This is a genomic window from Chloroflexus islandicus (assembly GCF_001650695.1).
Taxonomy (GTDB): Bacteria; Chloroflexota; Chloroflexia; order Chloroflexales; family Chloroflexaceae; genus Chloroflexus; species Chloroflexus islandicus.
Genome location: NZ_LWQS01000054.1, coordinates 1 through 56,015, shown reverse-complemented (window position 1 = coordinate 56,015; position 56,015 = coordinate 1). Strand labels below are relative to the sequence as shown.

At 62.1% G+C, this 56,015-nt stretch carries 38 protein-coding genes and 1 pseudogene; 11 read left to right on the top strand and 28 right to left on the bottom strand.

All coding sequences use genetic code 11. The features are described from left to right. Positions 1-458: 458 nt before the first annotated feature. The 9 genes from A6A03_RS10465 to A6A03_RS10425 form a co-directional block, all read right to left on the bottom strand. Positions 459-3,173, bottom strand: coding sequence for a glycoside hydrolase family 38 N-terminal domain-containing protein (locus A6A03_RS10465; protein ID WP_066787583.1), 2,715 nt, complete (start codon positions 3,171-3,173; stop codon positions 459-461). A 567-nt stretch (positions 3,174-3,740) separates the two neighbouring features. Next, on the bottom strand, positions 3,741-4,607 hold the full coding sequence (locus A6A03_RS10460) for a carbohydrate ABC transporter permease (RefSeq protein ID WP_066787581.1): 867 nt from the start codon (positions 4,605-4,607) through the stop codon (positions 3,741-3,743). Positions 4,608-4,640: 33 nt separating this feature from the next. Then, positions 4,641-5,519 (bottom strand): carbohydrate ABC transporter permease, encoded by an 879-nt coding sequence (locus tag A6A03_RS10455; protein ID WP_066787579.1) that lies wholly within the window; start codon positions 5,517-5,519, stop codon positions 4,641-4,643. 82 nt (positions 5,520-5,601) lie between these two features. Then, entirely contained in the window at positions 5,602-7,002 is a 1,401-nt protein-coding gene (locus tag A6A03_RS10450) for an ABC transporter substrate-binding protein (RefSeq protein WP_066787577.1), read from the bottom strand. 96 nt (positions 7,003-7,098) lie between these two features. Then, complete coding sequence (locus A6A03_RS10445) at positions 7,099-8,601, bottom strand: DUF4127 family protein (protein ID WP_066787575.1); 1,503 nt, start codon at positions 8,599-8,601, stop codon at positions 7,099-7,101. Beyond that, positions 8,598-9,767 carry an AGE family epimerase/isomerase gene (locus A6A03_RS10440; RefSeq protein ID WP_066787573.1) on the bottom strand — a complete coding sequence of 390 codons (1,170 nt, stop codon included), beginning with the start codon at positions 9,765-9,767 and terminating at the stop codon, positions 8,598-8,600. The genes A6A03_RS10445 and A6A03_RS10440 overlap by 4 nt, the downstream gene beginning before the upstream one ends. Then, on the bottom strand, positions 9,767-10,987 hold the full coding sequence (locus tag A6A03_RS10435; protein WP_066787570.1) for an ROK family transcriptional regulator: 1,221 nt from the start codon (positions 10,985-10,987) through the stop codon (positions 9,767-9,769). Before A6A03_RS10435 ends, A6A03_RS10440 begins: the two co-directional genes overlap by 1 nt. Positions 10,988-12,345: 1,358 nt before the next feature. Next, complete coding sequence (locus tag A6A03_RS10430) at positions 12,346-13,527, bottom strand: SpoIID/LytB domain-containing protein (RefSeq protein WP_281181283.1); 1,182 nt, start codon at positions 13,525-13,527, stop codon at positions 12,346-12,348. A gap of 140 nt (positions 13,528-13,667) precedes the next feature. Further along, positions 13,668-14,978 (bottom strand): TolB-like translocation protein, encoded by a 1,311-nt coding sequence (locus A6A03_RS10425; protein ID WP_066787566.1) that lies wholly within the window; start codon positions 14,976-14,978, stop codon positions 13,668-13,670. Positions 14,979-15,341: 363 nt separating this feature from the next. Here A6A03_RS10425 and A6A03_RS10420 point away from each other — a divergent pair, with 363 nt between their 5' ends. Beyond that, the gene (locus tag A6A03_RS10420; protein ID WP_066787563.1) at positions 15,342-17,291 is read left to right on the top strand and encodes an ATP-dependent helicase; all 1,950 of its coding nucleotides are present in this window, start codon (positions 15,342-15,344) and stop codon (positions 17,289-17,291) included. A 113-nt stretch (positions 17,292-17,404) separates the two neighbouring features. Here the strand turns inward: A6A03_RS10420 and A6A03_RS10415 are convergent, their stop codons facing one another. From A6A03_RS10415 to A6A03_RS10380, 8 genes are all read right to left on the bottom strand, one after another. Next, the gene (locus tag A6A03_RS10415; protein ID WP_066787560.1) at positions 17,405-19,366 is read right to left on the bottom strand and encodes a protein kinase domain-containing protein; all 1,962 of its coding nucleotides are present in this window, start codon (positions 19,364-19,366) and stop codon (positions 17,405-17,407) included. 595 nt (positions 19,367-19,961) lie between these two features. Next, the gene (locus A6A03_RS10410) at positions 19,962-21,296 is read right to left on the bottom strand and encodes a S41 family peptidase (protein ID WP_245668944.1); all 1,335 of its coding nucleotides are present in this window, start codon (positions 21,294-21,296) and stop codon (positions 19,962-19,964) included. A gap of 13 nt (positions 21,297-21,309) precedes the next feature. After that, on the bottom strand, positions 21,310-22,065 hold the full coding sequence (locus A6A03_RS10405) for a 16S rRNA (uracil(1498)-N(3))-methyltransferase (RefSeq protein ID WP_066787554.1): 756 nt from the start codon (positions 22,063-22,065) through the stop codon (positions 21,310-21,312). Positions 22,066-22,073: 8 nt separating this feature from the next. Then, positions 22,074-23,108: a type I phosphomannose isomerase catalytic subunit gene (locus tag A6A03_RS10400; RefSeq protein ID WP_066787551.1), complete on the bottom strand. Its 1,035-nt coding sequence runs from the start codon at positions 23,106-23,108 to the stop codon at positions 22,074-22,076. Positions 23,109-23,240: 132 nt separating this feature from the next. Then, a complete protein-coding gene (locus A6A03_RS10395; RefSeq protein WP_066787548.1) occupies positions 23,241-24,224 on the bottom strand; it encodes a 50S ribosomal protein L11 methyltransferase in 984 nt (327 codons plus the stop codon). A gap of 5 nt (positions 24,225-24,229) precedes the next feature. Continuing rightward, positions 24,230-25,648, bottom strand: a complete 1,419-nt coding sequence (gene cysS, locus A6A03_RS10390) for a cysteine--tRNA ligase (RefSeq protein ID WP_066787545.1) — start codon at positions 25,646-25,648, stop codon at positions 24,230-24,232. A gap of 39 nt (positions 25,649-25,687) precedes the next feature. Continuing rightward, the gene (gene epsC / locus A6A03_RS10385; protein WP_066787543.1) at positions 25,688-26,458 is read right to left on the bottom strand and encodes a serine O-acetyltransferase EpsC; all 771 of its coding nucleotides are present in this window, start codon (positions 26,456-26,458) and stop codon (positions 25,688-25,690) included. Between the two features lie 181 nt (positions 26,459-26,639). After that, the gene (locus tag A6A03_RS10380) at positions 26,640-26,891 is read right to left on the bottom strand and encodes an FmdB family zinc ribbon protein (RefSeq protein WP_066787541.1); all 252 of its coding nucleotides are present in this window, start codon (positions 26,889-26,891) and stop codon (positions 26,640-26,642) included. A gap of 760 nt (positions 26,892-27,651) precedes the next feature. Between A6A03_RS10380 and A6A03_RS10375 the strand changes: the two genes are divergently transcribed. Both A6A03_RS10375 and A6A03_RS10370 read left to right on the top strand, forming a co-directional pair. Next, positions 27,652-29,400 carry a CocE/NonD family hydrolase gene (locus tag A6A03_RS10375; protein ID WP_066787539.1) on the top strand — a complete coding sequence of 583 codons (1,749 nt, stop codon included), beginning with the start codon at positions 27,652-27,654 and terminating at the stop codon, positions 29,398-29,400. A gap of 110 nt (positions 29,401-29,510) precedes the next feature. Continuing rightward, on the top strand, positions 29,511-30,680 hold the full coding sequence (locus tag A6A03_RS10370; RefSeq protein ID WP_066787537.1) for an acyl-CoA dehydrogenase family protein: 1,170 nt from the start codon (positions 29,511-29,513) through the stop codon (positions 30,678-30,680). A gap of 41 nt (positions 30,681-30,721) precedes the next feature. On the opposite strand, the gene A6A03_RS10365 is transcribed toward A6A03_RS10370, so the two are convergent. From A6A03_RS10365 to A6A03_RS10320, 10 genes are all read right to left on the bottom strand, one after another. Then, on the bottom strand, positions 30,722-31,699 hold the full coding sequence (locus tag A6A03_RS10365) for an ABC transporter permease (RefSeq protein ID WP_066787534.1): 978 nt from the start codon (positions 31,697-31,699) through the stop codon (positions 30,722-30,724). Between the two features lie 749 nt (positions 31,700-32,448). Further along, complete coding sequence (locus A6A03_RS10360) at positions 32,449-33,453, bottom strand: ABC transporter permease (protein WP_066787532.1); 1,005 nt, start codon at positions 33,451-33,453, stop codon at positions 32,449-32,451. A 99-nt stretch (positions 33,454-33,552) separates the two neighbouring features. Further along, positions 33,553-35,349, bottom strand: a complete 1,797-nt coding sequence (locus A6A03_RS10355) for a peptide ABC transporter substrate-binding protein (RefSeq protein ID WP_066787529.1) — start codon at positions 35,347-35,349, stop codon at positions 33,553-33,555. A gap of 259 nt (positions 35,350-35,608) precedes the next feature. Continuing rightward, positions 35,609-36,430, bottom strand: a complete 822-nt coding sequence (locus tag A6A03_RS10350) for a PH domain-containing protein (protein WP_245668946.1) — start codon at positions 36,428-36,430, stop codon at positions 35,609-35,611. 398 nt (positions 36,431-36,828) lie between these two features. Further along, on the bottom strand, positions 36,829-38,355 hold the full coding sequence (locus A6A03_RS10345; RefSeq protein WP_082908956.1) for a peptidylprolyl isomerase: 1,527 nt from the start codon (positions 38,353-38,355) through the stop codon (positions 36,829-36,831). A gap of 3 nt (positions 38,356-38,358) precedes the next feature. Further along, the gene (locus tag A6A03_RS10340; protein WP_066787522.1) at positions 38,359-38,778 is read right to left on the bottom strand and encodes a single-stranded DNA-binding protein; all 420 of its coding nucleotides are present in this window, start codon (positions 38,776-38,778) and stop codon (positions 38,359-38,361) included. Positions 38,779-38,831: 53 nt separating this feature from the next. Further along, positions 38,832-39,245: a 30S ribosomal protein S6 gene (gene rpsF / locus A6A03_RS10335; protein ID WP_066787519.1), complete on the bottom strand. Its 414-nt coding sequence runs from the start codon at positions 39,243-39,245 to the stop codon at positions 38,832-38,834. Positions 39,246-39,415: 170 nt separating this feature from the next. Further along, positions 39,416-40,000: a nucleotidyltransferase family protein gene (locus A6A03_RS10330; RefSeq protein ID WP_066787511.1), complete on the bottom strand. Its 585-nt coding sequence runs from the start codon at positions 39,998-40,000 to the stop codon at positions 39,416-39,418. Positions 40,001-40,214: 214 nt separating this feature from the next. Beyond that, complete coding sequence (selA, locus tag A6A03_RS10325; protein WP_066787508.1) at positions 40,215-41,573, bottom strand: L-seryl-tRNA(Sec) selenium transferase; 1,359 nt, start codon at positions 41,571-41,573, stop codon at positions 40,215-40,217. Positions 41,574-41,576: 3 nt separating this feature from the next. Beyond that, the gene (locus A6A03_RS10320; protein WP_066787506.1) at positions 41,577-42,818 is read right to left on the bottom strand and encodes a putative sugar nucleotidyl transferase; all 1,242 of its coding nucleotides are present in this window, start codon (positions 42,816-42,818) and stop codon (positions 41,577-41,579) included. A 789-nt stretch (positions 42,819-43,607) separates the two neighbouring features. Here A6A03_RS10320 and A6A03_RS10315 point away from each other — a divergent pair. The 3 genes from A6A03_RS10315 to A6A03_RS10305 all read left to right on the top strand — a co-directional run bounded on the left by A6A03_RS10315 (position 43,608) and on the right by A6A03_RS10305 (position 46,968). Then, entirely contained in the window at positions 43,608-45,677 is a 2,070-nt protein-coding gene (locus A6A03_RS10315) for a molybdopterin-containing oxidoreductase family protein (RefSeq protein WP_066787503.1), read from the top strand. A gap of 100 nt (positions 45,678-45,777) precedes the next feature. Further along, positions 45,778-46,455, top strand: a complete 678-nt coding sequence (locus tag A6A03_RS10310) for a 3-keto-alpha-glucoside-1,2-lyase-like domain-containing protein (protein ID WP_066787500.1) — start codon at positions 45,778-45,780, stop codon at positions 46,453-46,455. A 60-nt stretch (positions 46,456-46,515) separates the two neighbouring features. Next, entirely contained in the window at positions 46,516-46,968 is a 453-nt protein-coding gene (locus A6A03_RS10305) for a peptidase associated/transthyretin-like domain-containing protein (RefSeq protein WP_066787497.1), read from the top strand. Positions 46,969-47,009: 41 nt separating this feature from the next. Here A6A03_RS10305 and A6A03_RS10300 read toward each other — a convergent pair whose 3' ends face one another. Further along, positions 47,010-48,713 carry an esterase/lipase family protein gene (locus A6A03_RS10300; RefSeq protein WP_066787495.1) on the bottom strand — a complete coding sequence of 568 codons (1,704 nt, stop codon included), beginning with the start codon at positions 48,711-48,713 and terminating at the stop codon, positions 47,010-47,012. 633 nt (positions 48,714-49,346) lie between these two features. Here A6A03_RS10300 and A6A03_RS10295 point away from each other — a divergent pair. The 5 genes and pseudogenes from A6A03_RS10295 to A6A03_RS10275 form a co-directional block, all read left to right on the top strand. Continuing rightward, positions 49,347-51,488 carry a glucosidase family protein gene (locus A6A03_RS10295; RefSeq protein ID WP_172812302.1) on the top strand — a complete coding sequence of 714 codons (2,142 nt, stop codon included), beginning with the start codon at positions 49,347-49,349 and terminating at the stop codon, positions 51,486-51,488. 368 nt (positions 51,489-51,856) lie between these two features. Next, positions 51,857-52,639 (top strand): hypothetical protein, encoded by a 783-nt coding sequence (locus A6A03_RS10290; protein ID WP_066787492.1) that lies wholly within the window; start codon positions 51,857-51,859, stop codon positions 52,637-52,639. Positions 52,640-52,763: 124 nt separating this feature from the next. After that, positions 52,764-54,488, top strand: coding sequence for an arginine--tRNA ligase (argS, locus tag A6A03_RS10285; RefSeq protein WP_066787489.1), 1,725 nt, complete (start codon positions 52,764-52,766; stop codon positions 54,486-54,488). Positions 54,489-54,502: 14 nt separating this feature from the next. After that, entirely contained in the window at positions 54,503-55,312 is an 810-nt protein-coding gene (locus tag A6A03_RS10280) for an HAD-IIA family hydrolase (RefSeq protein ID WP_066787486.1), read from the top strand. A gap of 450 nt (positions 55,313-55,762) precedes the next feature. Continuing rightward, positions 55,763-56,015, top strand: a pseudogene (locus A6A03_RS10275) (hypothetical protein); the annotation flags it as partial.

Here is a 56,015-nt window from a genome sequence, read left to right as displayed (position 1 = left end):
CCCCTGCCCCTCCCCCGCTGGGGGAGGGGAGTCGGACTCCTCCCCCCGGAGGGGAGAGGCTGGGAGGGGGCACATCCCCCGCTGATACGGTAAACGAGCCGCCAAACACCACCACATAGCCATCTTTTTGTGCCTCTTGGGTGGTTTAGTGGCTATTCCTCCCCTCTCCCGCGCCAGTGGGAGAGGGGCTGGGGGTGAGGGTGAAATAGCCAATCTCAAAGCCATCCAACGCCTCTGCGCTCATACGTTCTGTCCGCCCTTGAACCCGCTGAGGGAGGGGGGCACATCTCCCCGCTGATACGGTAAACGAGCCGCCAAACACCACCATATAGCCATCTTTTTGTGCCTCTTGGGTGGTTTAGTGGCTATTCCTCCCCTCTCCCGCGCCAGTGGGTTGAAGGGCATGGGGCGCGGGCCGCCGGCCCGCTTGAACGCCAACCGCGCTCATTGGATTGGCCTCACGCTCCTATCCTGATCAACCAGCTCTGAATCTGCTTCGGCCCGCAACGCAATGCGAGCACGCCATCAACCACCGGCTGCGCCGGCCCGATCGTATCACCGGCGAGATTGATCGGCTGCGCGGCACTGGTTGGCAAACCCAACCGCAAGCTACCCACCGCCTCGGTATCGTTTGGATTGTAGACCCGCACCTCCAGCGTGTGAGCCGCCGCCAACCGCACACAACTCAGCGTCAGCGGCCCTTCCAGTGCCAGCAGACTACCGGTTGGCGGCATAGCACCCTGTCCCGGCTGGCGGCGCTGGGTCGCCTGTACCCCTCCGGCCAGTTGCTGCGCCAACAGATTGAGCCGGCTGCGGTCAGGAGGCTCGCGCAGCGGCAGCAGCCACATCCGGTAGCGCAATTCAGCGTTGAGTAATAACCCATCCGGCTCGCCATCGGTAAAGACAGTGCGGCGAGTGCTGCGCAGCAACGTCAGCGCAATCGCCCGATCGGGCCGGTTGCGCACCGCTGTCTCCAGCAGCCCGGGAGCAACTAGCGCCAACCCGCGCCCGCCAGCATAGACCGCCGTCCAGTTGCGTTGCGGACGGGTTTCTACCTCGAGCTCGCGGTAGCGGTAGTTGTCGGCGCGCACGGCAACCGGTCGCTCCACTACATCAAACGCGCCATCAGCGAGATAGGTATCTGCTGGCGCGTGGGTCGGGAAGATCGCGCGCAACCGGTGATCGGCAGCGGTATTGTGAAGCTGAAGCTCAATCTCAACCCGGTCGCAGGCTGGTCGCAGACTGAGGTCAATCGTCACCGGCAACTCAACCCATTCGCAAGAGCGTTGCATCGCGCTGAAATCAAACTGCGCCGGCACCCGCAACTGCCGCTGCACGCGCAACGTAGTCAGATAGGGGCCATTGTGCAGCACGCTCACCGTGGCCGTACCGCCGCTTACCGGCGCGCCGGCCAGTGCCGGGCCGTGGTACCAGCCATCGCCGATATCGGCATCGTCGCTGAAATCGAGTAAGCCAGAGTAGTGCTGATGACTGACCAGATCGTGCAAGGTGATCGTACCATCGGCAGCCACCTCTACCGCCAACCGGCCATTGCTCATGCTCCGCTCACCGGTAAGCATGCCTGCACTGGGGTGGCGGGTCGGTTGCGCGATTGGCCGCCGGGCCGGGTGCGGCGGCAGCGGATCAAGCGCGCCGGGGCGGATGGTCAAGGTGGTGTAGCCGAGCGACGGCAACGCCAGCGGCAAGCTCACCCGCACCTCATCAACGTGGTAGACAGCGGGGAAGGTATGCGGGAAGGCAGCAAACCGGGTGCGCTGGCGGCGTTGGGCCAAGCGTTGGTACGGAATCTCGCGCCCATCCGGCCCATAGACACGAAACGCCGGCAACGGCTCAAAACCGAAAAACTCGCTGAAGGCCGGCCAGTCGGGCGGCAATTCCAAAGTCAGCTCAACGGTCTCGGCGACCGGCGCCGGCACCGGATGAAACACTGTCACCTGTAGCGCATCGCCATCATCAGACTGAACGCCAATTCGCGCCGCCAACGCCTGCATCGCCTGCGCCGCCGCCAATTCGGCAATCTGCCGGCATTGGCTGTAGCGATAGCGCATATCGCGATGCACCAGATCGATGCTGCATCCACCGAGCGAGTCGTGGGGATGGTTCAGCAATAACCAGCGCCATGCCTCAGCCAGAAACGCGGTCTCATCCGGCGCACCTGCAACCAGATGCGCCCATGCCGCCAGCGGCTCGGCCCACTGCACCAGCACCTGCTCGCAAGCGGCATTCTCGAGCTTGAGATCAATCCGGCTGCTGAGCACGCCGGGGATGAGGTACTGCTCATTCTCGGCTCGCGGCGGCAAGGCCGGTTCGCGCAATTCGCCATACGCTTCGGCAGTAATCGATTCGGCGTACTCAAGCACTTCGGCGAGATAGGTGTCGAGATCGCTAAAGACAATCTCGACCGGCGCGGATGGATCGGCGGCATACACTTGTACTGCCTCTGTCACCCGCGGATCCCACGCCAGATGATCGCCGCCGTCAAAGAGCAAGATTGGCGGTAACGCCGTCGCGGCGGCTTCAGCGGCGATAAACGCGACCAGATTGGCCGCCAGTGTTGCTTCATCGATCGTTTGGCCGGCTAGATCAGCGCGCCGCACATCGAAGGCGAAACTGCAATACCCAACCCGGCCAAACCGGTAGACCGGCAGCATCGTACCATCACTACCGTACCAGCGAAAGTGGCGGGCCGGTTCGTTGGTGCCGCGCCAGAGCAGCGCGCCGCGGATGCCAAACCCGGCCAACAGTTGCGGCAGTTGGCCGATGTGGCCAAACTGGTCACACACCAACCCGGCCCGCGATGGCTCGCCGCCCAGTGCGCGCGCGACCTGCATCCCCCGGCGCAAGTTACGGATCAGCGCCTCGCCGCCGCTCAGAAACTCATCGGGAGCAACGTACCACGGCCCCATCACCAGCTTGCCGGCGGCAGTCAAGGCCATGACCTGCGCCCGCCGCTCTGGACGTATCTCCAGATAATCCTCCAGCAAGATCGCCTGCCCGTCGGTGGTAAATGGGCCGGGCAAACGGCCATCGCTCAACCCATCAAGCACGGCATCGAGCAACGTGACCAGCGCATAGCGAAAATGTTGAAACGGACGGTACCATTCACGATCCCAATGCGTGCTCAACACATAATGAGCGCGGCGGCGCGGCATACCGAACTCCATCTCTCAATCACGTTACTATGAAGTGCGGCAGTCCAACTGCCGCATCCCAGCCAGCCTTCCTTGATCCTTGGCTTGCTATGGAGTGCGGCAGTTCAACTGCCGCATCCCAGCCAGCGTTCTTCGATCCTTAGCTTGCTATGGAGTGCGGCAGTCCAACTGCCGCATCCCAGCCAGCCTTCCTTGATCCTTGGCTTGCTATGGAGTGCGGCAGTCTAACTGCCGCATCCCAGCCAGCGTTCCTTGATCCTTGGCTTGCTATGGAGTGCGGCAGTCCAACTGCCGCATCCCAGCCAGCGTTCTTCGATCCTTAGCTTGCTATGGAGTGCGGCAGTCTAACTGCCGCATTCCAGCCAGCGTTCCTTGATCCTTGGCTTGCGATGGAGTGCGGCAGTCCAACTGCCGCATCCCAGCCAGCGTTCTTCGATCCTTAGCTTGCTATGGAGTGCGGCAGTCCAACTGCCGCATCCCAGCCAGCGTTCTTCGATCCTTAGCTTGCTATGGAGTGCGGCAGTCTAACTGCCGCATTCCATTGCTCGCAGCAATCCCCTTGAACGCTCATCCCTTCACCGCCCCGCTCAGACCGCTGACAAAATAGCGCTGCGCAAACACAAAAGCGATCAAGATCGGAATAATCGCGATGATCGTCCCAGCGGCTATCAGGCGAAAATCGGCGGAAAACATCCCGCGCAGCGTATTCAACCCGACCGGCAGCGTATAAATCTCGCGCGTGCGCAGCATCAGCGACGGCCACAACAGCGCATTCCACGAGGTCACCGCAGTAAAAACCGCCGCCGTCACCAACGATGGTCGCACCGTTGGCACGACAATTTGGGCCCAAATCCGCAACTCGCCAGCGCCGTCGATCCGGGCCGCGTCGATCAGGTCGTTCGGCACCGCTTGGTAGGCTTGGCGCAGCAAAAAGATGTTGAAGGCGCTGAAGACATTCGGAAAGATCAGGCTCCACAAGGTGTCATCATAGCGGAAGACTTGCACCGCTAAGATATAGCCCGGCACATAGGTCAGCTCCAGCGGCACAATCAGCGTCGCCAGCAGGCTGTAGAAAATCAGCTCGCGACCGGGGAAGTGCATCTTGGCCAGCGGGTAGGCGGCCAGCGCCGAGACGGTAATGTTCAAGACGACGGTGCAGAGCGCCACGAACAGGCTGTTGAGGAAGAAGCGCCACACCGCGATCTGCTGCCAGACCCGGGCGAAGTTGTTGAGCGTCGGCTCGTTGGGCAGCCATTGCGGTGGCAAACTAAAGACCGCATCACCCGGCCCTTTGAGCGCCGTCGTCACCAGCCAGAAGAACGGGAAGACGGTGATAATGCTGGCAATGCCCAATACCATGTACCACCCAATTGCGCTGCCCAGCGCCTTGGGCGCTCGTTTGGCATCTGCGCGCGGCTTGACTGCGGTCACCATCGTTCCCTCCTCTGCCGTCTCTGTTGATAGCATCTAATCCTCGCGCCGCTCGAGCAGGCGCACATTGAGAATTGAAAAACTGAGCGTAATCACCAGCAAAACCATCGCAATCGCCGAGGCGTAGCCGACGTTTTGCAGCCGGAAGGCTTGCTTCCACAGGTAAAACACCATCGTTGAGCCGCTGTTAAGTACACCGCCGGTAGCGTTGGTCAAGACGTAAATCTCGTCGAAGACTTTGAGTGCGCTGAGACTCGAAATCACTGCGACAAAGACGATTGCTGGGCGAATGCCGGGAATGCTCACATGCCAATGCTTTTGCCAGTGGTTGCAACCATCAATCCGGGCCGCGTCGTAGAGGTCTTCGGGAATGTTCTGCAACGCTGCCAGAAAGACGACCATATAGTAGCCGACTCCCATCCAGATCGTCATCAACATCGCGATCGGTAAGATGTAGCTCGGCTCGGTGAGAAACACGATCGGCTTGTCAATCACCCCCAACCAGAGCAGTAACCCGTTGATCGGGCCGCCGCTGCCGTTAAACAGAAACTGCCACGCGATTCCAATTGCCACGCTGCCGGTAATCACCGGAATGTAGTAGAGCGCGCGGAAGACGCTGATGCCGGGCAATGTGCGGTTGAGCGCAATCGCCAGCCCAATCGCCAGTGCGATAATGACCGGCGTTACGATCAGGTAGACGAACGAATTACGCAGCGACAACCAAAAGACCCCATCGTTCAGCAGGCGCTGGTAATTTGCCAACCCGACCGGGGCCGGCGGACGGAGAATGTCGTATTCGGTAAAGCTGTAGTAGCCTACCGCCAGCAACGGGTAGAGCGTGAACACGCTCATGAAGATCAGCGCTGGCGCTAGAAACAGATAGGGCGTGAGCCGCGATCGGATCCGCGCGTTCATAAGACCTCCGTTGGGGATGGGGATGACGTTGCTTGTATGACGACGCCATCCCCGCCATTCGCGCTGGCAACCGGAAACCGGCTTATTTGCCGATCAACGCATTGGCCTGCGCCACCGCATCTTTCAGCGCCTGTTCAGCCGGTACGCCACCAAACACCGCCGCCTCAATCGCCTGCCGCACGATCTCGTTCACCTCGTTGAGACGCGGAATTTCGGGCAAGATGTTGCTCTGGCGCGAGATGATGTCGCGCGCAATCGGGCGCACTTGATCTTCGATCGCCACCGGCGGTTGGGTAAAGAAGGGGTCGTCATACGAGGCTGGCGTCGAGGGGAAGATCTGCACCAGCTTTGAGAATTCGAGCATGCTGCGCGGGTTGGTCATAAACGCCGCCAGCGCCGCGGCTGCGCGCGGGTATTTGGTGTTCTTCGAGACGACGATCGACATCGAGACCGGCGGCAGCTTGCCCGACCGGCCCACTGCCCGCGGCACCATCGCTAAATAGCCGTACAGGCCGGGGTTGCTCTCGCGCACCAGCCGGATCAGTTGCGGCCCGGTGACGTAGAACGGCATCTGGCCCGACGTGAACCGCTCAAGACCGATCCGGTCGTCGCTGCTGTTGAGCAGCAGGATGTCGCGCGCCGTTGTCCCGTCTTTGATCATGTCAACGTAGTATTGCAGCCAGCTCACCGCTTCCGGCGAATCGAACACAAACCGGCCATTGGCATCCATGATGGTGACATTGCCTTCGTAGGCCATGCTCTGCAACAGGTTGCCGGTGTTCAGGCGCAACCCGCAGGGGATGCCGGTCGCTGCTTTGACCTTCGCACAGAACTCTTTCTGCTCGTCAAAGGTCTTGGGCAAGTCATCCATCGTCAAGCCGGCCTGCTCCAGAATCTGCTTGTTGACCAGATAGCCGTCAACCGCCTGATACCACGGCACTTGATAGCTCGCACCGCCGACATTGACCTGATTGAACAGGCCCTCGAAGTATTGGGCTTGCACCGCTGGCGGCAGCGCTTGGCTCATATTGAGCAATTGGTCTTTCTGGGCAAACTCCAGCACCCAGTCGGTCGGGATGTTGACCACATCGGGCGCGTTGCCGGCAGCGAGACTATTGCGGTACTCTTCTTGCAACGTTGCCTGCCGGTCTTCCCATTTCACCTTCACGCCGGGGTAGGCTTCGTTGAAGCGCGCAATCGTGTCTTGGATGTACTTGTCGAAGGTCGGCGAGAGATAGAAGGTCCAGAAGGTAATTTCAGCCCCAGCTTCGACATCGCTGATCACGGCTTCGGGGTTGGGGCCGGGGGTGGGTGTCACCACGACTTCGACGGTCTTTTCGACCTGAACGATCTGGGTTTCCCGGACGATTTGGGTGACGACTTGCGGCTGGGCCGGCTGGTTGGCGGTTGACGAGCCGCAGGCGCTCAGGATGAGGCTGAGCAATGTGATGATTGCAAGCGGCAAAGCAAAGGCGCGGCGCATGAATGTTCTCCTTTGATCATGTGAGGACACGGTGACGACACTGTCTAGCGAAGGCACAGTTCTACAAGCTGGCGATCACCTCCCTTCCCCAGCCCACTACTGTAAGGTGAAATCTATTTCAAACGTGCGTCGCCACGGGAAGGTCACACTGCCGGGCAGAATCTGCCAGCGCGCCGCCAAACCGGGCAACGTAGCAATGACAGCATTCAGACGTTGTTCGGCTTGCGCTGCCGCTAACGGGATCAGCTCAGCCGTGAGATCGGGTTGGCCGTAGGCTTCGCGCAACCATTGGCGTAGTTCGCGCCGGACAAGGTGCTGGTAGCCGTAATCTTCGACCAGCCGGTGGACGAGCAGCCGCTCTTGGGCCGCGCGCTGCCGCGCGCCGCCGAGTAGACTAGCGCAAGCTTGCGCAATCACGCCGCCGATCGTGTTGCCGGCGGTGTTCCATCCTCCATACGCCGCCAGCGTGGGCAGTTCGAGGTGCGCCACCATCAGCTCAATCAACAACGGATCGGCCCCATTGGGATAGGCCACGTCAGCAATGGCCACCACTTGGCCGGCCCGCTGCGCGGCAGCCGCTTGCACCACCAGTTCGCTCACCGCTGCGCGGCGCATCTGCTGCTCGCGCGGGCCATCAACCGGGTTCCATTCTGCGCGCCGCGCGACCGGCGCGTTCACGCCGAGCCAGAGATCGGCCGCTTCACCCGCTGCTGCCAACCGGCAACCCGCCGCCGCCAGTTGGCGTTCGACCGTCAACGTTACCGGCCCGTCTTCAAACGCCGCCACGTTGTGGCGATCGGCTGCCGGCGCGTACTGCACCGCCACTGCCGGCTGCCGGCCAGCGTGCGCAAGCGCCATCCGCATCACCAACACGCTCCCCACCTCGTCAGCGCCGGGGTACATCAGCAACCGCTCACGGGCCGGCAGCAGTTCGGCCCAACTGCTCAGCCAGCGCTTTTCGCGGCTGGGCAAGCCAAACGGGCTCGTATCATCCGAACTGAGTACCAACAGGTCAAACACCCCATCATTGAGCAAGTGCAGCGTGGCTAGATTGACCAGATGGTTGCGCAAGCGCCGGCGCACGACATCGTGGCGCAGCTCGGATGGAATCATCCGTTGCGCCTCCGCCAGCAATGCACCGCTTGCCTGCCCTTGTTGCACCTGATCGAGCGTCTGCGACCAGCGGTAGATCGCTTCGCCGTATTCAGCCCAATAGAGCGGCTCTTCGACCGCATCGTTCGCATTCGAGACGCGGGTGATCACGTTGAAGCCATAGATGGTCAGGCGCGGAAACCGTTGGCGCAGCCGCCGCACCACCGCCAACCGCTGCATAATCACTTCCGCCGGTTCATCGCTGACCCGCGCCGCAATCAGACCACCGTAGCCAAGCTGCTCGCACGCGATGATCACCCCGTCAAGCGAGGGCGCAACATCCTCTACCCATGCGGCAAGGCCGGCGCAATTGGCCGGTTGCCGCTGCCGGCTAAGCAGGCTTGGCGGAGGCAATACCAGTGTGATTCCAGCCGCAGCCGCGATCAACGCCGGATCGCGCGTATTTGCCGGACGTTCGTCAAGCGGGATGAGTCCGATCCGCATCATGCCGCGCCTCCGGCCCGTTCAATCGCCTGAATGCTGAAGAGCAACGCGCGCGGCACGTGAAAAAAGCCTTTATAGTTGCCGCCTTTACTGGTCAGCGCCAGTTCGCCCTGCCGGTCACAGTAGCCAAACCACTCGCCGTAGACTGGATCGACAAAGTGGCGGAAGGTGTAGGCGTCGATCCGTTCGAGCCACTCGAGCCATTGGCGGTCGCCGGTGAGGGTTGCCGCCAGCACTAACGCATAGATTGCTTCAGCGTGCGGCCACCACAGCTTCATCGTCGCTTCAAGTTGCAGCGTAGGCCGTCCAGCCAGATCGACAAAGTACAAGATGCCGCCATACTGCGCATCCCAACCCAAAGTCAGCGAACCGCGAATCGCAGCCAGCGCCTGCGCGCGCAATGCCGGATCGGGTTGCCGTTCGAGCATGTGCAGCATGATCCACGCCGTCTCGATCGAATGACCGGGATTAAACAACCTGCTGTCGGGATCGTCGGGCAATGGCGTCCCATCGCGGCTCACCCGCTCGCGGTAGATGTGGCGGTCAGGGTCAAAATGGCGCGCCACGCCGGCAATCGTCTCGGCAATGGCTGCATCGTAGCGCGGATCGCCGGTCAACGCCGCCATATCGAGCGCCATCAATCCCACTACCAGCAGATCGGCCAACTGGCTCACCGCTGGCGCACCGGGCAGGGCCGGCCGCCCCAACAGGGCCGGATCGGCGATCCAGCGCCGGATGGCCTCGAACACCTCCGCCGCTTCGGCAAGGCAGGCGGCGTCGCCGGTGGCGCGGGCATATTCGGCCAGTCCCATCTGGTAAAACACCGCTGCATAGGGCTTGCGCTGCATAAAGACCGGCCGGCCATCGCGGGTCAGGCTAAAATAGACCCGGCCCTGCTCGTCGCGGGCATAGCGGCGCAAAAATTCCACTCCTAGCCGGGCCGCCGCCAGAAATGCCGGGTCTGGCGCAAATTCGTTGTAGAGCCGGCTAAACATCCAGACCGCCCGCCCCTGCAACCAGACATATTTGCGCGTGTCGTAGACGGTTCCGTCACGGTCGAGGGCGCTAAAATAGCCGCCATACTCGTGATCGAGCGAATGGCGCAACCAAAACGGGATTACGCGCTCGGCCAATTCGGCGCGGTAGCGGGCCGCATACGCTTCAAGCATCACTCGGTTTCCTCACGCTGATGAAGACGGATCAACCCCAATTCGCCGGTGAGCACCGGCGCCGCGGCCCCAATCAGCGGCGCGGTCGTTGAAACCGGCGCCAGCCGGATTTCAGCGTCGCGCACCAAAGCCGGCAACGCCCGCTGCGCCACTTCCCGGCGCACTAAGTCAATGAAGGCAGCGCCAAACGCCGCAATGCGCCCGGTAATCAGCACATGGCGCACCGACAGTAGGCTGATAATCGTCGCTACCGCCGCGCCGGTCGCCGCTGCCGCATTGGCAACGATGCGCTGCGCTGCCGGATCGCCAGCGATCGCAGCGTCCGCAATGTGAGCGAGGGAGAGATCAGCGGCATACTGGGCCAACGCGCTCGCTGGATCGTCCGCCAGAGCTGCGTGCGCCTGCGCCAGCAACGCATCAGTGCCTAGGATCGTCTCGAGACAACCACGGTTGCCGCATTTGCACAGCGGGCCATCAGCAGTAAACGCCAAATGGCCGATCTCACCGGCGCCAAACCCTTCACCGGCATACAGTTGGCCATTCAGCACAATGCCCGCGCCAACGCCTTTGCCAATCTTTAGAACTACTACATTTTGCACGCCGCGCCACTCGCCAAACAGATGCTCGGCCAAGGCTAGACACTGGCTATCGTTGACCACCTTCACCGGCAAGGCGTAGCGCTCGTGCAACATCTGGCCCAACGGCAAATCGACCCACTCCAACCCAACTGCCCGCACCACCGCCCCCGAACCGGCATCGATCAAGCCGGGTGTGGTTACACCAATCCCCAACAAGGGTTGGGTAGCCGCCTGCGTCAACGAGTCCAGCACCTCTCGCAACACCGCCAACGCATCCATACCGGTGCGACCGGCCAACGGTTGCCGGATGCGCGCGCCCACCGCGCCGCGCAGACTCACCAACGCGCCTTCGACCGCATCGGCATTGACGCTCACCGCTGCTACCGGACGCGACCACTCGGCCACGCTGAGCAAGATTGGCGTCCGCCCGATCCCGCCGCCAGTGGCCGGCCCGGTCTCAACCACCAACCCGCGCTCGATCAACTCCGCCACTACATCCGACACCGTCGTGCGGGTGAGGTTGGTCAAACGCGCCAGATCGGCCCGGCTCACTGCACCGAGTTCGTAAATCGCCCGCAGCACCAGCCGGAGGTTGACATCGCGGGTGTGCTGGCGAGTGGCCTTTTCGCCGAGGGTGGTCATAGGCGTGCCGCTTGAATTAGATAGTCCAATGAACTAACAAAATGGTAGCACAAGGAACGGGCGGTGTCAAGAGTGGAAATCCAAGCCGCAGAGATCGCCCCCGCTGGAGGAGGCGGCAATCCAGCGTCCTTCAATCTCAGCGGGAAAGGGGAAGGCGATAGCGAGTTCGGTTGTCATTGCGAGAGGGCGGCGCCCCCAAAGCCCTCTCCTGCGTCAGCGGAACGCAATGCCTGAGCGAGCGCCGTTTGCAGGTGTGGGAGAGTGCTTCGCCACCAGCGGCGCGTAAGGACAACAGGCCCATCTGTCATTACGAGAGGGCGTAGGGGCAGCGCGGCGCGCTACCCGCGTCCCCGCAGCAATCTCCTGCTTGCGCGACCACCCGTGCCTGAGCGCACCTTTCCGCGACTTCAAGGGCGAACAGAAGCACAAACGTAGACGAGGTTGATGACTTTGCGATGAGCTTCACCCTCACCCCTCCCCTCGCCCACTGGCGCGGAAGAGGGGCGCTGCTGAATACCGCTCCAGCACCGCCTTCTTTGCCTCTCAGCGGCTCCCCTTCTCCCGCCGTTAGGTAGGAGAAGGGGCGGGGGGATGAGGGCGAGCAGCCCGCGAGCGGGCTTCGTACCCCTAGCCCGGCCCTTGAGGGCCGGGTTCTGGAGATGGTCTGTCCGCTCTTGAACTCCCGCCGTTAGGTGGGAGAAGGGGCGGGGGGTGAGAGTACACCGGCGCATCGCAAAGCTATCAACGACACCTACGATCATACGTTCTGTCCGCCCCTCAACCTGTCATTGCGCGGGAGCGGCGCAACCCAGCTCTGCTGGGTGCGCCCGACCGAAGCAATCTCCTCCTTCAGCGGAACGGGTGTCTGAGCGGGTTGCTCCCGCCCTCGCGGGGGATAACTGCGCTGCGCGGGGCAAGAAGCCCGGCCCTCAAGGGCCGGGTTCTGGACAGATGGTCTGTCCGCCCTTGAACTGGCGCGGGAGAGGGGCGCTGCTGGATACCGCTCCAGCACTGCTTTCTTTGCCTCTCAGCGGCTCCCCTTCTCCCGCCGTTAGGTGGGAGAAGGGACGGGGGGATGAGGGCCAGCAGCCCGCGCAGCGGGCTTCGTACCCCTAGCCCGGCCCTTGAGGGCCGGGTTCCGGACAAATCCTCTGCCCGCCTTTGAACTCCCGCCGTTAGGTGGAAGAGGGGCAGGGGGTGAGGGTAAACCGGTGCATCGCAACCCTATTCATCGTATCTGCGCTCATACGCTCTGTCCGCCCTTCAACCCTCACTGGGGGAAGCGTTCACTGGCCTGCTGCGGTCAATCTCTGTTGCCATCCCGGCGGAGTTTTGCCATTATCGTTCTGTACCATCACTTATGACTCAGTGCGTAATACCAAGGGGAGTTGCGTTTTGCACGGCCCGTCAATACAGACTGAAACCCCGTAGGCGGGCCAGCCTAGCTCGCTCAGCCAATAGTCGCCATACACAGACACGACATGCACATCAAACCATAGTGTATACGCTCCTGCACCCCAGTGCGGGATGTTCTCGATGACCAATCCTACCAGCGGTGAAGGATCCCCCGGAGGTGTACCGCATAGGGTGGCTGAACCGCTACCGGTAAGCAGGCCGTAGCCGGGTTTCTGCCAGCGATAGCGAAGGGTATAACTGACGTTTGGGGTACTGCATATCCACGGCTCTAAACCGGTATTTTGCACTTCGACGCTGATCGGGTAACGTTGGCCGCGCCATAAGATCGGTGGCCGTTGATCGGAAGTACCCCAATCGATCTGCAACGGGTTCCAACGAGCGGCTGGCAATAGCGGCGCATTCCCTGCCGCGGCGTCACGGAGCTGCACACCCGTGTAGTAATGAACGATGAGTTGCTCAACGCGCGTCCACGTCACACTCCATGCACCCAAATCGCGCTCAAGATGAAAGCTGCGATTGCCGCGCGCCCAACGTCCGGAGCCACGCTGGCTCATCCCCCGGCCATGGCCATTCAGCGTAACATCAGGATGCGAGCTAATCGGGTCATCAACTGCTTGAAGGTAGGACGGCGCGCCGGAAAGCGTGCGCACGGGAATATCAGCAAAAAACTCGGCGTGGATTGGCAAATCGGTGGCAGCGGTTGTTACATACCAACGGGGTGCTACTGCTGCGCAGACTTTGCGTTGGTAAGGGTGAAGATTGGCGCTAGCGCACGGTTCGGCAACGTTATCCGGTCTTCCAGCCGGATTCAGACGCTCAAAAGCGTATGGAACAAACACTTGAAATTCGTTGGAATTATTAATGATGCTGCCGCGTTGGATATGCCAATAGGCGTAGGTGCGAGCAGCGATGGCTTGCGCCTGCATAGCCGTTGCATGCATAGCGCTGACCATTGATTCTACTGACACCACATCGAGCAAATAATCGGTTTCAATGGGAATAGTGGCGGGATTGGTAGGGTAGGGATAAAAAATGTCTGCGAACGCAGAGCAACCATACGATGTATCCCTAGGAGCGCAAAGCACATGTAAGTTTGTGCCATGGGGATTACTGAGATGAAACATGCGTACAGTGATAGTATCTGGCGGAATAAAGGAAGTAGCCGGTGCCGCTCTTGCTACCTCAAAGGTATTCATCAACAATAAGCTCAATAAGGTTAGCCAATGTAGATAATGTATCCACCATCCCAACTTATGGTAGCTCCTCATTGTTTGACCTCCACTGGAACGAGGCATAACCGGCCTTCACTCATGACTTGATCTGCAGGGTTGATCAACGGGCAAGCAAATACTACTTCGCTACTACGTGAAGACCACGTAATTCCCCAATGACCGGCGCCAATAAACTTATGATTATCAAGTATCGATAATGCTTCACCCTGCAAAGGATCAATGAGATAAAAACCATGCAATAGAGCGCCACTGTCGCTGTCAACACCCTTTTCTACAACGACAAGCAAAGTATAACTGGATGGATCCCAAACAATTGCGTAGAGTGGAATATGTAAATCGAACTTCTTCTGCTCTCCAGCCATCATATCGATCACAATTAAATAACTAACAGTAACTGGAGCATCACCTACCGTTGCTAATATGGCAAGGTAATGACCATCAAAACTCCACTGGGCTTGAAAGGCCCAACGCTGACCATATCCCGCTTCGCTCTCTTCGCGACCCAGATCAACCGTACAAAGCTGGTTTGTCGCCACTGTGAGCAGATAGAATCCGGTATCATTGAAGATCGCCACTTGATCACCGCGCGGTGACCAGACCGCTTGGTATGGCTCTGGTCCAAATTGCTGACCCAAGGCCGCCAGCGCGCTGGATGGCGTCTCTGGCAGCGCAATCGCGCGCCGTAGCGCCTGCGTTAAATCGAGCAGTATTGCCTGCGCTGGTCTTGCCGCATCACTCTGTGCTATCCCAAGGATGTACCGGCCATCCGGACTGGCAGCAATCCATGGTGATGCTAACGCTGACAATACCGTAGTACCGTTAGCCTTCTCCGTGCTGATGCGCAACTCTGGCGGCCAGCGCTCGCCATCGGCAAAGGCGACTGCTTGTGTGGCGGGAAGCCAGATCGGTGGCGCCGCAAGGGCGGCTCGCTCGCCAACCGAACGCAACTCACCGGTCGTCGGATCGAACAGGTCTATCGTTTCCCTCGCACGACCGGGAACGAGCCGGGTGATCAGCAAACGCTCGCTGTCTGGCAACCAGCCGGCAATGCCAATAGCCGAGTCATGGCGCAACACGACCCGCGGTTCACCGAAATGATAGGCAGCCAGCGGCGGAGGTGCGGGTGGGTTAGGTCGATCGGCTGCCGAGAAGGCGCAAGGCGGAATGACCGATCCGGTGGGTGGCGGATAGGCGGGTGCGGTATTGGGCAAACCAAGCGCCGGTGTGGTCACAGACAGCGCCGGCGCCGATCCATTGCCAGACGCAAGAGCGAACGCAGCCACTAGCGCAATGACGGTTGTGAGAGCGGCGATCCCGGCGCTGAAACGAGACCGGTGGGGCATAAAACATCTCCTTTTTGAGATGGATTTTGAGATGGATTTTGAGATGGATTTTGAGATGGATGATACATCATTCGTAAATCCTTGTCAAGCACGATTAGGTTATTGGTAATCTCATCTACCGGAATGACCAGTAATCGATCGCATGATCATACGTTGCGCCGGATGCGATTGTCCCAATATAGCGGCTGGGGATCGTTGGCTAACCCATCTCTGTCTTAACCCGCTGGGCATTGTCTTCAGCCCGGCTCCACGCGGCTGCGTCTCGCTCCAGTCCGATCCGCCCCTCTTCGCATCCCTCACCCCACATCTCATCTGGTATAATACCTCGCCGGCGATCCTGCGGGTTGGCGAATGGGATGGTCTATGGAACAGCTCAACCACCTTAATCCGGCGCAACGCGCCGCCGTGACGGCGCCGATCGGGCCGGTGCTGGTCAAGGCCGGCGCCGGCAGCGGCAAGACGCGCGTGCTGACGTTGCGCATTGCCTATTTGATTACCCATTACGGTGTGTCGCCGTCGCAGATACTGGCCGTCACCTTTACCAACAAGGCAGCGCGCGAGATGCGCGAGCGGCTGCGCGGTCTGCTCGGCGCGCGCATTCGCGGCCTCACCAGCGGCACCTTTCACGCCGTCTGCACCCGTATCCTGCGTGAGTCGATTGAAGGCCGCCTGAAGGGCTATACCGCGTCATTCTCGATCTACGCCGGCGATGAACAGTTGCAATTGGCTGCCGAGGCCTTGGCCGGCGTCACCGAAACGCCGCCGCGCATGATCGAGGCCGATGAGGTGCTACGCCTGATTTCCCGCGCCAAGAGCCGTATGCTCACCCCACGGTTGATGGCCCGCTTCGCCGCCGATCCGCTCGACCGCTTCGTCGCCGCATGCTACCGCCGCTACCAGCGCGCGCTCGAACAGGCCAATGCGCTCGATTTCGATGACCTGATTCTCACCGCCTACCGCCTGCTCAGCGAAGACCATGATCTGCTGGCGACCTACCAGCAGCGCTGGTCGCACGTGCTGGTTGATGAGTATCAAGATACCGATCCCAGCCAGCACGCGCTGATCGAGCTGCTCACCCGCCCAACCGCCAACCGTCCCCGTTCGCTGTTCGTGGTTGGCGACGCCATGCAAAGCATCTACGGTTTTCGCAATGCCGATCACAGCATTATCAGCCGCTTTGCCACCGATTTTCCTGACGCGCAGGTGATCGAGCTGGCAACCAACTACCGCTCGCGCCAGCCGATCCTCGATGCAGCCTATGCCATTATTCGCCATAGCCGCAGCGTGGCCCCCATGCAGTTGCGCGCCGCGGCGACGGTTGCCGCCGAGCGGTGTGTGTTGATCAGCGAAGCTAAGGATAGCCGCGAAGAGGCCGAGCAGGTGGCCCGTTCGATTGCCGAGCTGCAACGGCAAGGCCGCCGCTTGCGCGAAGTAGCGGTGCTCTTCCGCACCCGCCACATGAGCCGCCCGCTCGAACAGGCCTTGCGCCATGCCCGCTTGCCCTACGTGGTGCGCGGCGGGGTCAGCTTCTTCGACCGGGCCGTGGTGCGCGATGCGCTGGCCTATCTGCGCTGCATCGCCAATCCCGCCGATAGCCTGAGCCTCACCCGGATTGCCAATGTGCCAGCACGCGGGTTGGGCGGGCAGGCGCTAGCCACCATCGCCGCCTTCGCCGCTGCTCAAGCGATCCCGCTCAGCGAGGCGCTCGGCCACGCCGCCGCAATCCCCGGCCTTAGCCCGCGCGCGGTCGAAGGCGCCCGCCGCCTGTTTGCCCTCCTCCAACGCTGGCGGCGACTGGCGACGGGCACGATGCCGCCCGATCATCTGCTGGCCGATGTATTGGAACAGAGTGGCTATATGGCCGCGTTGGCCGAACGGTTCGACGCCGAGGAATTGGCTGAAGCGCGCGCCCATCTGCAAGAGTTGCTGCGCGCCGCCGAAGAGCATACCGAGCTGAGCTCGTTCTTGCAGGAAGTGGCCCTGATGACTAATACCGACGATGACGACGATGATCGTGATCGGGTGCAATTGCTCACGATTCACGCCGCCAAAGGGTTAGAATGGCCATTTGTGTTTGTGGTTGGGTTAGAGGAAGGCACCCTGCCCCACGAACGCAGCCTCGGCGACTCCGCCAGCCTTGAGGAAGAGCGGCGGTTATGTTATGTCGCCATCACCCGCGCCGCCGAACGGCTCTACCTATCGTGGACATCCAGCCGCAACCGCGGCCAGCGCCTCAAACCATCCCGCTTCCTCGACGAAATTATCGCCTTTGGCCGCGAACGAACGGGGGCGTCGCGTGCGACGCCCCCGTAGGGGCACAGCGTGCTGTGCCCCCGCAGCGTGCTGTGCCCCCACAGCGTGCTGTGCCCCCGCAGCGTGCTGTGCCCCCACAGCGTGCTGTGCCCCCCCTCGCAGCAGCCTGCGCCCTACATCATTATGATCCCCACCACCATCGCCATCACCACAAACAACAACACCACCACCGCCAACGCAATCCGTTCCCAATTCCACAACGAAATCGTACTAACTAACGTCTCTTTATCGAACAAACGTTGCTCAACCGAACTCGGCGACTGATCAGGCGCATCGGTCGCTACTTGCGGTTCATTCTTTCTAATCAGGTACAACTCGCATTCCTGCTCATCGAGCGAGCCATTGATCTGCGTCACCATCGCACCCTTGATCTGCAACAATGCCCGCAATGGCCGCCCCTGCTCGCCGGCCTCTTTGCTCGCCAGTTCGATCAACGCGCTCAGCGGCCCGGCGCTGTGCCAATGGCTATCGTACAGGTCAATCTCCGCCTCGTACACCTTGCGCGCGCGCTGGCGCAACAGTGCTTGCACCTTCGGCGGCAATCCCTCGCTATCATCATTATTCTCATGCACGATCGCCTTGCGCGACCAACGGAACACCTTCTCTTCGACTAAATTGCCATTGCCGGCGCACTTGTCGCAGCGCACCTTCCCATACCCCCGGCATTGCGGACACGTCTGCTCGACCGGCTCAGGCTCACCCCGCTTTGCCCGCGGCTTGATCATCCCTTTGCCTTGGCATTGCGGGCATTGGATTTGCCCCGAACCTTGGCAGTCGGGGCAGGTAAAGAACCGCCGCGATCCCGGCAAGACCACCTCGCCGCCCGCTTCCGAGGCAAAATCCTTTGGCGGCGGCAATTGCGTCTTCCACACATCAAGCGCCGGTTCAGCGATCGGCCGTTCATCGAGCTGCATCGGGCGAATCTGCGGCTTCGGCGACGTGCGAAACTCGTACAACACCTTCAGTTCGTAGAAGTAGATGTTATAACTGGCAATCGATTCAAACTCGATCAGTTGGCCGAGCGATTGGCGGCGCAACGGATGCTGCCGGCTCCAGTAGTTGAGCCATCTGCGCAAATAATTGCGCTGGTGGAGGAGATCGGCTCGCTTGCGCGATTCGGTGAGGAAGTCGTTGAACTGCTCGGCAAGATCCGACAACTCGGCGGTGAGCGCCAATTCCAGCGGATTTTCAAACCACTCGGCGTACGTTTCCCACTGCGCCTCCTCCATATCGGTCGTGGTCTGGTCAAGCAAAGTGCGTACTGCGAGCCTGAGCGCGTTCGCTGCTGCACTGGCGGTCAGAAACCGCAAGTTCGGCTGCGGCGAGAGCATCCGCAACAGCACCCGTTCGGCCAGTACCAGCGCCGGGGGTTTGCCGGCCAGATCAAGTTCCACGATCAGGCCGCTCGGCGGTAATTCGCCGCTGAGCAGGTGGTAGGCAACTGCCCCCAGACTGTAGATATCGAGCGCCGGATGCGCCTCGGTCTGGGCAAGGTGCAACTCAGGCGCCGAGTATGGGGTCAGATACTCGGCCTCGCTCAACGTGCTCAGATCGAGCGGCGCATCGGGCGCTGCGGCAAGACTAAGGTTGGTCAGATAGGCATTACCCTGCTGCGTGACTAAAATGTTGGCCGGCTGTACGTCACGATGCACCACCTGCTGCTTGTGCAGGTAATCAATGGCGGCGGCGATCTGGCTGATGATCCGCATAGCGCGCGCTAAATCGGGTGCGCCTTCGGCCAGTATATCGCTCAGTGGGCGAGCATCAATATACGGCGTTACCATGTAGTCGCCGTAGCGATCATCATGGCCGGCGTCGATCACCGGCAATAGGTGCGGGTGGCTGAGGGTGGCCGCTAGCCGGGCGGCAAGTTGAAACCGGCTGTTTGAGATCCAATCGTGGCGGCGTAAGATCGCGACGTACACTGGCCGGTTGAGCGTCTGGTGCGTGGCGCGGTAGATGATCGATAGCTCGTCTTGCCCGACCTGTTCGTGCAACCGGTAGTCGCGCAATTCAAGGTCGTTTGTGTCGTTAGATCGCCGTTCGCCGCGGATGGTGGGGCGTGGTGTACTCATAGCCACCTCAGCTTAAGGTTGAGAATCGCCGCACAAAACGTCAAAAATATGCTTTCAAGCCCATCGTAATGCTATTGCGAGCGGATTGCCGGACAACGCGCAGCCGTTGCCGTCCAGTTTAATCCCTGCCCAGCGCGGCAGTTGTCGCCGCATGATGTTACTACACCGATGTCGCTCTGTCACGATACACGTCAGGCATGAGCTTGGATCAGCCATGTCGTCATTCGTTTTTCGTTTTCTCGCCGCAACGCTTTGACCATCCTAATTTAGAACATTTGTTTGCAAATATTGTACCGCGCCTGTCAATGACATGCACCGCTGCATGATGGTCTCGCCGCTCAAGGATGCCCTTACAGTAACCAAATCGCTACTGAGGGTAGCCGCCCATTCTCTTTTTCTGCACTGCGTCATTGCTATACTAAAACTGTGCCGGTTGGCGGCGGGCTTCCTGAGAGATTGGACATGCGATGCCGTCCATCCATGTCCTCCCTGCCAGTCAGGATCTCTGCCTCCCCAATTTCTGCCCCACGCGGCAAGGTGTCTGCCGCTTCCTCGCGCTTGCCCCTTGGCCCGCCGCCCGGTGTACGGCCCCCGCTCAGGGGGCCGTTACTGTTGCGGTCGCCGCTGGCGGCGCTATACCTTCACGCAACAGCTTCAATGCCCAATAGAGTTGCGCATCGGCGCAACTGTCCTCCGCTGGCCGGTCAGGTACGCACGGCGCAGCATATTCCGCTTCGTTCGACGCTGGCACAACATGCTCTGGCGTAATCCCGACCCCATTAATCGCCTCGCCCTCCGGCGTAATCCAGCGCGCAATCGTGATCCGCACGCTGCTGCCATCGCGCAACGTGTAGATGTTTTGCACCGATCCCTTGCCAAAGGTCTTCTCGCCGAGCAATGTCGTGTTTGGCCGCTCATCGCGCAACGCGCCGGCCACCACCTCGGCGGCGCTGGCCGATCCGCCATTCACCAACACCACCATAGGAATACCGTATAACCGCCGATCGGCAGGCGCTGCAATCGTGCGCAATTCTTTATTTACGCCGCCGCGCTCCTCTTCATAGAGCGCGATCCCGTCGTAAAACCGGCCTAATACCTCTTGGGCCGTGGTTAAGAAGCCGCCTGAATTGTTGCGCAGATCGAGCACGATCGCGCGTGGTTGTTGCGGACGGAGTTCGGCGATGGCTTGGTCAAGGAGTTCAGTTGTACTCGCTTTGAACTCGGTAATCTGGATGTACGCGATCCCGTCGGGCAAGAGGGCACTATTGACGGTGATCAGCGGAATGGCGGCGCGGGTGATGGCGACGGTAAAGACGCGATCGTCCGCCGGCCGGCGGATGGTCAAGCGCACCACGGTGCCTGCCGGGCCGCGAATCAGGCTCACTGCGCGCGCGCTGGCGTCACTGTCGCTGAGGCCGGCAATCAACTCGGCCAACGGTTGGTCATCTACTGCCACGATGATGTCACCCGGTTGCAAGCCAGCTTGCTCGGCGGGTGAATTACGGATCGGGCGGTCAATAATGATCTGGCCGTTTTCCACCCGCAAATAGGCCCCAATGCCTTCAAAGCGCCCTTCCATCGATTCGCGGTTTTGCCGCGCCTCTTCCGGCTCTTGGAAGAAGGTGTAGGGATCGTCGAGCGTCCCCAGCATCCCGCGAATCGCGCCGTACACCATGCGCTGGCGATCAATCGCTTCGGGTTGGTAGAAATTACCCTCCACCAGATCCCAGACATCCCAGAAGACGGCGAATTGCTGGCGCCGGTCGCCGGGGGTGAGCAGCCGCGCGTCGGCATTCGAGACGCCAGTGATGAAGACATCAATCGGCGAGACGCCGACAATCCGCCCGGTGATCCAACCGCCAAGGAAAGCGACTGCGATCACGGCAACCCATTGCGTGATTTTGCCGATAATGGCCCAAGCCCGTTCCATGGAACAGCCTTTTCTAGCTGTGAAGTGCATATTGCAGCATCGCTAACGCTGCCAACGGCGCGGTTTCGGCGCGCAAGATGCGCGGCCCCAATGAGACGGCTTGCAACCCGTGCCCAAGCGCCATCTCCCGCTCGGCCGGATCAATGCCGCCTTCCGGCCCTGAGAAGATCGCGATCTGGCGCGCCGTTGCGTGGGTGCTGACCACCTCACGCAGATGGCGGCTCGCCTGTTCATCGAGCAAGATGGCCAGATCGGCAGTAACGCTCGCTGCCAGCGCTGCCGCGAATGGTTGGGGCACAGCGACAGCCGGAATCCGGCCCCGCCCCGATTGCTCAGCAGCTTCAGTGGCGATCCGTTGCCAACGGGCCAGCCGGCGCTCATCGGCCCGATCACTCGGCAACGAACGGGCAAACGCCACCGGCACAATCCGGCGCGCGCCCAATTCTACCGCTTTTTGCAACGCCCATTCAAACCGCTCCGGCCGGATCAAGGCCAGATAGAGGTCGAACGCCACCGCTGGCTCGCCGCCGGCTTGGCAACGCGCAATAACGTGACCATGCGCTCGTTTCCGGTCAATGGCGGCAATCTCGACCACCGCCGCCAAGCCGTGCCCATCGAGCAATACCACCCGGTCGCCGGCGCTGAGCCGCAACACCCGCCCCCACTGATGCACTAGCGCCGGATCATCGATCTCGATCTGATCAGAACGCAACCATGCTGGATCAACGAAGAAGCGCCGGGTATTGGGTATCGTTGTTGCGTCATCCACGGCAGTATCTATGGAAAAATGGGGACGGCGCCGGGTGCAGCGCCAGCCGCCGCCAGTAATGCGGGCAGATCGGGAATATACGAGCGCAACACGGTGGCATCACTCGCTTCCAGCCGGTATGCCCCCAATATCGCCGGCAAGAGCACTGCCGCCCCCCGCCGCAACTCGAGCGTCTCCTTGCCCCACACCAGTTGCACCGTTCCGGCAATCACCGTCAAAATCTCCAGTGAACCGGGATCGGTCACGGCGCTGAGGCTGCCTTGCACCCGCCAGCGTTCCAACGCAAACGACGCGCAAGCCACCAACAGATCACGCTGCTCGTCCAGCGGCAATGGCCGGAGCTGTGCGGTCGTCGCCGGTTCGCGCCGGCTCACCGCTAACGCCTGTTCGATATGCAGCTCGCGTGGCCGGCCAGTACGCGCGTCGCACCGGTTGTAGTCGTAAAGCCGGTAGGTCAGATCCGATTTCTGCTGGATTTCAAACAACATGATCCCAGCGTTAATCGCATGGATCGTCCCGGCTGGCACGAAGATCAAGTCGCCGGCGCTGACCGGTTGTTGGGCAAGCAGCTCTTCCACCGTGCCATCGGCAATCGCCGCCGCTAGCTCCTCCCGCTCAGCCGGCGCGCGCATGCCGAGCGTCACCGTTGCCCCCGGCTCGGCGTCCAGAATGTACCATGCCTCGGTTTTGCCGTGGAAGCCGGTATGCGCTTCGACGGTATGGGCATACTCGTCGTCAGGGTGTACCTGCACCGAGAGCCGGTCGGCGGCGTCGATAAACTTCGCCAGCAGCGGCAGGTCGGCCCCATAGCGAGCATACGGCCGCGTGCCCACCAGCGCCGCGCCATGCGCGCGCGCTAGCTCGGCAATGGTCTCCCCCGCCAGCGGGCCATTGCTCACCCGGTTGCTATCAAAGACCAGCCAAATCTCGCCGAGCCGTTCGGGGTGCGGCGGCGGCAATTCTAGCCACGGCGCCAAGCGTTGCCCGCCCCAAATCGGTTCTACCAGCCGCGGCTCGCACAACATTGGATACAACCCGCTCATGCCGATTCCTTGTACAGACGCACGGCTGTGCGTCTCTATCACCAATTGCAATGCATTGCCTTCATGGAGCCGCACCGCCGTGCGGCGCTACTACTATTCCTCTGCGCAAATGCACCGCCGTGCGGCGCTACCTTATCGCGTATGCACCAACGCCACCCATTCGCCTTCTACGTACCGTTCAACCTGCCGCAATCCGGCGCCGGCAAACGCCGCCACCACATCAGCTTCCTTTATGTCAATAATACCACTACTCACCAAATAGCCACCCGGCTTGAGCGCCGCTGCTAAATCCGGCGCCAGCAGCACGAGCACCTTGGCGATCAAGTTGGCGGCGATCAGATCAAACGTGGCTTGCGGCGTGGTTGCGCTCAGTGCCGGATCGGGCGTGGCCGGGCCAAAATCGCCCGACAGCCAGTGCCCCATCGCTTGGCCGGCCCCAAGACTGCCCTCAGCTACTGTCACCCTGTCACCCACCTGATTGCGCGCCACATTCTCCTGCGCGACCCGCACCGCAATTGGGTCGTTGTCGAGCGCCAGCACCGCACCGGCCCCCAACTTCGCCGCGGCAATCGCCAAGATGCCCGATCCCGTACCGAGATCCAGCACCTGCTGGCCGGGTTGCACCAGCCGTTCGAGCAGTTGCAGGCAGAGTTTGGTCGTGGGGTGCAGGCCGGTGCCAAACGCCATCCCCGGATCGAGCAAGAGCACGATGTCGTCCGGTTGCGGTTGGTATTCGAGCCACGACGGCACGATCACCGTTCGCGCGCCGATCCGCAGCACCGGGTAGAACTGTTTCCATGCGTTGGCCCAATCCTCTTCGGCCAAGGTGCGAGTCTGGATCGGCCCCAGCGGGCGGATTTGGCTGACATGCCAGAGGGCGTGCTCGATCCGCTGGCGCGTCTCTTCGACCTGCGCGTCGAGCGGCAGGTAGGTGCGCAGCCAGACTGGCCGGTTGGGGTCATATTGGAACTCTGGCCCTTCATCGCCGGCGACCCAGCCTTGTTCGACCACCACGCCGCCGTTGTAGCCGTAGCGCGCCAGTATTTCAGAGACGGTCTCAACCACTTCCGGCTCGACTTCAACCGCGATTTCCAGCCACGCGTTTGGCGTTTCCATACCGCTCATCCTTGCCACTTCCAGCGCGTACCCTGCGGCCCGTCTTCCAGCGTGACTCCCAGCTCGGCCAGCCGGTTGCGCACCAGATCGGCCAGCGCGTACTGCTTGGCCTTGCGCAGTTCGCCGCGCACCTCGATCAGCAGCTCGATAAACGGGGTCGCTTCGGCGGCAGCGCGCGCTTGGCGCGGCTGGAGCCGCAAACCGAGCACGCCGGCCAATTCGCGCAGCGTCTGTTGTCCAACCGCCAGCTCTTCGGCGGCAAGACCAGCGTCACGCGCCGCATTGATTGCCCGCACCAGATCGAACAGGGCCGCCAGCGCCGCCGGACTGTTGAAGTCGTTGTCCATCGCGGCGATAAACCGCTCGCGGGCAATGGCGGCAGCGTCGCGCAATGCCGTCACCGCCGGCCCTTCACGCACATTGCCGGTTGCCGGCGCCAACGCCGAGAGCAGCCGCTCGAGCTTGCGCTGGTTGTCGGCGGCAATCTCATCGTTGTAGGTCAGCGGACTGCGGTACGAACTGCTCAAGACAATCAACCGGAAGACATCGGCGTCGTAATGGCTGAGGAAGTCGGCGATCGTCACCACATTCCCCAACGACTTCGACATCTTCTCGACCTGCCGGGTCTGCGGGTTGACCAACTGCAACATGCCGTTATGCACCCAGTAGCGGGCGAAAGGCTGGCCGGTCAGGCTCTCGCTCTGCGCGATTTCGTTCTCGTGGTGCGGGAAGATCAGATCGGTGCCGCCGCCGTGAATGTCAATCTGCGGGCCGAGATGCTCCATCGCCATCGCCGAGCACTCGATATGCCACCCCGGCCGGCCCGGCCCCCATGGGCTATCCCACGCCGGCTCGCCGGGACGAGCCGCCTTCCACAGGGCAAAATCCGCCGGCGATTCCTTGCGCGGATCGACCTCGAAGCGGGTGCCGCTCAGCATCTCGTCGAGCGACCGGCCCGACAACTTGCCGTAGTCTTCGTCGCGTTGCACCCGGAAGTAGACATCGCCATCGACCACGTAGGCGTAGCCGCGCTCGATCAAGCCCTGCACAAAGGCGATGATTCCCGGCATTGTGGTCGAAACCCGCGGGTAGGCCGTCGCCGGCAAGACATTCATCGCCTGCAACTGGGCCAAAAACTCAGCCGCATACTGCCCCGACAACGCCAGCGGGTCTTGGCCCATCGCATTCGCCCGCGCGATCACCTTGTCGTCAATATCGGTGAAGTTGACGATATGCCGCACCTGATAGCCACGAAACTCAAGGTAGCGGCGGATCATATCAAACACGATCGCCGACATCGCGTGACCGATATGCGCTTCGTCATACGGCGTCACCCCGCAGACATACATGCGCACCACACCCGGCTCGATCGTCTCCAGCGGTTCAAGCCGCCGGGTCAGAGTATTGTAAAGCTGAATCGCCATACCAACTCGCTATTTCACACAGCGGCGGGCCGCGCCCGTTCAAATGCCCGCGCCTTGATTATACTCTTCTTCAACCGGCGGCGTTTCATTCAGCAACGTCTGCCAGAGCTGGTCAGGCAGCGCGTCATATTTTAACCGGTGTTCCTCGTGATGGACGTGGGTTTCCGCTTCGAGATCGGCAATGCGCATTTCCAGCTCTAGCACCTTGTCGTGCAGGCCGCGCAACATCTCGCCTTCGGGGTCGGGCAATTGCTCAACCCGGCGCGACAGGCCGGTCACCGGGTCACGGCGCGACACAATGCGCGCCGGCACTCCAACCGCAGTCGAATGGGGCGGCACGTCTTTGACCACCACCGCGCCGCCGCCGATGCGCGCGCCGCGCCCGATCGTGATCGCCCCCAACACGATCGCCCCCACCCCGATCACCACGTCGTCTTCGACGGTCGGATGGCGCTTGCCGGTCTGTTTACCGGTGCCGCCGAGCGTCACCCCTTGATAGAGCATCACCCAATCGCCGATTTCGGTTGTCTCACCGATCACGACCCCCATCCCGTGGTCAATGAAAAAGCCGCGCCCGATCCGCGCGCCGGGGTGAATCTCAATTCCGGTCAGAAAACGGCTGATCTGCGAGATCAGCCGCGGAATGAACGGAATCTTGCGCCGGTAGAGGGCGTGAGCCAGACGATGCAGAATAATCGCGTGCAGGCCGGGGTAAAGCAAGACCTCGGCCAAATTGCGCGCAGCCGGATCATTGCGAAAAATGGCGCGAATATCGTCGCGCAAAACACAGAGAGCATGTGAAAGACGCATCGGATTGCTCCGGCGAATATATAGAGAACTGCTAACCGCTGAAGGGTATAACGAGAGAGCGCCGGAAGCGCGCAGCGATGCGCGAACCCGGCGGGCATACGTGCCGGGGCGCCGCCAAGCAGGGCAGCGCCCCTAGCGACAGTAGCATCCGGGGAAGGGAAGGGGCAAGGAGGCGAGCGATTTAGTCGTCGCTGGCTGAGTCACTCGTGTCACCTTTACTCGAGTCGCTGCCCGTTACCGAGCCGCTGCTCGCGCCACGGCTGTCGGTAATGTACCAGCCCGAACCTTTGAAAACAATGCCCGCCGGCTGAATTACCCGGCGCACCCGGCCTTGCTGGCCACACAGGCAGACGGTCAATGGCTCATCTTTGAAGCTTTGGAATTTCTCAAACTGCTTGCCGCAGGCATCACAAGCGTACACGTAGGTTGGCATAGCGCGCTTCCTACCTCCATTGCGAAGTTGTTTGACATATCACGTTCTGTATTGTACCCCAGAGCGCCAACATGCGCAATAAGAGGAGTGTTAGATCGTGCATCGAGCGTAAGGTGAGGACGTAGTGGTGCGTGTAGGGATACAGCGCTGCTGTATCCCTACTGCCGCCACCCCACTGTCATTGCGAGGGCAGGGCGGCGCCCCTATTGCCATCGCGAGCGCACCTCGCTCTCCCCCCTTTGTCATTGCGAGGGCGCGACGGCACCCCCGCTCTGCGGGGTGCCGTCCGCCCGAAGCAATCCCCTGCGAGCACGGGAGCGACCCCTTTCTGCAAGCGCACCTCTCTCGCTACAGCGGGAGATTGCTGCGGGGGCTACGCCCCCTCGCAATGACAACGGCGAGCAGGCGATTGCTGCGGGCCTACGCCCCCTCGCAATGACAACAGCACGCACCGGTCATCGCGCGCACAACGACACCCCACCCTCCCCCGTGGTCATCGCGTTATGGAGTGCGGCAGTGTAGGGATACAGCGCTGCTGTATCCCTACTGCCGCCACCCCACTGTCATTGCGAGGGCGCGACGGCACCCCCCCGCAGAGCGGGGTGCCGTCCGCCCGAAGCAATCCCCTGCGAGCACGGGAGCGACCCCTTGCCGCGTGACCCTTTATCCTCACTTGGTATCCCCTCATTGACACACCTCGTCATGGTATGGTATCATCGATGACGCAGCGTGTTATAAATTCATCAGAGCGGAGTGGCGCATGCGTTGGCTTGGGTGGTCTCTGGCTGGAGCCGGGGTGGCAGCGGCGACCGTATTTGCCGTTCGCCGGCCTCTGCTTGCCCGCCTGCTCGGCTTACGCCCCGCCGAGCACCGGGTGGCCGTCACCCGTGATATTCCCATCCGCATGCCCGATGGCGTCGTGCTCTACGCCGATCGCTACGCGCCCCGCGCTGGCGGCCCGCATCCAACCATCTTGATCCGCACCCCCTACGGTCGCCCCGCCGAATTGGGGCCGCTAGGAGTCTTTGAACACACCGGTTGCATGCTCTTTGCTGAACGCGGCTACAACGTGGTTGTGCAGAGCGTGCGCGGACGCTATCGCTCGGCAGGTGTGTTTGAGCCGTTCGTAAACGAAGCTGCCGATGGCCGGGCAACCGTGGCATGGATCGGCGACCAACCGTGGTTCGATGGCAATCTCGGTCTCTGGGGGCCGAGCTATGTCGGCTATACCCAATGGGGGCCGGCGATCGACGGGCCGCCCTACCTCAAAGCGATTGTGCCGATTGTGACCAGCGCCCGCTTTTCATCGCTCTTCTACCCCGGCGGCGCATTTGCGCTCGAATCGACTTTGCGCTGGGTCTTTCTGATCGATGCGACCAACCGCCACCGGCAACAGCTCGATCTGGCGGCGCTCTGGCGCCTGTTCGTCTTGCGCGAGCGAATAGTGGCCCGCGCCCTCCGCCATCAACCCTACGCCGCCGCCGCCGAACTGGCCACCGGTGCGCCAGTGCCGTTCTTCCAACAATGGCTGCGCGATCCCGATCCACGCGGGCCGTATTGGTCGCAGGTTGATTACCACCGCTCGCTGCACCGGATCAACGCCGCCGTTCATCTGGTCGCCGGCTGGTACGACATCTTCCTTCCCGGCCAGTTGGCCGATTACGCTGCGCTGGTCGCCGCCGGCAAACGCCCGTATCTGACCGTCTTGCCGCGCGCCCACAACGATCTGGCGCTCGTGTTCGAGGGGCTGCGCGAAGGGTTGTGGTGGTTTGATGCCCATCTCAAGGGGCAGCGCGAATTGCTGGCTCGCCGCCCGGTACGCATCGCACTCATGGGCAGCCACGAGTGGCACGAGATGGATTTCTGGCCGCCACCGGCCACTATGACGCGCTATTTCTTACAGCCCGATCGCAGTCTTGCCCATCAACCGCCACCCGCTGGCACGCCACCCAGTCGCTTTCGCTACGATCCCGCCGATCCGACCCCGGCCATCGGCGGCGCAGTGCTCAGCGCGCAGGGTGGCCCGCGTGACCAACGCCCGCTCGAAGCACGGCCCGATGTACTGACCTTCACCACCCCGCCGCTGGCGGCTGATCTCGATGTGATCGGGCCAGTCCGGCTGTGCGTCTATGTCTGTACCGGCCATCCCTTCTTCGATCTGGTTGGCCGCCTCTGCGATGTCTACCCCGATGGGCGCAGCATCAACATCTGCGACGGCATCGTGCGCGTGCGGCCCGGCGTTGGCGATGTCCAACCCGATGGCACCCGCCGGATCGAGATTGATCTCACCGCCACCGCCCAACGGTTTCGCGCCGGCCACCGCCTGCGCGTACAGATTGCCGGCGGCGGCAGCCCGCGCTGGGGGCCGCACCCCGGCGACGATTGCCCGTATGGGCAAGGACGTGGCGGGCCGGTCATCGAGCACCGCATCTGTCACGACGCCACCCACCCGTCGGCGATCATCGTGCCGGTGGCCGATCCCGCCCGCCCCCCGCCGCCATCCCCGTAGAGACGCACGGCATGCGTCTCCAGCATCCGTATCGAGGCGCACGGCGTGCGTCTCCAGCATCCGTATCGAGGCGCACAACCTGCGCCTCCCAGCAAAGGAGCATACCTACAATGGAGTACGAGCACAGTCCAGAAATCAAGATGTTACGCCAGACGGTACGCGAATTCGTCGACAAGGAGATCCGCCCGATTGCCCGCGCCATCGACGAAGAAGAGCGCGTGCCGTTCGAGACGCTGAAGAAGGCCGCTGACCTCGGCCTGCTCGGCGTACCCTTCCCCGAACGTTACGGCGGCCTCGAACTCGGCATCACCGGCTACTGTGTGCTGATGGAAGAGCTGAACCGGGCCTGCGCCAGCCACGCCACCATCATCGGCGCTCATGCCCAGTTGGCGGCGATGAGCATCTACCTCGGCGGCACCGAACAGCAAAAAGAGACCTACCTGCGCGCGCTGATCGAAGGCCGCATGTGGGGCGCATGGGCGCTCACCGAGCCGAACGCCGGCTCAGACGCTGCCCACATCCAGACCACCGCCGAGCGCCGCGGCGATGAGTGGATCATCAACGGCCAGAAGATGTGGATTACCAACGGCAGCTTCGCCGATGTGATCGTGGTTCACGCCGTAACCGACAAGAATCTCGGCGCGCGCGGCGGCATCACCGCCTTCATCGTCGAGAAGAATATGCCCGGCTTCCGCGTCGGCAAGATCGAAGAGAAGATGGGTTTGCGCGCCTCGCACACCGCCAGCCTCTACTTCGAGGATTGCCGCGTGCCGGCCGAAAATGTGTTGGGGCAGGTCGGCATGGGCTTCCCGCTGGCTATGCGCACCCTCGACATCGGTCGCTGCGGTCTAGGCGCCAGCAGCATTGGCTCGGCCAAGGAAGCGTTCGAGCTGAGCCGCAAATATATGGTTACTCGCCACCAGTTTGGCCGCCCGATCGCCGAATTTCAAGCCCTCCAGTTTAAGCTGGCCGAGATGGCGATGAAGCTCTACACCATGGAACAGATCGTCTACGACTGCGCCCGCCGGGTTGACGCCGGCCAGCAAGCAACGCTCGAAAGCAGCATCGTCAAGCTCTACTGCACTGAAATGGCCAGCCAGATCATTGACGAGGCGATCCAGATCCACGGCGGTATGGGCTTCTCGCGCGAACTGCCACTTGAGCGCATGTATCGCGATGCCCGCGTCACCCGCATCTTCGAGGGCACCAACGAGATCCAAAAGCACGTGATCGCCAGCGAATTGTTGAAACAGGTCGGCTACAAAATCCGGTTGTATTAACCCACCTGTCGGGGCAGGGCCTTGCCCTGCCCCCGCCCCCATCACCGTTCCCGCGGATCCAGCGCATCCCGCAATCCATCGCCAAGGAACGTAAACGACAACATCAACCCCGCAATCAAAATCACCGGAAAGCTGAGCAACCACGGCCCCGACGACAGATTGTTATAACCTTCGGTCAGCATCACCCCTAGACTAGTTGGGAAGGGGTTATCAGGATCAACCGATGGCCGCATACCCACGCCGAGAATGGTCAATACCGCCTCAGCGCTGATCAGAGCGGGAATGCTAAACGAAGTCGAGACAATAATCGGCGCCAGCGTGTTGGGCAAGATATGCCGCCACAAGATCGCCGTGGTCGGCACCCCAATCGCCCGCGCCGCCTCGACAAACTCCTTCTCCTTCAGCGACAGCACCTGCCCGCGCACCAAGCGCGCAATTCCCGTCCAACTCACCAGTGAGACGGCGACGAAGATCAGCAGCAACCCGTTAAAGGTACGGCCAAGCCACGTCTCGCGGAAGGCGGTCGAGAGCGCGATAATAAACAGCAGATCGGGAAATGCGGCCACAATCTCGGTAAAGCGCATGAGCAGGTTATCAAGCCACCCGCCGGCAAAACCTGAGATCAGGCCAATCGTTACCCCGATCAGCAGAATCGCAACCTGTGGCACAATCCCCACAATCAGCGACACCCGGATGGCGTACATCAACCGCGACAACACATCGCGCCCCAGCGTGTCGGTACCGAGCAGGTGCTCAGGCACCCCCATGCGGGCCGGGTTGTCTGTCACCCATGCCGGCGGGCGCAGGCTGTTATTAGGGATCTGCTGGACGGGGTTGAACGGCGCGAGCCACGGCGCGGCCACCGCCACAATCACGTAGAGGATAATCACCACAAGCCCGACCATCGCCGCGCGGTTGCGCCGCAGTCGCGCCAGCGCATCTGACCACAAGCTGCGCGGTTTGGTGTTGAGGGCTTGAATATCGATCGGATTGGTTAACGACTTGGCCGGCGACGTCACATCTGCTCCTCACTATCAACCGATAACGCGCTCACGAGCAGGTAGGCGGCTTGAAACACGCCTATATCCCTTCCCCACTCGCTCTCTCTCACTCTGCTACTTATTGCTCATCCGCGGATCAAGCGCGCCACCATCCCCACAAAGCTAGCCGCAGGCGACCATCACCCAGCGCACTTCCCCCACGGAGCGCGGGCCGCTGGCCCGCCCAGATGATCTCTTCCCCTACGGAGCGCGGGCCGCTGGCCCGCTCAGATGATCTCTTCCCCCACGGAGCGCGGGCCGCTGGCCCGCCCAGATGAGTACTTCCCCTACGGAGCGCGGGCCGCTGGCCCGCTCAGATGAGCGCTTCCCCCACGGAGCGCGGGCCGCTGGCCCGCCCAGATGAGCACTTCCCCCACGGAGCGCGGGCCGCTGGCCCGCTCAGATGATCTCTTCCCCCACGGAGCGCGGGCCGCTGGCCCGCTCAGATGATCTCTTCCCCCACGGAGCGCGGGCCGCTGGCCCGCTCAGATGATCTCTTCCCCCACGGAGCGCGGGCCGCTGGCCCGCTCAGATGAGCACTTCCCCTACGGAGCGCGGGCCGCTGGCCCGCCCAGATGATCTCTTCCCCTACGGAGCGCGGGCCGCTGGCCCGCCCAGATGATCTCTTCCCCCACGGAGCGCGGGCCGCTGGCCCGCACGAATCGATAACCCTCTACTCTCTAAGAGATGCGGCTCATCGGCCTGCTTCGCTCCTCGCCATTCCCGCTTTACTTATAGCTAATCCGTGGATCAAGCACGCCATACGCAATGTCGACCAAGAGATTAGCAATGCCCAAAAAGAAGACGTAAATCAGCGACCCGGCCATAATCATCGAATAGTCGCGTTTGCCGATCGCATCAACGAAGGTACGGCCCATGCCGGGCACCTGAAAAATCGTCTCAACGAATAGCGTGCCGGTGATCAAACCGGCCAGCGCCGGCCCCAAAATCGTCACCACCGGCAGCAGCGCATTTTTCAGCATGTGGCGCCAGACGATCACCTGCCCGGCCAAGCCCTTCGCCTGCGCCGTGCGAATGTAGTCTTGCCGTTTCACTTCGAGCACGCTTGAGCGGGTCAGGCGGGCAATGAACGCCATGCTGGTCGTGCCTAACGCCACCGTCGGCAAAATCCATGGCTTCACCGGATCATTCCAATCGGGGATAACGGTAAACCAATTGAGAATAACGGCAAAGACGATCACCAAGATCAAACTGGTAATCAGAGTCCCTAACGCAACGAAAATAGTAGACGACAATGAGAGCAGGTAATCAAGCCATGTATTTTGACGCAACGCAGCCAGAATACCCAGCGGAATGCCGAAGACGACCGCAAACAAGAGCGCCTGCACCCCTAGCCGGGCCGAATAGTAAAACTTGCTAGGCCGGGTTGGCGTGCCCTCAAACAACTCTTGCTGCACCGTGCGCGCCCCCCGCGACGAGTAGGTCGGGCCGAGATTGCCGGCAATCGCGCCCCACTGAATCTTCCATTCACCGGTTTTTGGGTCAGGCACAACATCAAAAAACATATAGCGGGTAAACTGGCGCCAAAACGGCAGATCCATCCCGAACCGTTCACGCAAAATCGCTTCGACCCGCGGCGAGAGCTGGCGCCGTTCGGGTTGGGTATCGAACGGCCCTCCCGGCGTCAGCTTGGCGATGCCAAACGTGACAAATCCCACGATAATCAGCACCGGGATATTCCACAAGATGCGCCGGATAATATAAGCGGTCATACGGTATTCCTAGATGTGATTGGTAAGCGCAGAGGCGCAGATTGAACCTCTCTGTACGCCTCTGCGCCTCTGCGTTACGCCGAACGCAGACGATACCGCTTAGGGCTGCACGTCCACATTCGGCAAGTTGAAGAAGCCGAGCCAGTAATCGAGCGGCGTGATCGTTTCTGGCGTGACACCCTTCACATACGGTTTGACCAGCACCGGGCCGCCGTTGTTGAGCATGAAGACAACCGGCGCATCTTCAACCAGAATGGTTTGCGCCTGCGCATAGAGCTCGGCGCGGCGCACCGGGTCTTGCTCAATATCAGCCTGCCGCACCAGCTCGTCGAGCTGCGGGTTCGAGTAGTTGACGCGCGCGCTGAGCAAGCCGTTGGTCTGGAAGAGCGAGACCCAGTTTTGCGGATCGGGATAGTCAGCGCACCAACCCAGCGAGAACATCTGCGGCGGATTGTCTTTGGTCGCCGCAGCAAAGGCGGTCGGATCGATCGGATCGAGGATCACGTCGATGCCCAGATTCTGTTTGAACTGGTTGGCCACCCACTCGAAGCGAGCGTTGTTGCGCGCGGTGCCCGAATAGGTCAGCTTGATTTCCGGCAAGCCCTGCCCGTTCGGATATCCTGCCTCGGCCAAGGTCTGCTTGGCCTTTTCAGGGTTGAATTCCCACAGCCGCAAATCAGGCTGGTAGCCGGGGAAGCCGGGCGGGATGAAGCTGTAGGTCGGCGTGCCGAGACCTTGGAAGACATCGCGCACGTAGGCTTCGCGATCGAGCGCCTGTGCAAACGCTTGCCGCACAAGCTTATTGTCAAACGGCGGCTTGGCGAGATTGAAACCAAAGTAGAAGGTGCAGGAACCGGGGACATCAATGATCTGCTGGCTCAAGACCGGGTCTGATTTGACCGTTGCCAAGTCTTCGGCGCCAACACCCAGAATATCCAGCTCGCCATTCTGGTAGGCTTGGAAGGCCACTTGACCATCAGTGATCATGTAGTACTCAACCCGCTTGAGCTTGACCGGCCCCAGCGGCCCCACGTAATAGGGATTCGGCTCCCAGATCGCCTTGCTGTCGTGCTCCCACTCCTTCAACACGAAGGGGCCGTTGCCAATATAATTGGCCGGATCGTACCACCAGTCATCGCCTTTCGCCACGTCCTCCTCGCGCACCGGCGCGCCGATCCAGAGCGCGGCCATGCTGAGGAAATACGGCGCCGGCGCAACCAGCTCGATCTGCAGCGTGTAATCATCCAGCGCCTTGACGCCAAACTCGTCGCGCAGCTTGTCGAGATCGAGCTTCATGACCTCTTCCATCGACAAGCCTTGGCAAGCCGCGGCGCTGTATTCGCTGTAACCCTTGATGATGCCGCAGGGCAACGACTGGTACTCACCCGCCGTCTCTGGGTCAGCCAGCCGCTTCCACGCATACTCAAAGTTGCGCGCAGTTACCGGCGTACCATCACTGTACTTGCCGTCGCGGCGCAAGGTAAAGGTGTAGACGGTACCGTCAGCCGATACGTCAACCTTCTCGGCAGCACCCGGAACGGGGTTCATATCGAGATCAAACGTCATCAGGGCCTGATAGGCCATCATAATGAACTGGATCTCGTTGACGAAGCTGGCCTTCTGCGGATCGACATTGTCTGGCTCTGAGCCAGTGTTGAGGCGCAACACGCCGGGTTGCGCAGTGCCAGCGACCGGGGCGGTAGTTGGTTGGGCAGCAGCGGTTGGCTGCGGAGCAGCCGTTGGTTGGGTGGCTGGGGCGGTGGTTGGCTGTTCAGCCGGGGCAGTCGTTGCTTGCGTAGCCGGGGGGGTACCGCCGCCACAAGCTGCCAAGATGGGCAACAATAACCCAAACAGCAGCATGAGGGCGAGCGCGTGACGCCAGCGAAGCGGATTCATCGCGACACTCCTTAGCATCTGTGACACGAAACACCTCATCGAAGCGGGGAAGGTGGCCGGGATCGGTCTGGCACAGTGCTGCGCAGGTGAATAGGGTAAAGGTAGCCGATAGCGTTTGCTCTTGCCCTCCTTTCTGCCCAATCAGATACACGATGCCGGCGCAGGCTGCGCAAGAGAACAACCAACCACAGATGTGAAAAAATCCCCCTTCGATATGGGGGATCGTACCACGCGGAACGGATGCTTGTCAAGGCAACAATTATGCTCGCAACACGGCGACAGTGGCAATCGCGAAGAAGAGCTGCACCCCAAGCGAAAATCCCTGCCACAGGCGCGCAGCCAAGGGGCTGCGCCGGTAGATGATCAGACCGCCAATGAGATTGAACAGTGCGGTCAGCGCCGCCGCTACCGGCAAGAAGAAGATGCGGATGCGCGGGGCTAATTCGGCGGCGGCGCCAATCTGGTCGCCACGCCATTCGATCTGAAACGGCAACGAGGGATAGATGGCGGCAATTGCCCCAAACAAGACCAGATTAAGAATAAGCGTCACAAGTAACAATCGCCGGATGACCGGATCGGCCCAAAAGTCATAGACCAGAAACCGGGCGACTTCAATGCCGGGCGCCAGCGTCTGAATGGCGCCAAGCCGGCGCCGCTGCTCTAATTCTTGCACGAAGCCGGCTTGGTCGATGGGCGAGATGGCATAGGCGGCATTGCCAGCGTAGATCACCAACGCTTCCGCCAATGGCCGGGTGGTAAAGCGATGGATGACGATGCCGTCATGGGTCTGGACACGGCCATGGTAGTAGCCGATGCTCGCCAATGCTGTGCGCCAGTCGCCGAACGCTAACGCGCCTTGTTCGACCCGGTCAATGAGGGTTAGCGGAATGACCGCGCGGCTGCCTAGCCACTGGATGTACAACCCATTGCGGTCAAGGCTATACCGCAACGTCAATGCAGCCGCAGTACGGTACATGAGGAAACCAGCCAGCGCCAGCAAACCAAGCGCGAGCACGGCCTGCCCAAACAGCCAGCCGTCAATCGGCCACTGTTCAGGCGGCCCGCTCAGCGCCGCACTCATGCTGAGCAACAGCCACCCTGCCCCCGCTGCACTCACAACGGCAAGAAGAAGGCCAAGCCAGATACGAGCTGTTGCTATCGGTCGCCAGCGTTGCATAGTGCGTTATTTAACTCAGCAGGCCTGCACTTGGTGGCAATTCCCCCTTTACCTCACCAAACGAGCCGTGCTGCTTAAGTTGGAGTGCGGCAGTTAGACTGCCGCACTCCATAACCTCACCGATGAGAGCGGAGCGGCCACACACACCAGACCGGCATCATAACCAACCAATTACGGCGTCACTGTCGCCGCCGGTTCCGGCGTTACCTCAACGGCCGGCGCTGGCGTTGACTGCCGCACTCCATAATCTCACCGATGAGGGCGGAGCAGCCACACACCAGACCGGCATCATAACCAACCAATTACGGCGTCACCGTCGCCGTCGGTTCCGGCGTTGCCTCAACGGCCGGCGCCGGCGTCGGCGTTGGCAACGGTGTCGGCGGGCCGGGCAGGTAGGTCGGCACAGGTGTCGGAACCGGCTCAGTCGGGAATGGCGTCGGCGTCGGCGTTGGCTCAGGGAAGCGCCGCACATCGGCTGCTGCCCGTTGCTCGGCGATCCAGCGATCGAACGCTTCGGTGCGCGCCTTCTGCAACTGATCTTCTTTCGATGGGATCGTCTGATCCGTCACTTCCAGAATATGCCAGCCAAATTGGGTACGGATCGGATCGCTAATCTGGCCTACCGGCAACGCGAAGGCAGCCTGCACCAATTCCGGCGGGTAGGTCGCGCCATTATCGGCGAAGCCGTTGCGATCAAACGAACCGATCTCGCCGCCATTCTCGCGCGAACCGGGATCGTCGGAACGTTCGGCGGCCAGTGTTGCAAAATCGGCCCCGGCCCGCAGTTGGGCGACCAGCTCTTGCGCCGCCGGCAGCGCCGCGGCAAAGGCCGCGTCGATCTGCTCGGTCGTCGCCTCTGCCGGCGGGTTGACCGCGATCAAGATCTGGCGCGCGCGCACCCGCTCTGGCTCGGTGCTGGCGACGAAGGTTTCTTCCGGCACCAACCGGGCCTGAATCTGATCATTGAGTAACCGATCGCGGTACTGGCCGAGCAACGCTTCGCGGAACTCGTCTTTGCTCAGCTCTGGCTTCGCCTCGGTCGCGATCAGCTCAAGCTCGTAACGGCGATAAATCTCGTCAATAATTTGATCAAACTGCGTGCGCGCCTCAGCGGGTTGGGGCGTCGGCACTGGCGTAAAGGTCGGGAATGGCGTCGGCGACGGTTCCGGGGTTGGCGTCGGCCCGCCGGGAGTGGGCGATGGCGTCGCTGTCGGTTCCGGGGTTGCGGTCGCTGCCGGATCAACCGTCGGCGATGGCGTTACATTCGGATCAGGCGTGGGAACGGGTTCGGGCAGCGGCGGGAGGAAGATAAAGGACAAATCGGCGACCGCTTCTTGGATCGCGGCATCATCGCTGATCGTGATGCCGAAGCCAGTCGCAGCCCGCTGCTTGAGCTGCCGATCAATCCAATCCGAAACGATCCGATCTTCAATGGCAGCATTGCGTAACCCGCGGATCTGCTGATCGATCACGATGCTGCGACCCTGAAACTGCTGGGCAATCTGCGGATTGCTGGCCCCAAACAGGTCGAGCAATTGGAAATTCTGATAGATTTCGCGGGCATACGCAAGGCGACGCTCGCGCCAGTAATCGCTGCGGGTGAGCGTCGCCGAACCAACCTGCGCCACTGGCCGGCTGGGAATCCACAATTGTTCGTAGATCAACCCGCTGACGATGGCTAACAGGGCGATCGCCAGCGCGCTCGCCGTAGCGATAATCACGAGACGCTGGCGACGCTCTTCTTCGAGACGGCGGCGCGATGGGCGGCGCGGCGCGGGAGGTTGCGCCGGCGCTGGTGCGCTCCGTGGCGGCTTGGGTGTTTGTGACATAGGCTAGAATGGAATATCATCATCGCCAATATCTGGCGGCGGTTCGCGGCGGGGCGGGCGTGACGGCGAATCATCGGCGCGCGATTCACGCTGCTCAAGCAAGATCATATCTTGCGCAACGACTTCCACCCGCGAACGCGATTGCCCGGTTTGGGGGTCTTCCCACGTCCGCGTCTGCAAGCGGCCCTCGATATACACCCGCGCCCCCCGGCTCAGATACTGGTGGCAGATTTCGGCCAATCGGTTCCACGCAACGACATTAAACCATTCGGTCTCATCGTGTAGATTGCCGTTGGGATCGCGCCATTGACGGCTGGCAGCGACCCGAAAGGTGGCCACTGGCGTGCCGGTAGCGGTGTAGCGTAGTTCAGGATCGGCGCCAAGGCGACCAATAATCAAGACCTTATTCAAATCACGCGCCATGGCGCCCTCCACCACGATGGACTACTGTCTTCACCGGCACGCTGGCACGGATGTTATTCGTCGCTCAGCGCCGGCTCTTCCTCGGACTCCGGCTCAACCGGCTCGACTAAGCTCGACTGTACTTCCTTGTCCTCGACCAGCACCAAGAGATGGCGCAGGACGTTGTCGTTCAACCGGATCGCCCGATCCAGTTCGGCCACCTTCGACGCGCTCAGGGTGAGGGTGAAGAAGACGTAATACCCCTCGGTGAAGCTGCGGCGGCTGGCTTCGCCGGTCACATACTCGCGGATCGGGTAAGCCAGCTTGCGGCGGCCCCATGGCGACGATTGGCTCACCGTGTTGACTTGGCCACCCAGTTGCTCGACCGTCTGCTTGACCCGGTCGATGTTCGCAGTGATCCCCTCTTCGTTGGCGAAGAGCGGGCTAATGATGATGACAAGCTCGTACTCTCGACGACGATCGCGCACAAAAGCCTCCTCTGGTGATGTTCCGCTCGCCTCTCGCCCGGCGGCGCGATCCGGACGCAACGGCGGAACAGAAAGACTATTGGGAGCGTATTCCCATTCACGCTCCCACGTGACATCATGCGATTATACCATATCTTATTTAGGATGCATGTGCCGCCGGCTGCAGCGCTCTACCCTTGCAGCGCGCGCCACGCTTCCGGCGTGTCGGCGTCGGTAACGACCGCCGGATCGTTCGTTTCGTACCAGATAATCTGTCCGGCATAGCGGTTGAAGACGGCACGCGCGCCGGTGTCGCCGCGCAGCGTTTGCAGCTCGGCAAACAGAGCGGCGGCGACGATCACCGGGTTGCCGCGCTGGCCGCGGTAGACGGGCACGAGCGCGAGGGTAGCCGGCGCAGTCCGATAAGCGTCAATCAATTCGTTCATCAGCCGCGCCGTCACCAGCGGTTGGTCAACCAGCACAACCATCGCCGCATCAGCATCAGCTGGCAACGCGCGCAACCCAGCGCCGAGCGAGCTACCCAACCCTTCGGCGTAGGCTGGGTTGGTCACGATCTGCACCGGCAGATCGCGCAACGCGGCCCGCACCTGCGCTTCGGCAGCGCCTACCACGACCGTAAGCCCGGCCAGTTGGCTGGCTAACGCTTCGGCAGCGATATGCGCGACCAGTGGCCGGCCTTGCCAGTCCAGCAACTGCTTGGGTTGGCCCATCCGGGTCGATTGGCCGGCAGCCAGCAAGAGACCTGCGATCTTCATGGTGTCACCTTGTTGGGTAGCGCCGAAAACCCTCTGTCATTGCGAGGGCAGGACGGCACCCCGCAGGGGTGCCGTCCGCCCGAAGCAATCCCCCGCGAGCACGAGAGGGATGCCTGTAGGCCATTGGTCTGCGCGCAAGGTCGGGCGGCTCCTCGCTGCGCTGGTCGCCGCCCTCCCTCGCAATGACATGCTGACCTTTCATTGCGCGCCCACCCTACCGGTACGCCGCAATCAACGCCGCAGCCAGCGTGGCATCTTCGGCGGGGAAGACGCTGCGCAGATCGCACACCACCTGCTCATCGACAATCCGGGCCACCACCGGCGGATCGCCGGCGCGTAAGCGCGCGGCCAGCGCCGTGGCATTGCTGCTCGCCGGGGTCAGCGCAACGCCAAAGCTTGGTTGGGTCGCGCCGGGGAGCGATCCGCCGCCGATCGCGCTCTCGCAAGCGATGGCGCGCGCCGGCAGGCTGGCAGCGACTAACGTAGCTGCCATCGCTTCCGCCCGCTGTTGCAATGCCGTCACCGGCGTACTGATCAGTTGCCAGACCGGAATCTCGCGCAGAGCCGCGCCGCGCAGGTAGCTGTGCAGCGTGGCGGCCAAGCCGGCAATCGTACTCTTATCGACCCGCAGCGCGCGGGCGAGCGGGTGGCGGCGCAATTGCCCCACCAGATCGCGCCGGCCCACGATAATCCCGGCCTGCGGCCCGCCCAACAGTTTGTCGCCGGAAAACGTCACCAGATCAGCCCCAGCAGCAACGCTCGCTTGCACCGTCGGCTCGGCCTGCAAGCCAAACTGGCGGGTGTCGATCAGCGTCCCGCTGCCCAAATCGTCGAGCAGCGGCAAGCCATGCTGGTGGGCCACCTCAGCCAGCTCGGCCAGCTCCGGCTCATGCATAAACCCGATCAAGCGGAAGTTGCTGGCGTGAACGCGCAGGATCAGCGCAGTACGCTCGCTGATGGCGGCAGCGTAGTCGCGGACGTAAGTGCGGTTGGTCGTGCCCACTTCCACCAGTGTCGCCCCACTGGCGCGCAAGACATCGGGAATGCGAAAGCCGCCGCCGATCTCGACCGCCTGCCCGCGCGAGACGATCACTTCGCGCCCGGCGGCCAGCGCAATCAACGCCAGATAGACCGCCGCTGCGTTGTTATTGACCACTAGCGCCGCTTCCGCACCGGTCAACCGCACCAGCAACTGCTCCAGATGGACGTGACGCGAGCCGCGTTCGCCCTCGACCAAATCGTATTCAAGGTTGCTGTAACCGGCCCCCACCGCTTGCATCGCAGCCCGCGCCGCCGCGCTGAGCGGGGCGCGGCCAAGGTTGGTCTGAATCACCACGCCGGTGGCGTTGATCAGCGGGCGCAGGCTGGGGGCAACGCTCGCCGCTAGCTCGGCATGCACTGCCGCCACCAGCGCCGGCAAACTAGGCGGCGGGCTGCCGGCAGCAATCGCCTTCCGCGCTTGCGCCAACACGGCCTGCGCCGCATCGCGCAACAACTCGTGCGGCGCATCAGGCTGGCCAGCGCGCACTTCGCGGATCAAGGCATCAACGCTCGGCAAATGACGAAACGACATCGCTCACCCCAACCCATCGCGGCTCGGCTGCGTCAACTCAAACGCCTTGCGCAGCACCTGCTCGTAGCTCGGCGTCAGTTCGCGTTTACGCCGCGCCATCACAATCCGGGCCACGCTGATCATCGTATCGATCCGGTACTCGCGAAACGTCTCGCCGCCCCACGTAAAATGCGGCACATTCTTGGGCGCGCTGTGCATACCGAACACATTCGAGCCGGTGCCGATCATGGTGCCGCCGGTCAGGTGCAAGCCAATGCCCAGCTTCACGTGATCGGCCAGAAAACATCCCAGCTTCAGAATGCCGGTATCAATCTGGCCGATCCCCTCTAGCAACACGCGCACCGAGCCGTAATTGTTTTTCAGATCGGAATTGGTCGTCATTGCGCCGATATTGACCCATTCCCCCAGCCAGCTATGGCCGAGAAAGCCATCGTGGTGCTTGTTCGAGTACCCCTGAATGACCGACGCCTCGACCTCGCCGCCGACCCGGCAAACCGGGCCGAGACAGGTTTCGGCCCGGATGCGCGCGCTGGCGATCAACGTCCCCGGCCCGATATAGGCCGGCCCCTGAATATAGCTGAACGGCTCGATCTGCGCTGCTTCGACAAATACCGGCCCATCGCGGCTATCGAGCACTACCGGCCCGGCCAACTGTGCTGCCGGATCGACATACACCCGCCGGCCATGGGTAATCACGTGCGGCTGATCAGCCGTCAAGAGCGGCAACCGGCGCGCGAGCAACGGCTCATCGCGGATCAGTTGCTCGCCGGCTTGCGTGATCAGATCCCACGGGTACACGAGCAACGCCGCCGGAACTTGCAGCTCCACCACTCGCGCAAAGCGCGCCAGCTCATCGCGGGCCGCCTCACCCCGCTGCTCGCGCAGATAATAGACGATCGCACTGGCCAGCGCCGGCGACACTCGCGCGCCGAGCAACGTCTCACCCACGATGTACACCGTGTTCACCGGCTCGCCATCAAGCGCCGGCAACCACTCCAAATTGAGCGCGCGCCCATTCACAAACAGGATCGGATCGCTGGTGGCGAGCAGCTCGGCCAACCCCCCCGGCGGCCCAAAGTGCGGCATCAGGTGCGGGCGAGCCAACCCGCGCGCCGGACGGCCAAGGATGGCCGCGGCCCGCTCGCGGGTGGTAAACGCGCCGCACCGCAGCTCAAACACCGGACGGGCCTGCACCAAGGTGGCAAAATGGCGCCACAGTTCATCTTCAAACAGAATGAGGGTCATACGGGTTTGGGAAAGACAGCCAATGGCTCTCGGCTCGGTTCCCTTCCCAGCATAGCACAGATTGGGGCGCAAGTGATCGCCGTTATGCAAGAGGGACTTCACCGATCACCATATTGGCCGGCGCTTATGCTGGCAAGTTATGTGTTCCCGCTCAGGCATACAGTCCGCTGAAGCCCAGCCGGCGGTATACCGTGCTGGCCTGCGGACGGCGTTATGTGTTCCCGCTCAGGCATACAGTCCGCTGAAGCAGGAGATTGCTTCGGGGGCTACGCCCCCTCGCAATGACAGGCAGGGCCGTCGCCCCCTCGCTGCCCCGGTTGTCATTGCGAGCCGCGCGTAGGGGCAGAGCGTTGCTCTGCCCCCGCGCGGCGAAGCAATCCCCCGCGAGTGCGGAAGCCACCGCTGCCCGCCGTGGGAACCCCGGACACTACCTAACAGACATGGCGTTCGCTGAAGCAGGAGATTGCTTCGGGGGCTACGCCCCCTCGCAATGACAGACAGGGCCGCCGCTCCCTCGCTATGACAATTGACCTGCCCCCTCGCTATGACAATTGACCACGCCCCCTCGCAATGACAGGCGGCAAGCGCTCCAAACTGTCATCAACCTGTAATCCACCGATATGCAAATGTTATCCACAAAGTTCGGCCAGTTATCCACATTACTACCTATTGTCGTGGAATATATGGGGATAACGAAGGAACATCGACCATCCGGTATGACAATGCTACAGCGCCGTTCGCCCGCAGTGCTACAATATGCCTAGCAAAAGAGAAACACTGGAGCGCGCTATGACCACAACCCTGATCCGCGGCTGCTGCCCGCACGATTGCCCCGATACCTGCGGCACTATCACCGAAGTGCGTGATGGCCGCGCAGTGGCGTTTTACGCCGATCCCGATCACCCGATCACCCAAGGGTGGCTCTGCGCCAAAGTGCGCCCCTACCTCGAACGGGTCTACAGTCCGGATCGGCTGCTCTATCCACTGCGCCGGGTGGGGCCGAAGGGGAGCGGGCAGTGGGAGCGGATCAGTTGGGATGAGGCGATCGTGACGATTGCCAGCCGCTGGCAGGCGATTATCGCCGAGTATGGCGCAGCGGCGATCTTGCCCTATTCGTACAGCGGCACGCTGGGGCTGTTGCAAACTGCGATCGTCGATGCCCGGCTGTGGAACCGGATGGGGGCCAGCGGCCTTGATCGCGCGATCTGCTGCGCCGCTGCCCACGCTGCCGTCTACGCCACCCTCGGCGCGCGGCGCAGTCCCGATTATGATGATCTGCTGCACAGCCGCCTGATCATCCTCTGGGGGCACAACCCGGCCAGCGCCGGCCCCCACGCGATGCCGTTCATCCGGCAGGCGCAGCGGGCTGGCGCGTATGTGGTGGCGATTGACCCACGCCGCACCGCGACGGCCCGCTCGGCTGATCTGCACCTGCCGATTAATCCGGCTACCGACGGCGCGCTGGCCCTTGGTATGATGCACGTGATCTTTGCCGAGCACCTGCACGACGAAGCGTGGCTGGAACAGCATACGATCGGGTGGCGCGAACTGCGCACCCGCGCCGCCGAGTACGATCCTGAGCGGGTGGCGGCGATTACCGGCTTACCGGCGGCGACTATCATTGATCTCGCCCGCCGCTACGCCACTACCAAACCGGCAATTATCAAGACCGCCGATGGCATCCAGCGCCACCAGAACGGCGGCCAAACCTTCCGCGCCTTGCTCTGTCTGCCGGCGGTGGTGGGGCAGTATGGCGTGCGCGGCGGCGGGTTCGCCTATTCCACCGGCGGCTACGCGACATGGGATGGCGCCGCGGTTGGGCATGGCGCCGAATGCCCGCCTACCCCGCGTATGATCAACATGAACCGGCTGGGGGCGGCATTGACCGGCGAAGTGACCGATCCGCCGATCATGTCGCTCTTTGTCTATTGCGCCAACCCGCTGGCATCGTCGCCCAACGCCGGCTTGATCGAGCAAGGGTTGCGGCGCGACGACCTCTTCACCGTCGTGCATGACCTCTTTCTAACCGATACTGCACGCTACGCCGACATTGTCTTGCCGGCGACCAGCCAGCTTGAACATCTCGATCTGCACCGCGCCTATGGCCACCGTTACCTCACGCTCAACCAACCGGCGATTGCGCCGTTGGGGGAAGCGAAGAGCAATTGGGACGTGACCCGCTTGCTGGCGGCGGCAATGGGTTATACCGAGCCATGGCTGCACGAGAGCGCTGAGGAAGCGATCCGCGGCGTGCTCGACGCTTCGCGAGCGCGGAATCCGTTTCTGGCCGGGATTACCTACGAGCGGTTGCAACGCGAAGGGACGGTACGGTTGGCGTTGACACCAGAAACCGACGTGCCGTTTGCCGACGGCCACTTCCCGACGCCGTCGGGCAAGGTCGAGCTGTGGAGCGCAACCATGGCGGCGCAGGGGCTAGACCCACTGCCCCACTACGAGCCACCCGCCGAATATGTCGCTCATCCGTTGGCAGAGGGCTGGTTGACCCTCATTTCAGCCGCGCCGCATCACTTCGTCTCGTCGAGCATGGCCAACCAGCCGAGCCTGCGCACCAAAGAAGGGCCTCCCAGCATCGAAATCAATCCGGCTGACGCCGCCGCGCGCGGGATTCGCGATGGAGATGAGGTTATCGTTGGCAACCAGCGTGGCGAATGCCGGCTACGCGCCGTGATCAGCGACAATGTTCCGCCGGGAGTCGTCTTTGCCGCCAAAGGTCATTGGGCTATGCTCTCACCCGATGGCCGCAATGTCAATTGGACAACACCCGACGCCTTGGCCGATCTCGGCGGCCAGAGCACCTTTCACAGCAACCGGGTAAAGGTCTGGCGCGCCGGAGAGTAATTCAAAGAAATAACCCCGCCAAGGTGAGCACTGATCGTTGATGCCCCTACCGGCTGCTATGCGCTGTTGCGCTTGATCATTATCGTAAGGAGGCGTCACGATGAAACACACAAGCAGGAGAGACGCCGGCCAGTCAGCCACCGAGTTAGCCATTTTGCTCGGCTTGGTTGCGGCAGTTGTGGTGGTGGGGTTAACACTCACCGGAGAAGGGACGCGCGACGCACTCTGTCGAGCGTCCGGCGCGTTTGGCGTGGAATGCGGCGATCTGCTGCGCGATGATTTTTCCAGCCTTAACAACTGGACAATTCAAAATGGCCGCTGGCAGATCCGCGATGGCCGCCTGTGCATTGATGGTCCCGGACGGATTTACCGTCCGTTGGATCGGAATGACTACGTAATTAACGTTGATCTGGCCCGGATCACCAAAGGTAACGGCTATGGCATCTTCTTCCGTGATTCGGGTGGGGCAAAATTCAACGGCTACTCCTTCCAATACGATCCGGGATATGGTCGCGGCGCATTCATCATTCGCAAGTGGGTCAATGGCAGCGAGCTGACCACGCCGATTGCCCGTGTCGATGCGCCGCGCGGTTACGACTGGTACGGCGCTGATCGGAAAGTGAAGGTAGAAGTGCGCGGTGATACCTTTACGGCCTATATAGACGGCCAGCCGGTCGTACAAGCACGCGACCGCAGTTTTACCAGCGGTGGCATCGGCTTTCGCAGTTGGGATAATACCAGCGCCTGTTTTGACAATCTCAGTGTGCGGAGACCGTAGGCTCTGCGCATACGCCAGATCGGTTTGCGTTCTCTGCGTCATTAACCAAGGAGGCGAGCGATGTCTGGGCCGCAACATTCCCCGCAACCGCCATCTGGTGGCTCAATCGATCCCGAATATTATGCCAAGTGGAAACCGCCTATCATTCCACCCGGACAAGGACGGCGGGTGGTGCGCATCGCCATCGCCGTGCTTGCCGTGGCGCTGGTTGTGATGGGAGCAGTCGCGCTATGGCGCAGCAACTTGATTGCGCTGCCCGGCGGGCGCGGCGATATTGTGGGGCGTGTGGTCGCGCCAACCGGCGGCGCCGTCGTCTTTGTGCTGCCGAACCCGACTGAAATCCCGGTTGCCGCTGATGGCAGTTTCACGGTGCCGAATGTACCATCAGGCCGCCAAATGCTATATGTCGCCTTTTCGGGGATGGCTTGGGAAGTGCCGGTCGAAGTGCCGAATCAAGGAACGGTTGATGCCGGCGTCATCACCGTTGAGGTGACCGCCGAACCGGCCCAGTGACAGTGAGGCGCGGCGGTAAGATACCGCCGCGCCCTCCCAGCCTAACCAACCGCCTCCCGCACCCGCTCGAGAGCGGTAATGATTGCCAATGCCCGCTCACGTTCGTCACCCACCATCGTTTTGCACAGCTCAATCAACTCGCCAATCATCTGGCGGCGCTGGTCTGGCGGCGCCGCCATCATTGCATCTACTGCGGCGGCCTCACCACGCAGCGCACCACCCAGCCGATCATCAACTACTGGCGCAGCGCCGAGCACGCCACCCCGCTCACTCATCGCCGAACCCAGCCGTTCGACGGCGGCGACCATCGTGCTGCGCGCATCGAACTGCACCTGCGGCGGCTCATCGGCGCGACGGAGACTGACCGTATAAAAGAGGTCGCTCTCGCGGGCAATGTCACCCTCAACTGTCGTAATCTCTGGCTCTGCCGCTGCCGTTGCTCCTATACCGCCGAGCACCGGCGGTTCACCCGCGCCAACCAGCATCGCCCCCACCGCAAAATGGCCGTAATCGGTGCCATGCACCGCAATCTGGTAATCGCCAGCCACCGGATTGTCAATCACTACTAGATTGAGCGCCTTGCCGGCATGGCCGTAATTGCGCCCGCGCACGCGCCGCTGCCGGCGCCGGGCACGGCTCGGCGCTGCGCCCAACACGCCAGCCGGCGCCAACGGCAGCCCGGCTGGCACTGCCACCTCGACCGTAATTGGCGATGCCGTCATCACCACCAACCGCGGGGTTGGCGGCGCCGGTGAAGCTGCCGGCGCTGCGCCCAACACACCGGGACTAATGCCTAACTCGTGGCAGACGAGCGCCAGTGCCTGCGGGTTATCGGGCAATGCGCCGTGACTCACCGCTAGCGACGGCAGATTGTTGGCCTGCGGCACCGTCGCCATCCGCTGCAACACTGTCCCATCTCCCTGTGAGTCGTAATGGCGGCTGAGTGGTACGCCATCAGCATAGCGCAGCGCATGATCGGCGGGTGGCGGGCCAACGAGAATGGTACTCAGCGTGTTAAACCCCACCCCGGTGATCGTCGTCACCGCGACCCGCTGCGTCAGGGTTGCCACCGCTTGGGCTTGATTGGCCATTTCGCCCCACAGATTGCGGCTCGCCATACTCGTAATGGGTTTGAGCTGCGGTGGATTGCCGCTGAGCAGATAGTCGTCGATGGGCAACAGATCACGGACACCGGGCACTTGGGTCTGGATGGTCTTCACCTTGTCAAGTTCGGTTTGGATCGGGTGAATGTGGCGCAGATACCACAAATAGACGGCAAACACGGTGCGCAGCGTCTCATCGGCGTGCGGTTCGGCGCCGGCCCATGCGGTGTATGCTTCGGCTGAACCGCGGTGCGGCGTGCCCAGCGTAATCAGACGGGCCACATCGTTACGGCTCAAGTATTCAGGCGATTGGATGTAGCTGCGCGCCACTAAGCCGCCCATACTGTGGCCGATCAGAACGACCTTGTTAGCATTGGCGGCCTTTTTGGCCCGATCGATCCAGCCGGTCAGATAGCGCCGCGCGCTCTCTTCGACCGGCTTGCGCCAATCGTAGAAGGCGACAAAGAGATCACGGTTCCGGCGATAGCCGGCCTGCGTGAAAGTTTGCAGCAACGTTTTGCCATAATCGACGAACGGCGGAAAATCCCAGCCGCTCAAGGTAGGGCCGCGCCAGTCGAGCAACACCGGCAGGTTGAACGAACCGGTAAAGCCGGGGATGAAGATCACGGGCAGGCGTGACATAACAGTTCCTTCCATGTGGAATTGACCCAGCGGCGCACAGCACACCGAATCGAACGGCTCGACCGAGCGTTTTGAGGTATTACAGCCAGTATACGAGGGCAATCCGGCAAATGCAATATGAAGGCTAAGTTCTCCCTCGCGGGCCAGCCGCCCGCGCTCCACGCCGGGCCGCTGGTCACTGGCCCGCCTTGTATTTTATGGAGTGCGGCAGTTTCACTGCCGCATGTGCTCTTAATCCCACCGGGGCGCGGGCCGCTGGCCCGCCGTATATCTCTGGAGTGCGGCAGTGCAACTGCCGCATGTGCTCTCAATCCCGCCGGGCCGCTGGCCGCTGGCCGCCCACATCAGCGCCCCTTTGCGGGCGAGCCGCCCGCGCTCCACACCGGGCCGCGGGCCGCTGGCCCGCCTTGTATTTTATGGAGTGCGGCAGTTTCACTGCCGCATGTGCTCCTAATCCCACCGGGCCGCTGGCCCGCCCATATCAGCGCCCCCTTGCGGGCGAGCCGCCCGCGCTCCACGCCGGGCCGCTGGTCACTGGCCCGCCTTGTATTTTATGGAGTGCGGCAGTATCACTGCCGCATCCCCTTCATATCACTGCCTCAGCCAGCGCCATCTTCCGCTATAATGCCAGATATGAAGCAACTTGCCATCATATTCATCGGGATTGTTCTGCTCACCAGTTGCAGTCCGCCCCCTACAAACCAAACCGATCAACTGCGCGAACCGTTCCGCAGCGCATGGCAAGCCGCCGGCGGATCGCGCATTGGGCCGCCGCTCGGCGAACCGCGCTGGGTAGACGGCGCATTAGTGCAGTATTTCGCAACCCTGCGGATCGTCGCGTTGGAAAACGGCGGCGCCGCCGCCGAACGGCTGCCCGCCGATTGGCGCGAGCAGACGCCGGCGCCGGTGATCGAGACGCCGCCGGCCACCCAGCAAGCTTCGCTGGCGCTTGCTACCCCAACCCAGACAGTACAACCGTTGCAACCGGTGCCGATCACGCTGCGGATCCCCGCGTACAGCGGCCCAGTGACCGTGCAACTCTACGATGCTGCTGGGAAGCTCAGCGCCGAAGGCGCGACAACTGTCACCGATGGCGCGGGCGAGGTAACGTTGCCGGCGGGCGGTGCGCTTGGGCCGCAGTGGGCAGTCGCGCTGATCGATGGCCGGCTAGCCGGCGCGCAAAGCCAGATCGTCACCCTTGATGCCCAGACCGCGCTGATTAGCGGGCAAAGCGACATCGACTCGCTCTATCCGCGCATTCGCCGGCTGATGGCTGAAGCACGGGTGAGTTACGAGCTGAATGGCCGCCTCATTAGCGGCTACCGCTCACCCGATAACCCGCTGCTCTGGTTACGCGATCACGTCTATCAGGGGCGCGGGTTCCGCTACTTCGAGCAAGATGTCACCAGTTTGCTCGACGCTTTCCGCGATGCCCAATTCCCCGATGGCAGCCTGCCCGATGTGATTGACTACCCCGAACGGTACGTGACCGCGTTCCGCAAAGAGGTTGAATCCGACCTTGAGTTTCTCTACATTCAAGGGGTGTACGAAGCGTGGCAGATGACCGGCGACGATGCGTGGCTGCGCAGCCATCTGCCGGCGCTGCGGCGCGCGGTCGAGTACATCACCACCAACCCGTTGCGCTGGAACGCAGAGCGCGGTTTGGTGCGCCGGCCCTACACCATCGATATGTGGGATTTCGCCTACGGCCCGACGACCACCAGCCCCGACGGCAAACCCGCGCCGCGCCACTGGATCGAGCCAGACACGATCTGGGGGACGTTCCACGGCGATAATACTGGCTTGGCGGCGGCGTTGATGTTGCTGGCCCGCATCGAGCAGCGGGTGGGCGAACCGGCGCGGGCCGAGCGCTATTTCCAACTCTCGGATGAGATTATGCAGCGGCTGAACGAACTGGCGTGGAATGGCCGCTTCTTCACCCATTTCATCCCCGAAGACCCGTCCTTTACCCCAGCAGGAGTCGATGCCGCTGAGCAACTGAGCCTCTCGAATGCGTATGCGCTCAACCGTGGCGTGCTCTCGGCAGCACAGGCGCAGGCGATTATCGGCAGCTATTATGAACGGCGCGATTTTGCGCGGGCCTTTGCCGAATGGTACAGCATCGACCCGCCCTTCCCGCCGGGCAGTTTCGGCATGGCCGGCGGCAAAGGCGAGCAGCCGGGCGAGTATGTCAATGGCGGAATTATGCCATTAGTCGGCGGCGAATTGGCCCGCGGCGCGTTTACGTTCGGCTTTGAGCCGTATGGGCTTGATCAGCTCCGCCGCTACGCCAATTTGCTGCGCCTGACCAATGCCTCGTATCTGTGGTATTACCCCGATGGCCGGCCCGGCATCTCTGGCCCCGACACCATCCCCACCGATGGCTGGGGCGCGAGCGCAATGCTCGGCGCGCTGTTTGAAGGGCTGGCCGGCATTGTTGATACTGCAAGCCGTTACGACGATGCGATCATTAGCCCCCGCTGGCCGGCTGAACCTGCTATCATGCAGGCATACGTCGTCGCGCGCTATCCCGCTTCTGATGGTTATGTTGCGTACCGCTGGCAACGCGAAGCGCAGGGCCTGCGCTTATACGTCACCGGCAGCGGTCGCACCGCCTACGTGCGGTTTATGCTGCCTCCCGATGCCGGCTATGACGTGACGATGACAGTTGCCGGCCAACCGGTCACGCCGGTGATGGAAGAGGTTGGCCTGAGCCGCTATGCCGGCGTCGCGCTCGACCGGCTCAATGTCGAGGTGACGGTGACGTGGCGATAGGGAGCGCCAGCCTGCGGGCACGAGGTACGGGCGATGGCGCGCTTGCCGACTATGGAGTGCGGCAGTGAAACTGCCGCCTATACCAAACTCGCGCCGGCGGGTACGCGGTGGCGACCATAGCGTGCTTACCACGCTTTGGAATGCGGCAGTAAAACTGCCGCACTCCAAATAGTCTATGTCATTGCGAGCCGCGCGCCGCGCGGCGAAGCAATCCCCCGCGAGCACGGACGATGTCCGCTCAGGCATCAGTTCCGCTGAAGCAGGAGATTGCTTCGGGCGCTGCGCGCCCTCGCAATGACAGATGGTGAGCGAGCCGCGCGGGGACAATGCGTGCTCTAGCATTCGTTCGCATTCAAGGAGGTCGGTCGATGCCGCACACAGCCTTTCGCCCAGAAGAACACGGCTTTGCCTTCGTCAATGCATGGCCGCTTAATCCCGAACAGACGGTGGAATTGCGCCAGACGCTCAGCCGTTCGGCCCAAGCGGCGGCGCGGGACGTGCGCGCCTCAATCGGTGGGTTCGATATTAGCGGGATGGTGCAACGGGTGGCCGATATGTGGGCCGATGCCAATCTGCCGACCCACTACGGCATGTGCGGCGGGATGGCCTTCGCCGCTGCCGACTATTTTCGCGCCGGCACGCCATTGCCGCGCGGCAAGGATTGGAACGATCTGCCGCTCGATGACTCGCCCCGCTCGCGCGCGTTGCGTGACTATCTCTGGCAGCGGCAGGTCGAGAGTTTTGTCATCAATGCACCACAACTGTTGGCGTGGATGGTGATGCTGCATTTGCCGCTGCCGTTCGCCGGCCCGCGCTGGCTGCTCGAACGCACCAAGGCCGAATGGCGCGCGCTGAAGACCAAGATTGACGCCGGCGAGCCGTGGCCGATTTGCTTGATCGGCAGCTCCCGCTCGCCGTTTGATAACCATCAAGTGCTGGCGATTGGCTACGACGAAACTGGCCCCGATACCGGCGTGATCAGCCTCTACGATATGAATAGCCCCGGTCGCGCGCAGACCATTACCCTCGATATGCGTGGGCGCGAGCTGATCGCGGTCGAGACTAGTCCGAGCCCGGCTCGCGGCCAATTGCGCGGCTTCTTCGTCGAGCAATATACGCCTAAACCGCCGCCCAAGCTGCCGGCAGCGTAGAGGGGCAAGGCAATCGGCCCGGCAAGGCAGGCCGGTTGCGCGCGTTGCGCCTTGGCCTATGCTCGCTGCGTTCCGGGCAAGATACGGTATACTAAAGGCCGGAATTGCATAAGGGAGCAGAACCATGGGCTACGCGCTCGAACGCTTCATCACTGAAATCAAAGAATCGATTGCTGCCACCGGCAAGGTGCCGGTCGAGCTGATCGAGATTACCACCCCTAAACCGAATATTCCCGCCGACCGTACCTTTGTCGCGTTTAAGGCGGCTAAGGCGCTCGGCGTTGATCCGGCGAAGTTCGCTGCTGAACTGGCCTCCGCTATCGCGCCGCCCCCTGACTCGCTGATTGGTGAAGTGACCGCCACCGGCCCATTCCTCAACTTCTCGCTGCACCCGCAACGGCTGGCGGCGGCTGTCTTGAACGAGATTGAGACCGCTGGTGAAGCCTACGGCACGGTGGCCGATGGCGCCGGGCGCACAGTGGTGATCGACTATTCCTCGCCCAACATCGCCAAGCGTATGCACGTCGGCCACATCCGCTCGACGATCATCGGGCAGGCGCTGGTGCATATCTTCCGCGCGCTTGGCTATCGCGTGATCGGCGATAACCATCTCGGCGATTGGGGGACGCAGTTTGGCATTATTTTGGCCGCCATGCAACGCTATGGCCGCCCCCAAAACGAGGGCGAAGCGGCGATGGCCGAACTTGAGGCGCTCTATGCCCGCTACAACGCCGAGATGAAAGACGATCCGGCCCTCGAAGACGAGGCCCGGCGCTGGTCGCTGGCGCTCGAACAGGGTGATCCAACTGCCCGCGAGCTCTGGCAGTGGTGCGTTGATCTCTCGCTGCGAGCAGCGCAACGCAACTACGACCGGCTCGGCATCCGCTTCGATTATGCCTACGGCGAAAGCTTCTACGAGGCGATGCTGCCCGGCGTGATCGAAGAGGCGCTCCGTTCCGAGGCGGCCTTCCGCGATGTCGATGGCGCGGTGGTGGCCGAACTCGACAAGCTGCCCAAGTTTATCATTCAGCGCAACGATGGCGGCACTGTCTATATGACCCGCGACATCGCCACGATCAAATTCCGCCTCCAAGAATTTAACCCGTCGCATATCATCTACGTGGTCGATGCCCGCCAAGAGCTGCACTTCCGCCAACTCTTCGCAATCGTGCGGGCGATGGGTTATGCCCGCGATGTCGAATTGGTGCATGTGCCCTTCGGCGTCATTACCACCCCTGACGGCCAGCCCCTCTCGACCAAGAAGGGTAATATGGTCTACCTTGAAGCCCTGCTCGACGACGCGGTGGCGCGGGCGCGCGCCTTGGTCGATGCCAAGAGCGCCGATCTGCCGCCCGAAGAGCGGGCCGCGATCGCCGAGGCAGTGGGCATTGGCGCGGTGATCTACAACGATCTGTATCAAGACCCGCGCCGCAATATCACCCTCGATTGGGATCGCATGCTCTCGATCGAGGGCAACAGCGCGGCGTACCTGCAATACTCGCACGCGCGCTGCCGCTCGATCTTGCGCCGCGCCGCCAGCGAAGGCGCCACGCTGGCCGATGCCGATCCTGCGTTGCTCACCCATCCCAGCGAGCAGCGTCTGATCCGCCATCTGGCCCGGCTGCACGAAGCGGTGCGTGAAGCCGGTGCGCGCTACGCGCCGTTCGTCATCGCCGACTGGTGCTACACTACTGCCCGTGAATTCGGCATCTTCTTCGAGCAGTGCCCCGTTTTGCGCGCCGAAACGCCAGCCCTGCGCGCTGCCCGGCTGCAATTGGTCGCCGCGACTGCCAATGCGCTGCGCAACGGCTTGGCGTTGCTCGGTATTAACGCGCCGGAACGGATGTGACAGGAGAGATGGGCATGCTCGCTTTCACCACCATCCGCGCCGTCCTGTTCGATATGGATGGCGTGCTCTACCGGGGGCAAACGCCGCTGCCCGGCGTGGCTGATCTGTGGCAGTTTTTGCGCGAACGCCAGATCGCGTTCGCCTGCATCACCAACAACGCTTCGATGACGCCGCAGCAGTACGAGGCCAAGCTGGCGGCGATGGGCATTGCGCTACCGGCTGAGCGGGTGATCACGTCGGCGCAGGCCACGGCCCGCTACCTGCGCGAGCAGTACCCTGCCGGTACGCGGGTGTTTGTGGTTGGTATGCAAGGCTTGCGCGAGGCGCTTTTTGCTGATGGCTACTTCGTTGAGGATGATCACGCGCCGGAGTTAGTCGTGCAAGGTGCCGATTTCACGCTCACCTACGAGCGGCTGAAGCGGGCAACCCTGCACATCCGGCGCGGCGCTCGCTTCATTTCCACCAACCCCGACCGCACCTTTCCCAGCGAAGAGGGGCTGATTCCCGGTGCCGGCGCGATTGCTGCCGCTCTCAGCGCCGCCACTGATGTCACGCCGCTGGTGATCGGCAAACCGGCCCCCACAATGTTCCTCATTGGCGCAGCCATACTCGGCGCAACCCCGGCCCAAACCCTCGTCGTCGGCGACCGGCTCGACACCGACATCGCCGGCGCCATCGCCGCCGGTATGCCGTCAGCGTTGGTCTTGACCGGCGTCAGCACCGCGGCTGAAGCGACCGCCGGCCCGATCCATCCTGACCTGATCGTCGCCGATCTGCCCGACCTCTTGGCCCGCTGGCAAGCAGTGGAGCAGGATGGAGCGTAGCGCCGGACGGCTGTACGGATCCGCAAAGACGCAGAGGGGGAACACGCAAAGCCACCAAGGCCGCCGAGAACGCAAAGGGTTGAAAAGGGGATCACCCTCCGCGTCCTCGGCGGTACACTTTCCCCCTCCCCCAGCGGGGGAGGGGTTGGGGGTGGGGGCACACCCCCAAAATTGCCCAGCCAGCCAAGCCGCTGTAGCGCCGGACGGCTGTCCGGCTCCAAAAGCAGGCGCAGGGAAACTGTTATCCCCCCCCCCCGCACCCTCGGCGGTCAACTATTCCCCCACCCCTGAAAGTCCAAACACCCGCCTGCACACACCCACACCGCTCTGCGCTATTATACGGGTGTGGGCGGGGTATACCGGTACCCCGCCTCCTAGCCCGGCCCATCAGGACCGAACGCGCACCGGACACACACCCGCCAAGCCGGACACAAGCACACGAGCACAGCTATGATCCAACCCGCTATCGTCAGCTACGACCGCGCACAGGTGATCGACATCGTCCGCACCCAATCACCCGAAGCGATCCGCGCGCGTTTGCGCGCCGGCGACTTTGATCGGGTGCTCGACCCTGACGGCCATGCCCTGCTCGACGAGTTACTGACGGCATGGATCCAGCGCGCGGTTGGCCCGCTCACGCTCCGCGATGCGATGCTGATCGATCCCTACCGGGGCCGGCAGGTATACGGCATTCTGTGTTCAA

Excerpts from the sequence above, each read along its gene's own strand:
- A6A03_RS10465 (WP_066787583.1), bottom strand. The coding sequence starts at position 3,173 with ATGCCGCGCCGCCGCGCTCATTATGTGTTGAGCACGCATTGGGATCGT.
- A6A03_RS10460 (WP_066787581.1), bottom strand. The coding sequence starts at position 4,607 with ATGGTGACCGCAGTCAAGCCGCGCGCAGATGCCAAACGAGCGCCCAAG.
- A6A03_RS10455 (WP_066787579.1), bottom strand. The coding sequence starts at position 5,519 with ATGAACGCGCGGATCCGATCGCGGCTCACGCCCTATCTGTTTCTAGCG.
- A6A03_RS10450 (WP_066787577.1), bottom strand. The coding sequence starts at position 7,002 with ATGCGCCGCGCCTTTGCTTTGCCGCTTGCAATCATCACATTGCTCAGC.
- A6A03_RS10445 (WP_066787575.1), bottom strand. The coding sequence starts at position 8,601 with ATGATGCGGATCGGACTCATCCCGCTTGACGAACGTCCGGCAAATACG.
- A6A03_RS10440 (WP_066787573.1), bottom strand. The coding sequence starts at position 9,767 with ATGCTTGAAGCGTATGCGGCCCGCTACCGCGCCGAATTGGCCGAGCGC.
- A6A03_RS10435 (WP_066787570.1), bottom strand. The coding sequence starts at position 10,987 with ATGACCACCCTCGGCGAAAAGGCCACTCGCCAGCACACCCGCGATGTC.
- A6A03_RS10430 (WP_281181283.1), bottom strand. The coding sequence starts at position 13,527 with ATGTTTCATCTCAGTAATCCCCATGGCACAAACTTACATGTGCTTTGC.
- A6A03_RS10425 (WP_066787566.1), bottom strand. The coding sequence starts at position 14,978 with ATGCCCCACCGGTCTCGTTTCAGCGCCGGGATCGCCGCTCTCACAACC.
- A6A03_RS10420 (WP_066787563.1), top strand. The coding sequence starts at position 15,342 with ATGGAACAGCTCAACCACCTTAATCCGGCGCAACGCGCCGCCGTGACG.
- A6A03_RS10415 (WP_066787560.1), bottom strand. The coding sequence starts at position 19,366 with ATGAGTACACCACGCCCCACCATCCGCGGCGAACGGCGATCTAACGAC.
- A6A03_RS10410 (WP_245668944.1), bottom strand. The coding sequence starts at position 21,296 with ATGGAACGGGCTTGGGCCATTATCGGCAAAATCACGCAATGGGTTGCC.
- A6A03_RS10400 (WP_066787551.1), bottom strand. The coding sequence starts at position 23,108 with ATGAGCGGGTTGTATCCAATGTTGTGCGAGCCGCGGCTGGTAGAACCG.
- A6A03_RS10395 (WP_066787548.1), bottom strand. The coding sequence starts at position 24,224 with ATGGAAACGCCAAACGCGTGGCTGGAAATCGCGGTTGAAGTCGAGCCG.
- cysS (WP_066787545.1), bottom strand. The coding sequence starts at position 25,648 with ATGGCGATTCAGCTTTACAATACTCTGACCCGGCGGCTTGAACCGCTG.
- epsC (WP_066787543.1), bottom strand. The coding sequence starts at position 26,458 with ATGCGTCTTTCACATGCTCTCTGTGTTTTGCGCGACGATATTCGCGCC.
- A6A03_RS10380 (WP_066787541.1), bottom strand. The coding sequence starts at position 26,891 with ATGCCAACCTACGTGTACGCTTGTGATGCCTGCGGCAAGCAGTTTGAG.
- A6A03_RS10375 (WP_066787539.1), top strand. The coding sequence starts at position 27,652 with ATGCGTTGGCTTGGGTGGTCTCTGGCTGGAGCCGGGGTGGCAGCGGCG.
- A6A03_RS10370 (WP_066787537.1), top strand. The coding sequence starts at position 29,511 with ATGGAGTACGAGCACAGTCCAGAAATCAAGATGTTACGCCAGACGGTA.
- A6A03_RS10360 (WP_066787532.1), bottom strand. The coding sequence starts at position 33,453 with ATGACCGCTTATATTATCCGGCGCATCTTGTGGAATATCCCGGTGCTG.
- A6A03_RS10355 (WP_066787529.1), bottom strand. The coding sequence starts at position 35,349 with ATGAATCCGCTTCGCTGGCGTCACGCGCTCGCCCTCATGCTGCTGTTT.
- A6A03_RS10350 (WP_245668946.1), bottom strand. The coding sequence starts at position 36,430 with ATGAGTGCGGCGCTGAGCGGGCCGCCTGAACAGTGGCCGATTGACGGC.
- A6A03_RS10345 (WP_082908956.1), bottom strand. The coding sequence starts at position 38,355 with ATGTCACAAACACCCAAGCCGCCACGGAGCGCACCAGCGCCGGCGCAA.
- A6A03_RS10340 (WP_066787522.1), bottom strand. The coding sequence starts at position 38,778 with ATGGCGCGTGATTTGAATAAGGTCTTGATTATTGGTCGCCTTGGCGCC.
- A6A03_RS10330 (WP_066787511.1), bottom strand. The coding sequence starts at position 40,000 with ATGAAGATCGCAGGTCTCTTGCTGGCTGCCGGCCAATCGACCCGGATG.
- selA (WP_066787508.1), bottom strand. The coding sequence starts at position 41,573 with ATGTCGTTTCGTCATTTGCCGAGCGTTGATGCCTTGATCCGCGAAGTG.
- A6A03_RS10320 (WP_066787506.1), bottom strand. The coding sequence starts at position 42,818 with ATGACCCTCATTCTGTTTGAAGATGAACTGTGGCGCCATTTTGCCACC.
- A6A03_RS10315 (WP_066787503.1), top strand. The coding sequence starts at position 43,608 with ATGACCACAACCCTGATCCGCGGCTGCTGCCCGCACGATTGCCCCGAT.
- A6A03_RS10310 (WP_066787500.1), top strand. The coding sequence starts at position 45,778 with ATGAAACACACAAGCAGGAGAGACGCCGGCCAGTCAGCCACCGAGTTA.
- A6A03_RS10305 (WP_066787497.1), top strand. The coding sequence starts at position 46,516 with ATGTCTGGGCCGCAACATTCCCCGCAACCGCCATCTGGTGGCTCAATC.
- A6A03_RS10300 (WP_066787495.1), bottom strand. The coding sequence starts at position 48,713 with ATGTCACGCCTGCCCGTGATCTTCATCCCCGGCTTTACCGGTTCGTTC.
- A6A03_RS10295 (WP_172812302.1), top strand. The coding sequence starts at position 49,347 with ATGAAGCAACTTGCCATCATATTCATCGGGATTGTTCTGCTCACCAGT.
- A6A03_RS10290 (WP_066787492.1), top strand. The coding sequence starts at position 51,857 with ATGCCGCACACAGCCTTTCGCCCAGAAGAACACGGCTTTGCCTTCGTC.
- argS (WP_066787489.1), top strand. The coding sequence starts at position 52,764 with ATGGGCTACGCGCTCGAACGCTTCATCACTGAAATCAAAGAATCGATT.
- A6A03_RS10280 (WP_066787486.1), top strand. The coding sequence starts at position 54,503 with ATGCTCGCTTTCACCACCATCCGCGCCGTCCTGTTCGATATGGATGGC.